The organism is Hoyosella subflava DQS3-9A1, assembly GCF_000214175.1.
In the GTDB taxonomy this organism is placed as follows: Bacteria; Actinomycetota; Actinomycetes; order Mycobacteriales; family Mycobacteriaceae; genus Hoyosella; species Hoyosella subflava.
This window is the reverse complement of the sequence record NC_015564.1, coordinates 4,011,105-4,067,790: the sequence shown is the minus strand read 5'-3', so window position 1 is coordinate 4,067,790 and position 56,686 is coordinate 4,011,105. Positions and strand designations below refer to the sequence as shown.

The following is a 56,686-nucleotide window of genomic DNA, read 5'->3' as shown; positions in this document are numbered from 1 at the left end:
CCTCCTGGAGCTTTCGGCCGCTATGCAGCCGCTCGCACATCATTCCAACGACCACCGGGAAGCGCTGGCCGCGTTCATGGAGAAGCGGCCGGGCCGCTTCACAGGCGACTGACCTGCGACCCGGGCCGTGACTATCGGGGGGCGATCAGCCCGTCTGTGCGCAAGTTTTGTCCTGGAGGATGCGAGCGGCGCACGAGAAGTGAATAGCTACCCGCCCACCTGCGAGCGACAACCCGCGTCTGGTCGGCCGGTTGTCGCGCAGAGGTGGGCGGTCGGCATGGCGTGCTGCCGCTAGAGGTTAACGCTCACGCGCTTTCTGACAGCTGGCTGATCGCCTCCGCTACGGGAACGTCTGGGGCGATTGTTACGCCGACGCCCTCCATGTTGATCGCGATGAGTTGCCAAATCCACTGGGCAAGGAGGGTTTCGAGACGCTCGGCGGTCATCCCTTTGCCCTTCTGGCGGCGCCAGCGGTTCACTGTCGAGTCGACCAGGCCGACAAGTGCGAATGCCAGCGGTTCCGCGACGTCGGTCTCGCGGTCTGCGATCGCCAGGGCCATGGTGAACATCTGGCTGACCTGCAGCGCCATCGCGGTCTTTGCGCCAGTGGCGACGTCCGGGCCGCGTGAACCGTCCCGCGAGGATCGTCGCCCCACGAATTGGTGCAGGTTGGGGTGCCGCTTCGTCCACTCGATGTACGTGTGGATTGCACGCTGAATGAGTAACTCGGCGGTGTCGTCGAGCGTGAAGGTCGGCATGAGGCCCGCTACAACCTCGTCAGCGATGTGGGTTCTGATCTGAAAATCGAGGTCGGCGCGGTCGCGGAAGAAACGGTAGATGACCGCGCGGGTGACGCCGGAGCGTTTCGCGATCTCGCCCACCCCGACGTCGGGCCCCAGTTCCTCGACTGCGGCGACAGCGCCTTCCAGGATGCGGAGGCGGCGCCGTTCCTTGTGTGCTTCCCACCGCACCGCACGCCGGTCCTCGGATGCGGAATCTTTTGCTGGTTTCTGCGACACGTTCAAAGAATATCCGCCAACCTACTTGTGTGAGACAGTTTGAATCACCTACATTACTGATACACCGCGTCCCACACAGATGGGCGCCGATGATCAGGGAGTTCGTGCAATGTCGCAGAACAGGGTTTTCGTCATCGGAGTAGGGATGACGAAATTTGAGAAGCCGGGCGCCGTGGAGTGGGACTACCCAGACATGGCGCGCACCGCGGGGATCAAAGCACTCGATGACGCCGGGATCGCATACAACGAGGTTGAACAGGCCTACGCCGGATATGTCTACGGGGAGTCGACATCGGGGCAGCGGGCGATCTACGAACTCGGAATGACGGGCATTCCGATCGTGAACGTCAACAACAACTGCTCCACCGGCTCAGCTGCCCTATTCCTCGCCGCGCAGGCCATAAGGGGTGGTCTCGCGGACTGCACGCTCGCGCTCGGATTCGAAAAGATGCAGCCAGGTTCACTGGGCTCGACGTATGACGACCGCGAGCAGCCGATGATGCGTCACCTGCTTGCGCTCGCGGAACTGCAGGAGTTCGCGCTGCCGCCCGCGCCCTACATGTTCGGAGCGGCGGGCCGCGAGCACATGGAGAAGTACGGCACAACAGCCGAGCAATTCGCCAAGATCGGTGTGAAGAACCACCGGCACTCTCAGAACAACCCCTATGCGCAATTCCAGGATGAGTACACCCTAGAAGAGGTGCTGAACTCGAAGGAGATCTACTCTCCGCTGACGAAACTGCAATGTTCACCGACGTCGGACGGCGCGGGCGCAGCGATCCTCGCCAGCGAAAAGTTCGTTGACGACCATGGTCTCGGCAGGTACGCGGTAGAAATCGTCGGCCAGGCTATGGTCACCGACCTGAGTTCCACGTTCGATGCACAAAGCGCCCTCACCCTCGTCGGCGCGGACATGACCCGGACAGCGGCGCGGAAAGTCTATGAGCAGGCAGGAATCGGACCCGACGAAGTAGACGTCATCGAACTGCACGACTGCTTCTCGAGCAACGAGCTGATCACCTATGAAGCGCTGGGACTGTGCGCGGAAGGTGAAGGCGGAAAGCTCGTCGACAACGACGACACAACGTACGGCGGACGCTGGGTCGTGAACCCCTCCGGGGGGCTTATCTCCAAGGGCCACCCACTGGGTGCGACTGGACTCGCGCAGTGCGCAGAACTCACCTGGCAGCTTCGCGGCAAAGCTGACAAGAGACAGGTCGCCGACGCGAAGATCGCGCTTCAGCACAACATCGGGCTCGGCGGCGCGGTTGTCGTCACCGCTTACCGGCCTGCCGAACGCTAAATAACCCACCCTCAAACACACATCAGGAGACCATCATGGCATCAGTGTCCGTCACCAAATTTATCCCCGTTCCGCCGGAAAAGGGCTGGGCAGCCCTACTTGACCTCTCGCGCTGGGACGAGTGGCTGAAGATGCACGTCAAGTGGAAGAGCGAACTGCCTGAATCGCCCGGCCAGGGAACACAGATCACCCAGGTCATCTCCGTAATGGGAATGGCGAACAAAATCGAGTGGACTGTCGAAGAGTTCGAAGAACTCAGCCATGTGCGCATCACCGGCACCGGCATGGCTGGCGTGAAGGTCGACATCTCCTTCGGGGTCGAGCCTGAAGGTGAAGGAACCCAAGCGACGATCGACGCATCGTTCAACGGCGCGATGATCGTCGGACCGATCGGCAAAGCTGTGGCGAAGCATGCGCAAGCCGATCTCGATGAATCCATCGAGAAGTTCAGCGAACTGGTTTCCTGAGCCCGATGAGCGCAGCCGCAAACACAACCGCAGTCACATTTGACGCGTCCGGGCTCGGCGAATGGACCGACGTCGAACGATTCGAAGTGACAGGGGAGCGCATCGCGGAATACGCCGAAGCGACGAATGACCCCATCGAGCGGCACCGGCGCGGTGAAATCGCGCCGCCGGTGTTCGCCGTCGTGCCAGTGTTCATGTCGATGGCACCAGCTGCGCTGTCTGTTGCCCCCGTGGAGCTTTTGATGAAGCTCGTCCACGGGGAGCAAGACTTCCACTTCCATCGACCGATTTACCCTGGCGATCACCTTGCTGTCAGGGCGAAACCGATTGGCTTCACGGGCCGAGATAATGGCTCGACAGTCGTGATCTACGCGGAAACCCGCGCGGACGACGGTGAACTCGTCAACGAACAATGGATGACGGCATTCTTCAGGAAAGTCGATGCGGGATCCGCTATCGGCGAGAAGGCGCCCGAGCACCGATTCAGCGAGTCACTCCGCGAACAGGCCCCCGCGGTCGAGGTGGGGCAGCACATCGACGAGGACCAGACTTTCCGCTACTCGCCGGCATCCGGTGATCCGATGCCGATCCACCTCGACGAAGAGATCGCGCGCATGTCGGGTCTTCCGGGGATCATCAATCACGGTCTCTGCACGTTGGCGTTCACCTCGTGGGCGGCGCTCACGGAACTTGCTGACGGTGAAACCGAGCGAATGCGCCGCTTGGCGGTGCGGTTCGCCAAACCGGTACTTCCTGGCCAGGACATCAGTACCCGCTTCTGGCAGGCGGGAAACGGCACCTTCGCTTACGAGACCACTGTCGGGGACGACGTCGTTCTGAAGGACGGACTCGTCGTCCTGTCGTGACTGCAACCACCCAAACTTCAGCCTCAACAAGGAGTTACGAGACATCATGGGATCCCTGGAAGGCCGCGTGGCGATCATCACGGGCGCTGGTCGCGGCATCGGCCGCGAGCACGCCCTGCTTTTCGCCCGCGAAGGCGCGAGTGTCGTCGTGAACGACCTCGGCGGCGCGAACGACGGGACCGGCACTGATGCGGGTCCAGCGCAGCAGGTTGTCAACGAGATCACCGCGGCAGGAGGGAAAGCTGTCGCGAACACGAACAATGTTGCGACCTGGGACGGCGCGGCCGAAATGGTCGAGCAGGCGATCGACGAGTTCGGTCGCCTCGACGTGCTGGTCAACAACGCGGGCATCCTGCGGGACGCCTACCTCGCCGGTATGGAGGAGAACCAGTGGGACGCGGTGATCGCCGTGCACCTCAAGGGGCACGCCGCGCCGCTCCGGCACGCTGCCGCGTACTGGAAGGCGCAGACCAAGGCCGGAAATCAGGTCAACGGTTCAGTCATCAACACCTCTTCCGCGTCGGGAACGTTCATGCCGAACGCGGGTCAAAGCAATTACGGTGCGGCCAAAGCGGGCATCGCGGCGCTGACGCTCGTCGCGGCGGACGAACTTGACCGGTTTGGTGTTCGGGTAAATGCGATCGCACCGATTGCTCGCACGCGCCTCACGCTGGCCACTCCGGGTATGGGCGCTCTATTCGCTGAAGAAGTCCCTGAAGGGGAATTCGACGCGTTCAGTCCAGCGAACATTTCCCCGCTAGTGGCGCGGCTAGCCAGCGCGGAATGCAAGCTCACGGGCAAGGTTTACGCCGTGCAGGGCGGCGCCATCACTGAATTGCAGGGCTGGAGCGCTGGCGAAACCATCGAAGCCGAAGGTCCATGGACGGTCACCGAACTTGCCGAGCGGCTGGGATAGGAGGCCTGACATGGCACGCAACACCTACGAATTAGGGCTCGGTCTCACGGAAGAGCATCGCGCACTTGCTGACTCAGTCGCTGCGTTCGCTGAACGCCATATCGTGGCTGAGCAGGTTCGCGAAGCAGTGGAGGCTCCAAGGGAAGAGAAGCTACCGCCGTTCTGGCAGGCTCTGCAGGGGCAAGACCTCCTTGGACTTCATATCCCTGAAGAGCACGGGGGAAGCGGCGTCGGCGTTCTCACACTCGCCGTCGCGATAGAGGCGCTGGGCCGCCATGTCGCTCCCGGGCCGTTCGTGCCCACCGTGGTGGCGAGCGCGCTCATCGCTGCCGCCGACGCCAAAGCGGGCATCGAACTCCTCCCAGGGCTAGCAGACGGTTCAGTGATCGGTGCAGCGGCCCTGCCCGGACGGTTCACTAACTTCACCGCAGAGCGGAGCGGCGACGGCATCATCCTCTCGGGCCACGCCGATGCCGTGATCGGCGCAGAGCACGCAGACGTCGTGGTGATTCCCGTGACAATCGGAACAGATGACCGCTGGATCGCCGTTGACTCGAGTGACCTCAAGATAATCCCGCAGGACAGCATCGACCTGTTGCGGGGCTCCGCGCGAGTAGAGGCTGCTGGAGCCGAAATCAGCGCCGACCGTGTGCTCGAGGGACTGTCACCGTCGCGCGGCGAATCGCTCGCTGCCGTGATTCTGGGCGCCGAAGCATTGGGAGTCATGTCCTGGTGTGTTTCGACAGCAGCGGAATACGCGAAAACCCGGGTCCAGTTCGGCCGCCCCATCGGCCAGTTCCAGGGCGTAAAGCACAAGTGCGCGCAAATGGGTGTCGCCCTGGAGAAGGCGCGCGCTGTTATCTGGGACGCGGCAAGCGCGATCGACAAAGGTGATGACACAGCGGATTTCGCGGCTGACGTGGCAGCGGTCATCGTGCCCGATGCCGCCGTGGAGGTTGCACAGGACTGCATTCAGGTGCATGGTGGCATCGGCTTCACCTGGGAACACGACGCGCACCTGTACTACCGGCGTGCGCTAGCAATCCGCAGCGTGTTCGGGACGCGTGAGGACCGTGCCCACAGGGTGGCGGCGCAGGCTCTCGACGGCATTGCCCGCGGCTCTGAAATCGAACTGCCTGACGAAGCTGAGGAGATCCGCGAGCACATCCGCGGTGAACTGCACGAGGTCGCGGGTATCGAGGATGAGGATGAGCAGCTGATCGCACTCGGTGACGGCGGCTGGGTACAGCCGCACTTGCCGAAACCCTATGGGCGCGGCGCTTCTCCGCTTGAGCAGATTGTCATCGCACAGGAAATCCAGGCCCAGGGAATCGCGATGCCACAGCTCCTCATGGGTGGCTGGGCGGTGCAGGCGATCGTCGCGCACGGCACCGAGAAGCAGAAGCAGGAGCTGGTTGTCCCCACCTTGCGGGGCGACACCGTGTGGTGTCAGCTGTTCTCCGAGCCCGGTGCAGGCTCCGACCTGGCATCGCTCAGCACAAAAGCGCTCAAGGTCGAGGGAGGCTGGAAAGTCACCGGCCAGAAGATCTGGACGACTGTCGCGCAATTCGCGGAATGGGCGATGCTGATCGCCCGGACCGACCCATCGAAACCCAAACATCAGGGCATCACGTACTTCGTGCTCGACATGTCCACACCGGGCGTGACGGTGCGGCCACTGCGGGAAATGACCGGTTCAGCGCTGTTCAACGAAGTGTTCCTCGATGAGGTGTTTATTCCGGACGAGCATGTTGTCGGTGCGGTCAACGACGGCTGGCATGTTGCCCGTACGACTCTCGCCGGTGAGCGCGTCGCGCTGAGCCAGAAGATGGAGGCATACGCCACCGATAAGGATCTCCTGGCTTTCGCGAAGGGCCGCGGCTTGAGTTCGCACGCACGCTTTCAGATCGGCGAGTTGATCGCCGAGAGTCAGGCTGTCGACCTGATTGGCTCTCGCGTCGTGCTCAAACAGTTAGCGGGGGCTGATGTCAGCACCACCTCGTCGGTGGGCAAACTCTTGGGGATGGCGTTGGGCCAGGCGATTTCGGAGTTTGTGGTCGCCGAACTGGGCGCCGCTGGGGCAGTGTCGATTCCCGGACAGCCCAGTGACAAGGCGATGGAGCAACTCATAGCGGGCCGCGCGACGACCATCTACGGCGGCACTACCGAGGTGCAACTCAATGTAATCGGGGAGCGGATGCTGGGTCTGCCGCGCGACGCTGAGCCCGGAAGCGGACGGTGACAGCCAACCTCACCGAGGTCCACACCATTGAACGCGGGAAGGGTGATGACCTCGTCCTGCTGCTTCACGGGTTCTCCGACAACGCGGACACCTGGAACAAGGTCATGCCGCAGTTCGCGGCGCAGGCCCGAGTGGTCGCGCTCGACTTCCCGGGTTTCGGTAGATCTCGCTTCTGGCCGTCGCCGCTTTTCGATACCTACGAGGAGATTGTCACCTCGGTCATCGAGCGGCGCGGCGGCCCCGGAAGAGTGAGCCTTGTCGGCAATTCGATGGGTGCCGTGGTGTCCCTCCTCGTGGCGTCGCGGCGCCCGGACCTCGTTGATCGTGTGGTCCTCGCTGATATGCCGGGTATTTCCGGAATTCCGGCTTTGTGGCGGCACGCACTCTCGCGGCGCAGTGAGCTGATTGTGGGACAGGTGGTGCGGGCTGTCCCGACACCGGCGTCCAGGCACGCACTTGCCGTGCTTTACAGCCTCGCCGCGACGAGGATGCGGGTGCTGTCCCGCCTCGACCGGAACGCCTACGCCGAGCCGTACGTCGATGACGCCGCGATTCTCGCCCTGCTCACGCGTGGACGCGACGTGATTCGCGAACTCTCCGATATCCCGGTCGCGGACCTCGTTCGTGACTTGCAGGTTCCGAATTTGCTGGTGTGGGGCAGAAATGATCTGCTCACACCCTCACGGTCCGTCCGCTCACTGCAGCAAGGAGAGCATTCGCGAGTCGAAGTCATAGACCGCTGCGGGCACTGTCCGCAGCAAGATCGGCCGACGAAGTTCGTGTCGATCGTCCAGCCGTTTCTTGCTGGTTCCTGAGGGGGAGAGATGACGGGGATTCGTGCTTTGACCGATTTCGCGCGCAGTGTGAGGGTCATCCACGGAGCAGGCCTGGTGCCAGTTCGGCGCCTCGATAACGGTGTGCGCACACTGCGTGCGACGCACACCTACGGCCCCTTCGTGGGGGCCATGCACAATGCCCTGCTGCGGGGACCCGACCGTATCGCGCTCATCGACGAAGATGGCCCCTTGACATACGCAGGGCTGGACCGGCATTCGAACGCACTTGCGCGCGCCTGGGCATCGTGTGGTCTCGGCTCGGAGAGTACCGTCGCCGCGCTGTGCCGCGACCATCGCGGACTCGTCGTCAGCATGCTCGCGGCAGGCAAGATCGGCGCGAGGCTAGTCCTGTTGAACACCGGGTTCGCCGGCCCACAGCTTGCCGGAGTTGTCTCGCGTGAGGGAGTGAACGCTGTCGTATACGACGCCGAATTCCAGACAGTACTAGCAGCCCTCCCGGACTCTGTGTCGCGCTACCTTGCCTGGGAAAATGATGGTGACCCAGTTGATTCCGCGATACCGCGCCTCAAAGACCTGATCGCGGAACATCCGTGCGGGAGGGTGACAGCGCCCCAGTCACCGGGTGGATTCGTGCTCCTGACGAGCGGCACAACAGGAACACCAAAAGGCGCGCCCCGCAACCACACGTCGGTGCTCGCGAGTGCTCAATTCCTCGACCGGATCCCGCTGCAAGAGGGCGGTACAACGTACATGGCCGCGCCGATCTTCCACGGCACCGGGCTCTCCCAGTTCGTGCTGTCGCTCGCGCTCGGTTGCACGGTAATCATGGACCGCAGGTTCGATGCCGCCCGCGCGGTGGCTCAGGTCGCCCGGTACAGGGCGGACACTCTGATCCTGGTACCGGCGATGCTTCAGCGAATCGTGGATCTTGGGCCCACCGTGCTGGCGAAGCACGACACGGCGTCATTGCGAATCATCTTCGCCGCAGGTTCTGCGCTGTCACCGGATTTGTGCCGCCGAACCGCACAGGCATTCGGGGATGTGCTTTACAACTTGTACGGGTCGACAGAAGTCGCGGTCGCGACGGTGGCCACTCCAGCCGAACTGCGGTACGCGCCGGGCACGGCCGGACGACCGCCGGTGGCGTGCCGTGTCGCGCTCTACGACACTGACGACCAGCCGATTACGAAACCCAACGTGACCGGGCGAATCTTCGTGAAGAGCGGACTCAGTTTCACGGGTTACACCGATGGTCGGCACAAGGAAGTCATCGACGGCATGTTGTCGAGCGGCGATGTGGGTCATTTCGACAACAACGGGCTTTTGTTCGTCGATGGCCGCGAAGACGACATGATCGTGTGAAGGGCAACCTCGCACGATACAAGGCGCCGCGTGAAGTGATCTACATCGACGAACTCCCGCGAAATGCGACGGGTAAGGTGTTTCGCCGCGAACTCGAGGCGTGGAAACGTTAACTCGCGCTGCTGCGCCGCTACTCTCGGAGCGAAGGTCAGGAACGACGAGCGAGGACTGATGGCGGATTCTCAGTGGTTGCGCACATTTCACCAGGCGACCGCAGCGAAAACTGAACTCGTGTGCTTTCCGCCCGCGGGCGGCGCGGCGAGCGTTTACCACGCGCTTTCCGCGGAGTTGATGCCGTCGGTGCGGGTGCTCGCGTTGCAACTGCCAGGTCGGCAGGACCGCCTCGGGGATCCGATGATTGACGACATCACACAACTCGCTACCGCCGCCGCAACCGCGATCGGCAGCCGCAACGGGACGCCGGTCGCGCTGTTCGGGCACAGCATGGGCGCCACAGTCGCATTCGAAACGGCACGAGCGCTGGAAGGTGCCGGAGCAGAGCTGGGGCATTTGCTTGTCTCGGGCCGCATTGCCCCGCATCAGACGCTTGACACTGCTATTCACGAGGGCAGCGACGAGGCATTGATCAGCGAGCTAGAGCGGCTCGCCAACGATCCAGCCTCGGTGCAAATTCTCCGGGAGATGCCGGAAATCGCAGAGATGGTCCTGCCTGCGGTGCGCAATGATTACAAGGCGGTCGAGACGTACCGCTTTGAGGGGGACACGCCGTGTCTGTCTTGTCCGGTCACCGTCCTTGTCAGTTCAGACGATCCCACTGTGACACTTGATGAGGTGAAGGAATGGGAGCGCTACACCACCGGCGAGTTTTCGGTCGAGGTGTTTCCGGGTGGCCACTTCTACCTCGACGAACACACGGGTGCTGTCGCGAAGGTTGTCAGTTCACGGATCTGCTGACAGCCCTACACGGCTCCGGGGAAGCCGTGCTGGCGCCACGCTTCGTAGACAACGATCGCGGCTGCGTTCGACAAGTTCAATGATCTGCGGCCAGGAATCATAGGGATCCGGAGCTGACCGGTTACGTGCGAGTCGTTGCGCACGGCATCCGGGAGCCCGGTCGGCTCGGGCCCGAAGAGCAGCACGTCTCCCGGCTGGTACGCAACAGCGGAGTGCGGTTGTGACGCGTGCGCGGTGAAGGCGAATACCCGCTGCGGCTTCAGTGCGGCCCAAGCGGAGTCCAGGTCCTCGTGCACCGTCACGGAAGCAAGGTCGTGATAGTCGAGCCCAGCGCGGCGGAGCTTGGGTTCAGACAGATCAAAACCCAATGGCCCGACAAGGTGGAGTTGACACCCCGTGCCCGCAGCGAGCCGTATCGCGTTACCCGTGTTCGGAGGGATGCACGGGCGGTAGAACATTAGGCGAAACACAGACGGAAGCCTAGATCCTCAGCGTCACTGCACTCGAACCAGCTCAGGTGCAAGCAGATCCATGAGCAGGCCGTTGCGCCATACGCCGTCTTCACCGCGGGAATACTGCCGCATCACACCGATGGGGCGGAAGCCGACCTTGATGTAGGACCGGATGGCCTGCTCGTTTGTCGCCTCGGGATCGATGATGATCCGATGGAAGCGGTGGGTGTCGACGAGGTGCGCACAAAGTACCTGGATTGACTCACGGCCGTAGTGATTTCCGTGCTCCTCCGGATCGATGAAGACATCGATCCCCGCGTGGCGATAGTCGGGGTCATCTTCGGCGTACCACTGGATAAATCCCACAATGTGGTCACCGACCGTAATCGTATACGGAAACCCATCGACGTCGTTCGGCCAGGAGGGGCTGGGCATGCGCCACCACCGGCGGATCGATGGGATGCTATGCAGCTCGCGCAGCCTGCTGTGATGAGCTGGCTCAGTCGGCACGAGCTTGACACGCGGACCGTGGAGGGTCGGCCTTTCTCCCTGCGATGCATCAGGCATCCTTCGAGTGTGCCTGGTGCCTGGCGCACGCGGGTGCTGAAACCTGGAACAATAGCGTCCGTGACGGCAACGATTCTTGATGGAAAGGCAACCCGCGACGAGATCTTCGCTGATCTAAAGAAGCGGGTTGATGCACTTAAGGAAAGCGGGATTCAGCCCGGGCTCGGAACGGTCCTGGTCGGCGACGATCCCGGATCGGCTGCATACGTGCGGGGAAAGCACGCTGACTGCGCTCGCGTGGGCGTCGCCTCCATCAGGCGCGACTTACCCGCCGACATCAGTCAGGACGAGCTGAATGCCGTCATCGACGATCTGAATGCCGACCCAGCATGCACCGGTTACATCGTCCAACTACCACTGCCGAAACACCTGGACGAGAATGCTGCGCTCGAACGTGTCGATCCAGAGAAGGACGCCGACGGGCTGCATCCGATCAACCTCGGCCGCCTCGTCCTCGGGAAAGAAGCTCCACTGCCCTGCACGCCCCGGGGCATTGTGCACCTGCTGCGCCGCTATGAGGTCGCCATCGCGGGCGCTCACGCCGTGGTCGTCGGTCGCGGTGTCACCGTCGGGCGTCCAATCGGTCTGCTCCTGACACGGCGCTCGGAAAACGCCACAGTGACGCTGTGCCACACGGGTACCCGCGACCTTGCTGCTGAAGTGCGGCGTGCGGATATCGTCATCGCTGCTGCAGGTGTGCCGGGGATCATCACCGAAGACATGGTCAAACCCGGAGCCGCGGTCCTTGATGTGGGTGTCAGCCGCGTGGATGACAAACTCGCCGGTGACGTCGCGCCAGAGGTGTGGAATGTCGCCGGTTTCGTGTCACCTAATCCCGGCGGTGTCGGACCTTTGACACGAGCTTTCCTCGTCACCAACGTCGTCGAGCGAGCCGAGCAAGCAGCGGCAGAGCTTGCTTCTACAGGCGCACACTCCGGGTAATCGATGGTGCAGCGCGCGTTCTCCCGTGATCGTATGCGGACGGTGATGGCTCATATTCCCTTGGCGATCATTGCCGCGTTCCTGCTGCTTGCGCTGATCCTGGTCGTCAGCGACCGGTGGCGCCGGGGCGCGTTCGTTGTTGGGATCGCGACGCTGCTCGCCGCCTGGTTCCGTCTGATCCTCCCCGAGGTGCAAGCGGGATTGCTGGTGGTCCGCAGCCGCCCATTCGACGTCGGCGCGCTCACGCTTATGGGCGGAACGATCGTGTGGCTTACCCTGTCGATCGATCCGCTCGGCACCGGTTAAGGCGCGTCAGGCAGGTCTGCTTCCGTTGCGGCGGCCGGGGGAGCGTCCTTCGTGGAACTGCGGCGTCTCATTCCCGGTATGCGGGGTGCCGTGGGGATACGTTCGACAAGATCGGACAGGGGTCCAACAGCGGTCGCGAGTTTGGCGGCTGAACGGTCGATTCCAGCAATGGGCTCCTGTAGCGACTGGATTGTCGGGCCGACCTCGCCCAGCGTCACCGAGACTTCCATAAAGCGGTCGATAAGGCCGCCGTCCTGGACGACCTGGTCGAGCACACCGCCCGGTTCCAGGAGCCGGTCTAGTGCCCCACCCTCATCGAGTAACCGGTCGATGTAACCGTCCTTCGCAAGTAGGCGGTCCAGTGGTCCCTCTTTCTTGATGAGGCGATCAACTGGCCCATCAGGCTCCATCATCCGATCCAGGAATCCGCCGCGCTCGAGGAGCCGGTCGAGCGCACCACCCTTGGCGAGCAGTCTGTCGAGGGGCCCATCGGTGTCGAGCGCCTTGTCAACCGTGCCGCCAGGGGCCAGTGCCTTGCCCAGAGGCCGGTCCTCGGAGACCGCGGACGCCAGCGTTTTTCCGGCGACGAACAGCCCAGAGAAGCCCCCGAACCGTCCTTTGCGCCACTTCTTCCTCCGGCGCGCGCCATCAGGATTGCTCACAGGCCCCTCATTGGACGACATGCTCGGATGTTAGCAATCGCGAGACGCCGCGGCAGAACGACCGCCGAAGTCGTGCTAACCGATGGTTTTCCGCGCGAGGTCCATGGTGTCGCTCAGCAGCACGGAGATGCCATCGAAGTCCGTGAGGAACCCATCATGACCCTTGTCAGTGTCCAAGACCCGTAACTCGTGGCAACCGGGCAGGTGCGCCGCCAGCTCCTCCTGCAGCCGCAGTGGGTACAACCGATCTGAGGTAATGCCTCCGACGATGGTCGGCGTGGGGCAGGCGGCAAGTGCCTTCTGGATGCCTCCCCGACCGCGACCAACGTCATGGCTGCTGAGTGAGTCGCTGAGGATCACGTAGCTGCCCGCATCGAATCGGCGCACCAGCTTGCCGGCCTGATGATCGAGGTAGCTCTGAATTGAGAACGTGCCACCGTTGAAGGGTTCTACCCCATCCTGTGGGGAGTTACCGAACCGCTCGTCGAGTTCTTCTTCACCCCGGTATGACAGGTGCGCGATGCGCCGCGCGACGCCCAGGCCATGCTCAGGCTCGCGTCCGGTCCCGTAATAGTCGCCGCCCTGCCAGTGCGGATCGGTCTTGATCGCGAGAATCTGGGCTGACTGTGTACCGATCTGGTCTGCGGTTGCACGCGCTCCGACGGCAAGAACCAGGGCCGTAGCGACGCGATCGGGATAGCTCACTTCCCACTCGAGTGCACGCGCGCCGCCCATCGATCCGCCGAGAACGGAAGCGAACCGCTCGATCCCCAGCAGATTTGCGAGCTGCAGTTCCGCGTTGACCTGGTCACGGATCGTGACCGCCGGGAACCGTGAGCCCCACGGTTTCCCGTCTGGTGCCAGGGAACCGGGACCAGTGCTGCCGCGGCACCCTCCCACTGAGTTGGCGGACAGCACGCACCACTCATTTGTATCGACGGCAGCGCCCGGGCCGATGAGGCCATCCCACCATCCAGGACTGAGGTGCTCGTCGTCTGCGGGGCCGGTGACGTGTGAGTCTCCCGTCAGCGCATGCAGCGCGAGGATGACGTTGTCGCCCTTCGGGGAGACCTCGCCCCACCGCTGCAGCGCGAGGGTGACTTCAGGCAGCAGTGCGCCATTTTCCATGCGCAGCGAGCCGATGTCGACGTAACCGAGGGTGCCATCCGGCTCAGGCCACAGCGCAGGATCGGGTGCGCGCCACCGAGAGGGGGCGCGCACTGTCCGTTGAGTGTGCGGCCGGGGACGGTGAACAGGACTTACTGTCAAGACGCCGCCGCTTCGAATCCGCGTGCCAGGTCAGTCACGATGTCGTCAATCCCTTCGATTCCCACGGCCAGGCGGACCAGGCCCGGCGTGACGCCCGCAGCCAGCTGCTCCTCTGGGGTCAGCTGAGAGTGTGTCGTCGACGCGGGGTGGATGACAAGGGATCGCACATCACCGATATTAGCGACGTGACTGTGCAGCTCTAAAGCGTTGACGAACTTCTTGCCCGCATCAATGCCCCCAGCCAGCTCGAACGACAACACCGCACCAGCACCGCGGGGGGCGAGTTTCTGAGCACGGGCGTGCCATGGCGAGCTAGGCAGCCCCGCATAGTAGACCGCCGTGACGTCGTCGCGGGACGCCAGATACTCGGCCACAGCCTGTGTGTTCTGCACATGTCGTTCAATGCGCAGGCTAAGGGTTTCTATTCCTTGGCCGATGAGGAAAGCATTGAAAGGCGAGATTGCCGCGCCGATATCGCGAAGTAGAGTCAGCCGTGCTTTCAGTGCGTACGCAGGTGGCCCGAGTTCGCTGTAGACAACTCCGTGGTAGCTCGGGTCCGGGGTGGTGAAGCCGGGAAAGCGGCCTGATGTCCAGTCGAAGGTGCCGCCGTCGACGATGACACCCGCGACAGAAGTGCCGTGGCCGCCGAGGTACTTGGTCGCCGAGTGCACGACGATGTCAGCACCATGCGTGAACGGCTGGATGAGGTACGGAGTGGCGACCGTGTTGTCGACGATCAGAGGTACCCCATGCTCATGTGCGACAGCGGCCACACCAGGTATGTCGAGGATCTGGCCACCCGGGTTAGAGATGGTTTCAGCGAAGAACGCTTTGGTGTTGTCCTTGACTGCGGCACGCCAGTGGTCAAGGTTGTCCTGATCTTCAATGAAGCTGACTTCGATGCCAAGCTTCGGCAAGGTGTAGTGGAACAGGTTGTAGGTGCCGCCGTAGAGACGCGGACTGGTCACGATGTGGTCGCCGGCCTCAGCGATATTGAGGATCGCGTACGTTTCGGCGGCCTGACCGGACGCGACGAGCAGTGCTGCGACGCCGCCCTCGAGCGCAGCGACCCGCTGTTCGATGACATCTTGCGTCGGGTTGATGATGCGGGTGTAGATGTTGCCTGGCTCGGCAAGACTGAAGAGCGCGGCAGCGTGGTCAGTGTCGCGGAAGCTATACGAGGTGGTCTGGTAAATCGGCAGCGCGCGTGCGCCGGTGGTGGGATCAGGAACCTGTCCGGCGTGGACCTGCTTTGTCTCGAAGGTCCACGTGGTCTGGGAAATGTCGCTCATGAGGGTTTTTCTCCTGGGTTTTCGCGCGACGGAGCGGGGCTACGCAGCCGCCTGCTCTGAAGTCAAGGGTTTGTCGTCGCGCGTCACAACGGGCAGGGCGATTGGAAGGCCGAAGTGGCCTAGCGACATCGACTCATGGTGGACCTCCGTAGGGCTTTCTTCCCGGTTACCGGGTCCGCGCCCAGCGGACCCGCGCTTGCTATCCGTCCTGCGGACAACCCGGTCATCACCCGGGGCACCCCACCGCGGTTGGAGGGTTGCCGGCCAGCAAGCCGGGGCTACACGCTGGCGCTCATGACCTGACGTAGATAGTAGCGTTTCTCTGTCGCCATTGCCTACCACGACTTGTGGACTGGGCGTCACTGCCTCGCCCGTATTGATGTGCTGCCGCTAGGCTGAAAGGGACACGAGGACACCGCGCGCTATGCAGTACGCTTGTCATATTTAGTTGGGCGGCACGCAGACCGCCCTCGCGATATAGGTTTGAACCCGATGAACCGTGATGCCGGAATTCGCACCGGATGCACCCACAAGGTGCAGCGGAGCGACTGAACCCGGGAACACTGCCTAGGAGGACGCGAAGCACCCATGTCCAAGATCAAGGTTGAGGGCACCGTCGTGGAACTGGATGGCGACGAAATGACCCGTATCATCTGGCAGTTCATCAAAGACAAATTGATCCATCCGTACCTGGATGTGAACCTTGAATATTACGACCTGGGCATGGAAAACCGCGACGCCACCGATGATCAGGTAACGGTCGACGCCGCGAACGCCATTAAGAAACACGGTGCAGGTGTCAAATGCGCCACCATCACCCCAGATGAAGCTCGCGTTGAAGAGTTTGGCCTGAAAAAGATGTGGCGTTCGCCGAACGGCACCATCCGCAACATCCTTGGGGGCACGATTTTCCGTGCCCCCATCATTATTTCCAACATTCCCCGCCTCGTGCCGGGCTGGACGAAACCGGTTGTTGTCGGCCGCCACGCATTTGGTGACCAGTACCGCGCCACCGATTTCAAGGTGCATCAGGCTGGCACCGTGACTCTCACCTTTACGCCAGAGGATGGCAGCGAGCCGATCCAGCATGAAGTAGTGAAGATGCCCGAGGACGGCGGCGTCATCTTAGGTATGTACAACTTCAAGAAGTCGATCCAGGACTTCGCCCGAGCTTCGCTTGCGTACGGCTTGCAGCAGAACTATCCCGTGTACCTGTCGACCAAGAACACTATCCTCAAGGCGTACGACGGGATGTTCAAGGACGAGTTCCAGCGCGTGTACGAAGAGGAGTTCAAGTCAGAGTTCGATGCCGCCGGACTTACGTACGAACACCGGCTGATCGACGACATGGTGGCGTCTGCCCTGAAGTGGGAGGGGGGCTATGTCTGGGCGTGTAAGAACTACGACGGTGACGTTCAGTCCGATACGGTCGCTCAAGGCTACGGTTCGCTCGGGCTGATGACCTCGGTGCTGATGACGCCCGATGGCAAAACTGTCGAAGCAGAGGCCGCCCACGGGACGGTGACACGTCACTTCAGGATGCATCAGCAAGGAAAGCCCACCTCGACCAACCCCATCGCGTCAATCTTCGCGTGGACGCGTGGCCTCGAGCATCGCGGCAAACTCGACAACACCCCAGCCGTGGTGGAATTCGCGCACCAACTCGAGGATGTCGTCATCAAGACCGTGGAAAGCGGCCAGATGACGAAGGATCTTGCGGTGCTAGTCGGGGGAGACCAGGGCTACCTGAGCACGGAGGAGTTCCTCGGCGCGCTCGACGACAACTTGCAAGCCGCCGTCAAAGACATCTGAACTAGCCGCTAGTCGCCGTTTCGTCGGAAGCGTCCAATACTGGCGGTAATTCACGTCACAACACGCACCGCAGCGGTATGCCCTGCGGTGCGAGTGCTGTTCGCACTAGAGGTGCCGGCCCCCGGCGTCTGGCCCGTCCGCCTCACAACCGCTCAGGAATGCACGTGACTTCAGTGGCGAATTCGTCCGCTCCAGCCAACGGTCCTCTACGGACACGACGGCAATCGCTGTGGCGAAAACCCGCCGTGGTCGCGATGATGCTCGGCTCCTTCGGCATCGGAACCACCGAATTCGTTGCTATGGGCCTGCTGCCGGAGATAGCGAACGGAATCGGCGTCACGGAACCCTCCGCAGGGCACACGATCAGCGCATACGCGTTCGGAGTTGTGGTCGGTGCGCCACTGATTGCGATCGGTGCAGCCAGAGTTGCGCGGCGGCTACTCCTGATCACGCTGATGGTGGCGTTCACGGTAGGCAATGTCGCCACGATGCTCGCACCCACCTATGAGGCACTGCTGGCTGCGAGATTCCTGGCAGGGCTGCCGCACGGCGCCTACTTCGGTGTAGCGGCGCTCGTCGCAGCGGAACTCGCGGGGCCAGGTATGCGTGCACGCGCAGTGGCTCAAGTGATGCTCGGGCTGAGTCTGGCCAACGTCGCGGGCGTTCCGGTAGCGACTGCTTTGGGACAGCATTTCGGCTGGCGCAGCGCCTTCGCCCTCGTCGCGGCAATTGGTGTGCTCACTGTCTTCGCTCTGCAGCGACTCGTTCCCGATGTGCCGCTCCCGCAAGGATCGAGCCCTCTCAAAGAATTGGCTGGATTCCGCAATATTCAGATCTGGCTGACGTTGCTCACCGGAATCGTCGGATTCGGCGGCATGTTCGCGATCTACACCTACATCAGTTCGACGGTCCAGGAAGAAGCGGGGATTCCCCGCGCGCTCGTGCCCCTGGTGCTGATGCTCTACGGTGCCGGGATGGTCATCGGCAACCTCTTCGGCGGAATGATCGCCGACCGTAGCCTCAAAGCTGGTCTCTTCGGTCTTTTCGTGGGTCTCTCCGTTTTGCTCGCACTGTTCACCGTGACGGCTGGGATCCCACTGCTCGCGGTGCTCAACCTGGTGCTCATCGCGATCTTCGGGACCGCACTGGTTCCGGGCCTGCAGACACGACTGATGGACGTCGCGAAGGATGCTCAGACGCTCGCGGCGACCGCCAATCACTCGGCACTCAATATCGCGAATGGCGTGGGAGCGATGCTCGGCGGTCTGGTCATTGGCGCAGGCTATGGATACAGGGCACCGGCTGCAGTCGGTGCCGTGCTCGCCGCGCTCGGTGTGGTGGTATTCGCCGTTGCTGTGCTGATCGAACGCAGGGGTGTTCAGCGCTACCGAGCGCAGCGACTTTCGGATCATTCTTTGCTCCGCTAGCGTGCCAAGGCGTGTCAATTGCATCGAGCCTCACCGTCTCTACTGTCAACGTCAACGGCGTCCGGGCAGCGGCCAAGAAAGGCATGCTCGCGTGGCTGCACAGCAGTGAGGCTGATGTGGTGTGTCTGCAGGAGACACGTGCAGATGACGAGCAACTCGCGAAAGCGCTCGCCCCCGTCCTCGACGAGGGGTGGCACCTGAGTGCCGCTTGCTCCGCAGTTAAGGGCCGTAACGGAGTGGCAGTGCTCACGCGTACCGCGCCAGCCGCGGTGCGCGTCGGTTTCGGTGATGATGAGTTTGCCGAGGCTGGCCGGTACATCGAGGTCGACATCGCGTACAGCGGCGGGCCGCTCACTGTGGCGAGCCTCTATCTGCCGTCTGGCGACGTAGGTACTCCACGTCAGGACGAGAAAGACCGGTTCCTGAAGTCATTCGGTGACTACCTGGGCAGCATCGCTAACCGGCCGCAGATAATCTGCGGCGATTTCAACATTGCGCACGCCGAGGCGGACATCAAGAACTGGCGCGGAAACCTCAAGTCTTCGGGTTTTCTGCCGCATGAGCGGGAATGGCTCAGCGGACTCATCGGCGATGGTCAAGCCTGGGCTGACGTCATTCGTGTCCTTAACCCCGGCGTAGAAGGCCCATACACCTGGTGGTCCTACCGGGGAAAGGCGTTCGACAACGATGCGGGATGGCGGATCGACTATCACATCACCTCCCGCGTGCTTGCCGGTCGCGCATCCGGTGCCCGCGTTGAGCGGGCACCGACGTATGATGCGCGGTGGTCCGACCATGCGCCCGTGACGGTGCGATACGCCTGATCGCTACTAGTTCAGAAAGAACACTCATCATGTCGTCAGCGTCTCCCCAGCCCTCCTCGACCGGTAGGTCACGCGTCCTTTCGGGTATCCAGCCCACCGCGGACTCGTTCCATCTCGGCAATTACCTCGGTGCGCTGAAGAACTGGGTGGAGATGCAGGACGACTACGACGCCTTCTACTTCATCCCTGACATGCACGCCATCACCGTCCAGCACGACCCTGTCGCGCTTCGGGCGCGAACGAGGAACGCTGCGGCTCAGCTGCTCGCAGTGGGGATTGACGCGCACCGATCGACAATTTTCGCGCAGAGCCAAGTGCCCGAGCACGCTCAGCTCGCATGGGTGCTGATGTGCCTGACTGGTTTCGGCGAGGCAAGCCGAATGACCCAGTTCAAAGACAAGTCAGCAAAACAGGGTGCTGAGCATGCGAGTGTCGGCCTCTTCACGTATCCGATGCTTATGGCGGCCGACATCCTGCTCTACAAGGCTGAGTATGTGCCGGTGGGTGAGGATCAGCGCCAGCATCTAGAGCTCACCCGAGATCTTGCGCAGCGCTTCAACACTCGCTTTGGTGAGGCCTTTGTGGTGCCAAAGCCGTTCATCACGAAGGAATCAGCGAAAATCTACGACCTTCAGGACCCGCGGGCGAAAATGAGTAAGTCAGGCCCGAGCCCGGCTGGTCTCATCAATCTTCTTGACGAACCTAAGGTGTCGGCGAAAAAGATTCGTTCTGCAGTAACCGACGCGGAGCGTGAAATTCGTTACGCCCCTGACGAAAAGCCAGGTGTGTCGAATCTTCTCGTCATCAACTCTGTGCTTTCCGGGCGTTCAGTCGCCGAACTCGAACAGTATTTCGCCGGAAAGGGATACGGTGACCTCAAGGTCGACACCGCCGAGGTGCTCACCGAGTTCGTGGTACCGCTCAGAAAGCGGGTCGACGAGTACCTCGACGATCCCGCTGAACTGGACCGGGCGCTCGATATCGGTGCGCAGCGTGCACGATCGGTAGCGTCAGACACCCTGGCAGCCGTGTACGACAAGATCGGATTCCTCCCACCGAAGGGGTGACCGCATTGGCGGACAAGCCGAGTTTCCTCGATAAGCAACGCGCGAAATACCCGTGGTTTGACCATTTGATGCGGGCGGTAACGCGGTTTACCGGGCAGCACGGTGACTATTACGCCGCGGGGATCACGTATTTCAGCGTTTTTGCGCTCGCGCCGTTGTTGCTAGTCGGCTTCGCGGTCGCTGGTTTCGTGCTCGCCCGGAACCAGGAGTTGCTTTCGGAGATTCAGGTCGCGATCGAGGAGGAACTCCCGGGCGGTTTTGGTCAGCAGATCGGGGACCTACTTGAGAGCGCGGTCGAGCAACGCGGCACCGCACTTAGCTTCGGGCTGATTCTCGCGCTCTACGCGGGCCTGGGCTGGATCTCCAATCTCCGTAAGGCGCTGACGATGCAGTGGGGTGCGCAGCCGCCGAAGCTCAACTTCATCAAAACCAAGATTTACGACCTTGGTGTGATGGCGGGGTTGTTCCTCGCGATTGGAGTTTCTCTCGGTCTCACGGCCCTGAGCGGGCCGCAATTGATGGGTGTCATTCTCGACCCGCTTGGGCTTGACGACGCACCTGGGGTCGGGGTTGCGGCGAGGCTGGTGTCATTCGTCCTCGCCGTCGTGGCGACATGGCTCGTTTTCACGTGGGTTATCGCCAAGCTGCCGCGGTATCCTGTGGCGACACGCAGCGCGGTCAGGGCGGCGCTAGGAATGGCGATCTTCTTCGAGATCTTCAAGCAAGTCGGCCAGGCTTATCTGACGAGTGTGATGGACAACCCCGCTGGTGCGGTTTTCGGCCCGATCATCGGTATTCTCGTCTTCATCTTTATCACCGCGCGTGCATTGCTCTTCTTCACCGCCTGGGCTGCGACGTCGGCAGACAGCATGGAAATGGCTCCGGTTGAGCCTCCCGATCCTGCGATCATCAACACCCCGGTCGTGGTCAGGGAAGGGAACGCGGTGGCCGCTGGCATTGCGGCATTCGGTATCGGCGCAGTGACCGTGCTGGGCTTGTCCTCGGTGCTTCGTAAGGACCGGCAGCCGTAGATCGCTATTACACGGTGCGGCGTCCGACGCGGAAGGCGCCGTAGAGCAGTGCGGCGACAACGAGCGCGCCCAGTGAACCCACCACCACGCGCTGCCCCATCGAGGGGCTCTCGGCAGGTGGATCGCTGACAGGAACTGAGGACGGCGGCAGCGCCTGCGCTAAGGACTCATCGGCGGGCTCGGCTTCGTCGATACTGGTGCGCGCGTCGAGGGTGCCCACGGTGCTCTCCTCGCCGATGCCGAACCCGTAGTCGAATAGGTCTGCCACCTGCTGCCAGACTGGCTTTGGTTCGTTTTCCGCCATCATGACGGACACAATTAGCCGACGGCCGTCACGCTCAGCCGCACCCACGTAGGTTTGCCGGGCAGAGTTCGTGAAGCCGTTCTTCCCGCCGATTGAGTCTGGGTACATCCAGTTCACGACGTTGTCGTTCCCCATCGCGAAGCCGGGCCGATCGAAGTCGCCCGGCGTTGCGGGGTCCGCGGGATATCCCGGGAAGTCGATATGCGGGGTTTGCAGGTACTCCACGAAGACTGGATTCTCCATCGCTGCGCGGAAAATCACCGCGAGATCGTACGCCGAGGACGACATGCCGGGCCCGTCGAGACCGGACGGTGTTGCAGCGCGCGTGTCGAGCGCGCCCAGCTCAGCCGCGTACTCATTCATCTTGCGCACCGTTTCATCGACGCCGCCAAGCTGCTGCGCGATGGCGTTTGCTGCGTCGTTTCCGGACGCCATCACCAGCGCCTTCATCAGGATCTCGTTCGTGTACTCACCGCCAGGGCCGATCCCAGCTCGGCTGCCCTCGATGTTTGCGTCCTCGGTCGTTCCGATGATTGTCCGGCCGAGGTCGATTTCGTCAAATGCAACGAGAGCGAGAAGCGTTTTGATGGTGCTCGCGGGACGGTGACGCCCGTGCGGGTCCTTCGCTGCGAGGACGTCGCCTGTGTCAAGATCAGCCACGAGCCAGCTCGCCGCTGAGATCTCCTCCGGGGGCTCGGGGGCGCCGGGAGCAAGGACGAGTTCGCAGTCCGCGAGTAGCGGCCCGCCAACGGGGGAGTCTGGTATCGGCAGTGGCGTGGGCGCTGTCTGGCCTGGTTGGGGTTCCTCGGATGAGTCGACCGGCGGCGGCGGCGTAACCCGGACTGGACAATCTGACGTGTCAGGGGTTGTGAGAGGCGCGGGTGAAGTCGTGGGTTCGGGCCTTGGTGGCTCGATCTGCTGCGCGACCGCGGGGGACATGCCGAGTCCGGCAGCGGCAACGGCGGCGACTGCCCCAAAGGCGGCGAATCGGATTTTCCCTGGCATGCTCATCGAGTTGGCAGCGTATGCGAACAATTTGAATGTACCAACCTGAACCGCCGAAGTATGCGCCGGAAGATGATCACCGCAGTTCCCAGGGGTAGAGGCGAGCGGCAGTCCGCTCGGGTCATTTATCGGCTGCACTTGCGCTGCCACCCCCACGTCGGTCTAGTGTGTATTAACTTATTGACTCGGCAGGTGTCGAGCCTCATCCAGATCAAGGGAGCGCATGCTCCGAGGAGGCCGTATGACTCACTCAAGTGGGGTACTGGAGCAGTTGGCGCACGAACTTGGGGGTGGTGTACCCGCTGCGGCAGCTCAACTCGATCACGCATCACAGGAGAAGCTCGTGCGCCTGATCCGAGACGCACAGCATCGGCAGGGAGCCGCGCTGAAACAGGCTGCTGATGACGGGTTCGATTCGCTGCCGGCGCTGCTGCGCCGCCCGGTCAAAAAGATCCTGGGACGGTAGGCGCCTGACATGAACGAACAACTGATGGTGCGTGCTGAGCTGGACAAACTCGCCAACACGTTGGGCGTCCCTGCCCAGGAAGTCGCCTTCTTGGGTGACACCTCTCCCGTCGACCTCCGCGAACTGCGCGAACGAGTGACTGCCTCGCTCTTCAACTCGGGTGCAGACGCACTCCGTGCGCTGGCGAAAGCGAGCAAGCTATTGCCGGCTGGAACCGTAGCGTCGATCGCGCAGCGATCCTTCGGGCCAATGCTGTGTGCGCGTGCGGCGGGCTTTATGGATGTCACCAGGGCCATCGACGTAGCGCAGAAGCTTCCAGTTCCGTTCCTCGCAGAACTGTGCATCCACCTCGATCCGGCACGCGCGGAAGCCGTGGTGCGCGGCATTCCTGACCAGATTGCGTGCGAAGTCGCCAGCAAGCTACTTGCGATGCGTGAGTTCATCACCCTCGGCAGATTCGTCGGCTACGTGCGGGAAACGGTAATCACCGCGGTGATTAGGAGCGCGGACCCCGTAGCGCTACTGCACGTCGCTTTCTATGTTGAGGCACAGGAACGGTTCGATTCGATCGCCGATGCATTGTCCGATGATGAGATCGCGGCAATTATCCGTGCGGCTGCGGGGCGAGCGGATGTGGTCGACAGTGATCTCTGGGTGCAGGCGTTGAGTCTTCTTGACTCGGTCAGCGCTGATCGTCAGCGCAGACTCGCCGATATTGCGGTCGCGCAGCCTGCTGACGTGCTGGATTCGATGATCACAACAGTGCACGCGGCCAACATGTACGATGCGTTGCTGCCTCTCGTCACCACGATGAGTGACGAGAGCAAGGTGCGACTGGCTGCGATTCCTGCGTTGCACGACAGCGACCGGCTGCACGCCATAGTGCAGGCCACTGCGACGCACGAAATGTGGACCGAACTGCTGCCGCTCGTCGAGGCCGTGCCTGAATCTGCGAAACGCGAAGTCGCGCTCGCTGCGAGCCGTCTGCCTAAGGCAGCGATGGTCCGCGCGATCGTGGCTGCTCGCGAGAGCAATCAGTGGCCCGTGCTTCTTACGCTCGCGGAATACATGCCCGAACCCGAACGAGCGCAGCTCATCGCGCTTCTTGCTGACATTGACCTCGATGTCGTCGAGTCGTTCGTGGATGCCGCGCTCACCACTGACGTGGTTGAGCGTGCGCTCGTGCTGCTCAACCAGGTGGGCGAGCCGGAACTCGCGCCGGTGGTTGCGCGAATCGGCACCATAGAGCCCGACAGCAGGTCAGTGTTTGTTGCGCGCGCTCGGGAGCTAGGAGTTCTCGATCGGCTGGGCGTTATCGGCGATGCTTTGCGAGGCTGACACAGCGAATCTAGGGACAATAAACATAAGGGATTTGCGCACCGGTAATTGTGCTCGTCGGTCAGACAGTGACAAACTCGAACAGCCCCCTGGCCTGCGAATCGACCGCTATCGGCTCGAACCCGGGCTGGGCGGACGGTCAGTGGAAACGCCACCAGGCCTAGATGCTCGAGCAGAGGACGAATGTCGATCAGCGACTCAACGGGGCTTGTCCCACGGAAGCGGCCACGCGATCGCAAGAAAACAATCTTGAGCACTGCCACGAGATTGTTCATCGCCCGCGGATACCACCAAGTGTCCATGGCCGACATCGCCGACGCGGTAGGTGTGACGCCGACGGCACTGTACAGGCACTACCGCAATAAAGAGGAACTTCTCGAGCAGACCCTCCTGACCGCAGCACGCGGTGTAAGCGACACGCTAGTCGCATGCGACCCGGCACCGGAGGTAATGCTGAGGACGCTTGCGAAAGTCGCGTTGAGCGCGCGTGGCGTGCACCCCTTGCTGCGCCGAGAAGTGCGCCATCTGCATCCTGCGCACCAGCGCGCCATCGCTGAAGCAGTCGTGTCGAGTGTCCGCGCCCTCAGCCGGACGGTACGCGCGATGCGCCCTGAGCTTGCGGCCAGCCAAGCGCGATTCCTCGCATGGTGCATCGCGTGGGTGATGGGCAGCATCTCGTACCACCGCGCCGACATCCCAGATGCGGAATGTGAACAACTGCTCGCCCAAATCGCGCGCGACGTCGTCAACGCCCTGCCGGTCACTGTGCCCTACCCGTTGCTCATCGCCGAAGGCGATGCCGAGCGACTCGCCGAAGCTGACGCTAGCGGGGTGCGCAGCGAGGAACTCATCGCAGCGGCAACACGACTGTTCGCGGAGCAAGGTTATGCGGGGACCACGATCGAAGACGTCGCCGCACGGGCCGGAATGGTGGGCCCGAGCATCTACCACTACTTTCCGCGCAAGTCCGATCTGCTCAAAGTCGTCCTTGACCGGTGCGCCCGCTGGATTGACGGGTACACGTCCCGGGCAGTTAGTGAGAGTGGAGCGCCGGAGGATACGGTGCGCTCGATCATGCGCTACTACGCCGAGTTCAGCGTCGCCCACCCTGGCCTGATCGCTGTCGCAGCTACCGAGCCCATGCATCTCGCCCGCGAGGGCAAAGCAAGTCGCAGCCGCGACATTCAGCGTGACGGGGTGACCTCGTGGGCGACCCTGCTGCAGTACTCGAAGACAGGAATGACGCGTGCTGAGGCGCGGCTGCGTGTTATCGCGGCCACGACAGTCGTCAACAATTCTGTCCTGCGCCGGCCATTCGGAGCGGGACGCGCTGATGACCTGACCGCCGTGGGGCTCCGCATCCTCGGAATCTGAGCTGCCCTATCCGAGTGGGCCGTATTCGGTGCCACCCTCTACCTGCTGCGGATTGAGTTTCACTGTCGCGCCTGTCTTCCACGCATGTGCAGCGGCCTGGGCGATGTCAAACGCGGCGAGCGCATCGAGACCGGTGCAGCGCGGTGGTTCGCCACTCTGGACGCACTGCGCGAACGCTTCGAGTTCAGCCTGGTAGGCGTAGGGGTAGCGCTGTTCGAAGTCTTCCACCAACGGGACCGACGCCGCCCCTGGTGTACGCCACTCGTAGCCGTACCGGCGCGGATTGTCGATGCGGAGCGTCGCTTTCGAGCCGACAACCTCCGTGGCGCATTCGTAGCCATAACCGGCGGCCCGGCTGTTATCGATGACGCCGAGCGCGCCGTTCTCGAACCTGACGATCACGACTGCGGTATCGACATCGCCGATCGCGGCAAACCCTGCTGGATCACTGAGGGAACTGCCGTGGGCGCTGACTTCCACGATCTCGCCAGCGATCCAGCGCGCGGTGTCGAGGTCATGGATGGTGACATCCACGAAGAAGCCGCCTGATCCCGCGAGAAACTCGGCTTTCGGCGCGATCATGTCGCGCAGCGACGTGCGGAACATGAACACCTCACCGAGCTCGCCGTTCTGGATGCGCTCGACTCCAGCTACCCAGTCCGGGTCGAACCGGCGGTGAAAGCCGACTTGGAACTGGATTCCGGCGCGCTTCACCGTGTCGAGAACGTCCACCGTGGTGCTGCGGTCAAGTGAGATCGGTTTCTCCGAGAAGACATGCTTGCCTGCTCTAGCCGCGGCGATGGTCAGCGGTGCGTGGGTGCCCGTGGGCGTCGCGATGGCGATCGCATCAAGATCGGCATTCTCGAGCAGGTCCTCGTACCGTGTAGTCCACGGCACGCCGTGCAGTTCACCAACCTCGCGCGCGACGTCTTCGCGCACGTCGAACACTGCGGCTAACTGAGCTGAGGGGCAGCGGCCCGCAAGGTTGGTGAGGTGGATGCGGCCCATCCGGCCCAGGCCGGCCAGCGCGATGGCAGTCTTCTTGCTCATATCTCTCCCTTGGAGCTGAAGTGGCTCAGAGACGGCCGGTGAGGAACTGTGCCTCACCATGGCCGAAGGACCAGTCGGCGCGCGTGTTCTCTGTGATCGACACCACGAGATCACTGGGCGCTAAGCCGGTTTCCCGTTCGAGTTTCGCCGCTAGTTCCCGGTACATGGCTTCTTTTTGATCCTGTGTACGGCCTTGCTGCGTCACCTGGATGATGACTACGTCATCGGTGCGCTCAAACCCCAGGCCAGTGTCTTCGGCGATGATCTGGCCAAGCTTGTGCTCGGTGATGATCTGATAGCGGTCACGATCCGGCGCGGCGAACGTATCGAGCATTACCTGCTGCACAACGTCGGCGAGTGTCCGCAGCTCAACGGCGTCACGGCGGCCTTCGATGACATCGATGCGGACTAGCGGCACGGTGCGCTCCTTGTGATTCTCGAGTTCACACCCTTCGCGGCACGTTCACACTGGTCGTAGCCAGTGTGTTCGTGCCGCAAGGGGTGTGAACCAGGTCAGGGCCGGGTCAGGCGGGTCAGTGGTGCGACTGCGGGAAGCCGAGGTTGAGGCCTCCGTGGCTGGGGTCGAGCCAGCGCTCGGTGATGACCTTGCCCCGGGTGAAGAAGTGGATGCCTTCCGCACCATGAGCGTGCGTGTCACCGAACAGCGAGGATTTCCAGCCACCGAAGCTGTAGTACGCCATCGGGACGGGGATCGGCACGTTGATGCCGACCATGCCCACCTCGACTTCGTTCTGGAAGCGCCGGGCCGCGCCGCCGTCGTTGGTAAAGATCGCGGTGCCGTTGCCGTACGGGTTCGAGTTGATGAGCTCGAGCGCATCGTCGTAACTCTCGACACGGAGTACGGATAGGACCGGCCCGAAGATCTCATCCGTGTAGACGGACATATCCGGGGTGACGTTGTCGATGACTGTCGGGCCGAGCCAGAAGCCGTTTTCTCCGCCATCGGGCTGTACCTGACGGCCATCGAGCGCGATTGTCGCCCCGTCGGCCTCACCGGCGTCGACGTAGGACGCAACCTTGTCGCGGTGCTGCTTGGTGACCAGCGGCCCCATGTCACAGCCCTTGGTGCCGTCACCGGTTTTGATGGTCTTGGCGCGCTCGTTGATCTTCGCCACGAGTTCGTCGCCGACGCCACCGACCGCGACGAGTGCGGAGATGGCCATGCAGCGCTCACCTGCTGAACCGAAGCCCGCGTTGACGGCGGCGTCGGCAGCCAAGTCGAGGTCGGCGTCGGGAAGAACCACCATGTGGTTCTTCGCGCCACCCAGCGCCTGCACACGCTTGCCGTGCGCGGTGCCCGTGTTGTACACGTACTGCGCGATCGGGGTAGAGCCAACAAAGGAGATTGCCTTGATCCCGGAGTTGGTGAGGAGTTCGTCAACCGAAGTTTTGTCACCCTGGAGAACGTTGAAGACACCGGCGGGCAGGCCCGCCTCCGCCCACAATTCAGCCATCCAGATGGCGGCCGAGGGATCCTTTTCGGACGGCTTCAGGACAACCGTGTTGCCTGTAGCGATTGCGATGGGGAAGAACCACATCGGCACCATCGCGGGAAAGTTGAACGGACTGATCGCGGCCACCGGACCGATGGGCTGACGGATCGAGAACACATCAACCTTGGTGGATGCGTTCTCCGTCATGCCGCCCTTGAGTAGATGCGGGATGCCGCACGCGAACTCGACAACTTCCTGGCCACGCGTGACCTCGCCGAGCGCGTCGTCCAGAACCTTGCCGTGCTCGGAGGTGATGATCTTCGCGAGTTCAGGCTTGCGCTCGTTCAGCAGTTCGCGGAACTTGAAGAGAATCTGGACGCGCTTTGCGAGCGACGTATCGCGCCAGGCAGGGAATGCGGCCGCAGCGGCGTCGATGGCAGCCCGAGTGTCCTCGACGCTAGCGAGTGCAACCTGAGCGGTGACTTCACCGGTCGCGGGATTGGTTACCGGTGCGGTTTTGGTACTGGTGCCGACGAAGGATTTTCCGTCGACCCAGTGCGAAATCGTCTTGGTGGTCATAGTGGTGTTCCCTTGAGTTTTGTGCTGAAGCGTGGGGTTACTTGGCCAGTTCGGCGGTGATCCGGTCGAGCATGCGCCTGTGGATTTCGTCTGCCTTTTCTTCCCAGCCGAAGACGCAGACAGTGGCGACACCGTCGAAGTGCATGTCGCGAAGGGTGGAGAAGAACTCGTTCCAAGGCACTTCGCCGTGCCCGATCTCGTTGTGCTGGTGGATTCTTACGTCAGACCCGGGCGGGTTGATGATGTACCGGTTGCCCTGGTTGGCGCGATGGTTGTAGCAGTCCGCGATGTGAACGTGCTGCAGCTTGTCGCCCGCCTTGCGCATCATTTCTCCGACGTTGTACGCGCCGTCTGACAGGTGGAACGAGTGTGGCGCGCAGTACACGTAATTGACCCACGGCTTGTTGATTCCGCGGATGATGTTCAGCGCGTCGTCGTTCCGCTCGGCGAAGTCGTAAGGATGAGCCTCGAGGTTGAGTGCGATGCCGCAGCGTTCGAAGTCCGGGATCAGCTCCTCCATAGAGCGGTAGAACGCGTGCTCCGATTCGCGGGGACGGTTCGGGTCACCTGATAGCTCCGAGTTCACGAGCGGGCACTCGAGGTCATTGGCGATCTCGAGCAGCCGCTTCCAGTTGCGGACCTGCGCCTGCCGCTCCTGCTCTTCAGGAGACGCCCAGTTGAACACCGGAACTAGGGTGAGTACTTGTACGCCCGTCTCCTTCATGGCCTTCTTCACGTCCGCGATCGCGGCATCATCAGCTTTGGGGTAGTGATGCCAGAAGAAAAAGTCAGCGCGGGGCGAGAGCTCTAGATACTCATACCCGAGGTCGGCGGCCTTCCGAACCTCGTCGGCGACCGACAGCTCGGGGTGATACATGTTGGGGTCGAGCGCGATCTTGACCACGCCAGGTCCTTTCAAGCGAGATGGGTGTGGTCAAGCGCCAGGAATCGATGCACGGTCGACCATGTCGACCTCGACCCGGGTACTTGTGGTGAGCGAGCGGACTCCCGCGTCGCAGACCGCGGCTGCCGCATAACCGTCCCAGGCGCGGGGACCATCGACGTAGTTGCCGGTTTCGTCGCCGCGCTTGACTGCGTTGACCCAGCGCTGCAGCTGGTCGTGGTAGGCGCGGCCGAACCGCTCCTTGAACCCGGGTGTTACCGTTCCGCCCCAGATACCGGGCGCCGACTTCCGCACCAAGTTGACGTCAAGCCCGATCTGCGCGCTGCCGCGCTCAAAAATCGCCTCGGAACGCACCTCGTACGCGATTCCCGTGGTCACGAACGCTTCAGCGTCGACCATGCGGCCGCTCTCCATCTCGAAGATCGCGAACTGGGGGTCCTGCAGCCCGTCACGAGCGTTCGAGTTGGGGCGTGGCTTGAGAATATGGACCGACTTGATTTCCTCGCCAAGGAGGAATCGCGCACAGTCCACCTCGTGGACAAGGCAGTCCTTCACGATCATCGCGCTGTCGAAGTGATCCGGGACAGCGGGATTGCGGTGTGCGAGATGCAGCATGATGGGAGCACCGAGCTCGCCGGATTCGACGAGGGCGCGCAGCTTCATGTACTCGTCATCGAATCGCCGCATGAACCCGATCTGAATCAGCTGCTTCCCCAGGGCTGCTTCGGCCTTCACGATCTCAAGCGACGACTCGACGTCCGTGGTGAGTGGCTTCTCGCACAGCACGGGCTTGCCCGCTTCGAGGCAAGCGAGAACTTGCTTCTCGTGCACTGGGCCGGGGGTGGCGATCACCACCGCGTCCACGTCCTCAGCCACGATTGCGTCGAAGGGATCCGACACAACCCGTGCCCCTGGAATCGCGTCCGCAATCGCGTTCGCGCGCTCGTCGTCGTAGTCGTTGATGACCGTCACGTCAGCACCGGCCACGAGGTTTGTCAGCTGATCCGCGTGGTTGGCGCCCATCACTCCGACGCCGAGTACTGCGACCTTAACTGTCATTGTCCTCAAGTCCTTTCAGTTCTTGTATGGCCAGCGACGGACGGGTCCGAGGCCACAGGCCGAGAAGTATCCGGCGGTACGGGCACCGATGGGCAGTGGGATGTGCGGCGCGACCGGGTAGAGATCTTGTTCGACGATCGTGAAGATGTCGGTGCCGAGTTCAGCGAGCGCATCGAGCAGCGGCGGCATATCGGGGATGCCGTGTGGCGGCTCCACCATCGCACCGAGCCGTACGGCCTCCGAGAACGGCAGGTTCTGCGCCCGCACAGTCTTGAGAACCTCAGGGTCGACCTGCTTGAGGTGCACGTAGTGCACGCGTTCGGGGAACTTTCTGATGATGTCGACGTTGTCGCCGTCGCAGTACGAGATGTGCCCGGTATCGAGGCACAGGTTCACATACTGCTGGTCGGTGTCCTGCAGGTACCGCTCGACGCGTTCTTGAGTGTCGACGTGGGTGTCGACGTGCGGGTGGAACACCAGCTCGATACCGAACTCTTCGAGAATCACCTTCGCGAGCTCATTCGACCCGGTGACGAGGTCATCCCACTGCTGGGTCTCGAGGTCTGCAGCTTCCGTGGCCGCACCTGAATGCATGTCGGTGTACTGCTCAGGAAGGTGTACCAGGTACTTAGCACCCACAGCCTGAAGCAGGCGAGCTTCCTTGCTGAACGTCTCGATGGCCTCTTTCAGTGCCTCTTTGCCGCGGTGCAGACCTGCGAACACGGTGCCGCCACTGACCTGAAGCTGGCGCTTCTCCAGTTCCTCCCGGAGCTGATTCGGATCCTGTGGGAGGAATCCCGATGGGCCGAGTTCGGTCCACGAGTAACCGGCCTGGGCGATCTCGTCGAGGTACTGCTTCCAGCCGACCTGGTGGTCATCCTCGGGAAACCAGACACCCCAGGAATCGGGTGCGGTGCCGAGCATGAGGCGGGATAGGTCGTTCATTGGCTTCATTTCCTTCGTCGCTTCTCGGCGAGGATCAATCGGACGGGCGCAAGGAAGAAGGGCGCAGGTAGTGGCGCTGCACGGACTTCCAGGCGTCATAGACTTCACGGGCTTGTTGTGTCGACTCGAGTTCCGACGTTTCTGAGACGGGCACGTCCCACCACGATTTGCTGTCCGGCGCGTTGGTGCTCAGATCGGATTCGACGTAAATCACTGTGGGACGCGGGCTTGCTTTCGCATGCTTGATTGCGTCGGTGATTTCCGGGGACGTGTTCGCCCGAATCACCTCTGCACCAAGGCTTTCTGCGTTGGCTGCCAGATCCACGGGCAAGATATCGCCGTCGAGGCGGCCACGATCAGAGCGGTATCGGTATTTGGTTCCGAAGCGCTGCGAGCCGAGCTCCTCTGAGAGCGAGCCGATCGAGGCGTAGCCGTGGTTCTGCACCAAGACGACGTTGACGGGGATGCCCTCCTGGACTGCCGTGACGAGCTCGGTTGCCATCATGAGGTACGAGCCGTCACCCACGGTGACGAATACGTCGCGGTCTGGGCAGGCCATCTGAATACCGAGACCTCCGGCGATCTCGTACCCCATGCAGGAGTATGCGTACTCGACGTGGTAACCCTTGCTGTCCCGAGTGCGCCACATCTTGTGCAAGTCTCCGGGCATTGAGCCCGCCGCGCACACGACGACGTCACGCGGGTCGGTGAGCTCGTTGACCAGACCGATGATTTCCGACTGCAGCAGTTTGCCGTTGTCGCCGGTACGACCGGGGTGATACGCGGATTCGACGGTGGCATCCCATTCGGCGGCGAGCGTCCTGACGTTCTCCTGATAATCGTCCGCGGTGCGGTAGCCCTCCATCAGGTCTGTCAGAGTGGTGAGAGTCTCGCGGGCGTCAGCGAGCACTCCGACGGCGCTGTGCTTAAACACATCGAGGGAGCACACGTTGATGTTTACGAACTTCACGTCCGGGTTCGAGAACGCGGTACGCGACGCCGTGGTGAAATCGCTGTAGCGGGTGCCGATACCGATCACAACGTCAGCTTCGGCCGCGAGCGCGTTCGCGGCGGTCGTTCCCGTGGAGCCAATGGCACCGACGGAGAGCGGATGGTCATATCGCAGTGACCCCTTGCCGGCTTGGGTTTCACCGACCGGAATACCAGTTTGTTCCGCGAACGCCTTGAGGGCTTCCGTGGCGCGGGAGTAGTGCACTCCGCCGCCGGCGACGATCAGCGGCTTCTGTGCCGAGCGAATGAGTTCGGTCGCGCGCGTGACCTGATCCGGCTGCGGCACCACCCGGCCGAGGTGCCATGTGCGCTCCTCGAACAGGGCAACGGGCCAGTCGAATGCTTCGGCCTGGACGTCCTGCGGAATCGCGACTGTAACCGCACCGGTCTCTGCCTGATCAGTGAGCACGCGCATCGCGCCCAGCAGCGCCGAGGGCAACTGCTCAGGACGCCACACACGATCAAAGAACTTCGAGACCGGACGCAGCGTGTCGTTGACGGTGATGTCGCCCGTATCGGGGCGCTCGAGTTCTTGCAGCACAGGAGCACTCACACGGGTCGCGAACGTGTCTGCGGGGAGGAGCAGAACAGGGATCCGGTTCGTGGTTGCAAGCGCCGCGCCGGTGACCAGGTTGGTCGCGCCGGGCCCGATCGACGTGGTCACCGCCCATGTCTGCAGCCGGTCCTTGGCACGTGAGAACGCGACCGCGGTGTGCACCATGGCCTGCTCGTTGCGGCCGAGTATGTAGGGCAGCGCCTCGGGGTCGTCGAGCTCTGCCTGCAGTAGTGCCTGGCCGAGACCTGCGACATTGCCGTGGCCGAAGATGCCGAAGCAGCCGGCGAAAAGCTTGTGCCGCTCACCATCACGCTCCACGTACTGGTTAGCGAGGAACTTGATAGTCGCCTGCGAAACCGTCAAGCGCACCGTGGGGTCGTTGCTGGAAGCGCGGCGGATGTTTTTCTCGTGGGTGGGAGTCTGGTTGATCGGTGCCACGACTATTCTCCGGAGTTCGGTCGAAGGGGGAGGCGGGGGTCGACGTTTTGGTCATCCCAGGTTCCGCGGATCCACGTGTGCTGGGGATCGTCGGTGATTTTCCAGGCGCGCACCTCGCCGGGGCCGGCCATTACGTTCAGGTAGTACATGTGGTGGCCAGGGGCGGCGACGGACGGGCCGTGGTAGCCGTGTGGAATCAGCACCGCATCACCGGTGCGTACTTCTTCGAGGACCTCGATTGGCCGCTCCTTGGTGCCGTACACGCGCTGGTAGCCGAAGCCCTGGCCGCTGGTGTCGACGGCACCGGTGAACGAGCCATCGCCAGGGTCAGCTGCGGAGATCTCGAAGTAGTAGATCTCCTCGAGCGACGACTCGACGTCAGTCTCTTCATCGTGTTTGTGGCTCGGGTAGCTGGACCAGTTGCCGCCCGGTGTGACTACCTCACACGCGATCAGCGAGTCCGCTTCAAACGCGTCCGCGGTGCCGAAGTTGCGGACCTCCCGGCTGCAGTTGCCCGCCCCTCTGAGTTCCACCGCAACGTCTTCGGCGGCTACGTACCGCATCGGCAGCTTGTTTTTGGCACGCGCTCCACACAGCGCGATTCGTCCGCCCGTCTCGGTGGAGAGCGTGAACTTGCTATCCCGGCCGACGTACACGAAGTCGCTGGGGCCGGTGAAGACCGACTCGCGGCCCTTCAGTGTGAAGGTGCCAGCACCATTTGCGACAGTGGCCGACCCTGCAAGCGGGATGATGATGTACTCGTCATTGCGGGTCGCCAGCGTGAGACGCTGCCCAGGTTCGAGGTTGGCGATGCGCAGGCTCGATTCGGTCCAGCCCGCCGACTCGGGAGTAACCTGCAGCGCGAAAGGCCCGCGTGCGGACGCGCCGTTAGGGAGGTAGTGGTCGCTTCGCTTCAGAGTGCCGAGCATGTGTAGTCCTTAATCTCACTGATTCAGCGGAGCAGTGACACCGCGGTAGCCACGGCACCTGCGACGTCGTTGTCCGGGGGGTAGAGGAGGGTGCGGCCAACAATCAGCCCGCGTACCGCCGGTAGTTGCAGCGCGCTCGCCCAACTCGAGAAGGTGTCTTCCGGGTCGCCATCAGGGTCACCGCCGAGGAGGAGGGTGGGGAGCGTCGTTGAGTCCATGACGCGCTCCATCTCGTGCACCACCGGCAGCTTCATCCACGTGTACGCCGATGTAGAACCGAGTCCCTGGCCAATGTGGATCGACTTGATGACAGCGTCGGGGCTGAGGTCATTGCGGACTTTGCCGTCGACCCAGCGGGAGAGAAACGGCTCGACCATCGCTATGAGCTCGCGCGCCGCGAGTTCATCAATCGCCTTTGCGCAGCTCTCCAGTGTGGGCAGCGTGCCCGCGTCGTCGAGCGCGATACGGCACAACATCTTTGCGCCATTGAGCCCCTGGCTGGCAGTGGACTGGGCGTTTGCCGCCGTCATGCGATCGTCGAACTCGAACGACGCGCCCGCGAGTCCACCTCGGTTCATGGAGGAGAACACCACTTTGTCTTCGAGCGCGCCCATGAGGAGCAGGTCCTCGAGAATGTCGTTGGTGGCGAGCACACCATCGACACCAGGGTTCGCCAGTGCGGTGCGAAGCCGGTCGAGGAGCTCCAGCCGGCTAGCCATGGCGCCGTGATCGCCGCGCACGGCCAGGGCGCCGCGAGCTGGGTGGTCGGCGGCGACGATCATCAGCTTCCCGTCATCGCGGATAGTGGGGCGCTGGGTGCGAGCCTCCCAGGCGCGGCTGATTGCTTGAGGATCGGCCGCGCGAGTCTCGGTGAGTTCCGAATAACTCGAGCACACGGGTTTTCTGCCCGGCACGTTGCGTGCGAGGAGCGTGTCAGACATGGAGGGACTCCTCGTCGGGTAGGAGGGCGGTGATTTCGCTTTCGGTGGGCATTGCGGTGGAACATTCGAGACGGGAGGCGACGATCGCTCCGGCGGCGTTCGCATGGCGAAGGATCTTTTCGAGCGGCCATCCAGCGAGCAGACCATGGCAAAGTGAGCCGCCGAAGGCATCTCCGGCGCCCAGTCCGTTCACGACATCCACGGGGATGGGCGGCACCACGACGGAGCCGTCGCGGGTTTTGCCCAGGACCCCCTTCGGGCCCTGCTTGACGATCGCGATCTCGACGCCGAAGTCGAGCAACGCATCCGCGGCCTTGTGCGGGTCAGTCTCACCGACGGCGACTTCACACTCCTCGCGGTTTCCGACCGCGACAGTAATGTGGGGAAGTGCCTTCTGCACCTGCTCAGTTGCTGCGGCTGCAGAATCCCAGAACATCGGCCTGTAGTCGAGATCTAAGACCGTGAACTTCCGTCGTGCCCTGGCCTGCCAGGCCGCGAAATGTGCACTGCGGCTAGGTTCTTCGGACAATCCTGTGACCGTAGACCAATAGAGTTTTGCGTTCTCAACCGCGGCGGTGTCGATGTCTGCAGGTGTGACCTGCAGGTCCGGCGCCGAGGGCTTGCGGTAGAAGTACAACGGAAAGTCGTCGGGCGGGAAGATCTCGCAGAACGTGACAGGCGTGGCGTACTCACTGCTGGTGATGACGTGCCTGCTCTCGACACCGAGCCGCTGAAGTTCTTGTTTGACGTAGCGGCCGAACGGATCGTCACCCGCGCCGGAAATCAGGGCGGCCCGTCGGCCGAGGCGCGCCGCCGCTACGGTGACGTTCGCAGCGCTGCCCCCGAGGAATTTTCCGAACGAGGTGACATTCTCGAGGCCGGTACCGATCTGCAGTGGATAGATATCGACCCCGCTACGACCGATAGCGAGAACGTCGTAAACCTGGCCGCCAGCCCCCGAGGTATTCGAAGCGGCGGGGCTGGATTCAGACGGGGTATGTGTGACCTGCACTGATTCGCTCCCATTGTGTCGCTGCTAGTCGCCATAGCGGCGCTCGATGCGCACCACTCGTAGTTCTGACTGTGCGCCAGGGCACAGGCAGATGTCAATACTTTGTCCTAACATTCTGACGTTGTGCCTTTTGGTGCTACCGTGGTTTGATCAGCGTTGGTGCGGCAGCCGGGGTGCTGAACTGCCCGAAGGCGTGTAGGTCCGGAGAACGGAGGCGTGCGGTGAGTGTCCCGCTAGAGATTCGCCTCGACCGATCGAGTCCGCTGCCCCTGTATTACCAGCTGGCCGCAGCCTTTGAGCAGGCGATTCATGAAGGTTCACTGAATCCGGGCGATCGAGTGGAAAACGAAGTCGCGCTCGCGGAGCGGCTCAATCTGTCGCGCCCCACAACGCGACGCGCGATGCAGGAACTAGTCGACAAAGGGCTGGTCGTGCGGAAGCGTGGCGTGGGCACCCAGGTTGTGCAAGCGCCGCTGCACCGCCAGGTGGAGCTGACGAGCCTGTATGACGACTTGATGCGCGCCGGGAAGAAGCCGGGCACCTCGATGCTGGAGTATCGCCCACACCCCGCCGACGCGGAGGTGGCGCGCGAGCTCAACCTGCAGCCCGGCGATGAGGTGGTTCTGATTCGCCGGCTGCGCACTTCGGATGGCGAGCCTATCGCTCTGATGTCCAACTACTTGCCTGCGGAGATTGTGCCGCCCGAAGAAGAGCTGGCCGCGCGGGGCCTCTATGAGGTATTGCGCGTCAGAGGTGTGCACATCAGGATCGCTCGCCAGCGCATCGGTGCCCAGGCCGCAAGCCGGGACGAGGCGGTGCTGCTCGAGGAAAAAACTGGGGCGCCGCTACTCACGATGCAGCGCACGGCGTTTGACGATGCAGGCCGTGCGGTCGAGTTCGGTAAGCATCTCTATCGAGCGAACCGGTACTCATTCGAAACGACACTCGTCGGCCGCTAGATAACCCCGTCCTGAATATTTGCCCGGTTGCCAGGCGCGCTTCGCTATGCCGTTTTCCGGGGCAGGGCGCCCCAATCTCAGGCGTATTCGTCAGAATGTTAGGACAAAGTATTGACAGGATGTTGTGAGCTGAGTTACACCTAGATATATCGATGGCGAACACCACAGTTCGGCCCGGTTCATATTCACGAAGGGACATCCCCAAATGACCTCTCACCCACAGTGGGAAAGCCGCAGGGCCTCGGCCGCTCGACCACCGCGTACCTACCGCCGGTGGCTCGGAGCGGTCGCCGGTCTCACGCTCATTGCGGTTACCGCAGCATGTTCTTCTACCGGTGGGCGTCCGGAGGCTACGGGGGGCGGCATCGGCGCAGGGCAGGCCGACACTGACCCGATCACCATCGCGATGATCACCCATGCTCCTCCAGGCGACACATTCTGGGACATGATCCGCGCGGGCGCCGAGACGGCGGCAGCGAAGAACAATGCAACCCTTCGCTACTCGTCGGACCCCCAGGCTCCGAACCAGGCGAACTTCGTGCAGGGGGCCCTTGACGCCGGTGTCGATGGCATCGCGCTGACTCTGGCGTTCCCGGACGCGCTGTCTGGCGCTGTGCAGCAGGCTGCGAACGCCGGAGTGCCGGTCGTTGCCTTCAACGCCGGCCTCGATGACTGGGAGCGGCTCGGCGTCGAGCAGTACTTCGGTCAGGACGAAAACGTGGCAGGTGCTGCAGTCGGCGAGCGGCTGAACGAAGAAGGCTCACAAAATGCCATCTGCGTCATTCAGGAGCAGGGAAACGTCGCACTCGAGTCACGCTGCGCAGGTGTCGCTTCGACGTTCAATGGGAACTCCGAAGTCCTCAACGTTGAGGGTCGCAACATGCCGGGTGTGCGCGCCGCAATCGACGCGAAGCTCCGTCAGGATCCGAACATCGATACGGTGATCACCCTAGGGGCACCGTTCGCGCTGACAGCCGTAGACGCGATCACTGACTCGAATAGCGAAGCACGCGTAGTCACGTTCGACACCAACGCGGCTCTGATGGATGCGATCGAGGCCGGCGATGTCGAATGGGCAATCGACCAGCAGCCCTTCCTGCAAGGGTATCTCGCGGTCGACTCGCTCTGGCTCAACATCTACAACGACACCGTCATCGGTGGTGGCCAGTCAGTACTCACCGGGCCGACATTCATCGACGAGTCGAATATTGAATCCATCGCGGACCTCGCGAGGTCGGGACTCCGCTGACCGGACCAAGCGCCCGGGCGTGAGCCCACCCCGCGCCCGGGCGCTTCTCCACTGACTTAAGGGAATGATATGTCTGTCCAGACCCCAGCTGCGGCGCCGCCTCAGCGACCTCAAGATGAACGTGTCGCCAAACGCAAGTTGCTCCATACCGTGATCCTCAGGCCGGAGCTGGGCTCCGTCCTCGGCGCGATCCTGATCTTCGGCTTCTTCGTCGCGATGGCGCCACCGTTCCGCAACGTCGACTCCTTCGCGACGGTGTTGTACGCGAGCTCGACGATCGGCATCATGGCAATCGCTGTCGCGCTACTGATGATAGGTGGGGAATTCGACCTCTCCGCTGGTGTCAACGTCACTGCCGGTGCCCTTGCGGCGTCGATGATCGCCTACAACCTGCACCTGAATTTGTGGCTCGGCGCCTTCCTCGCTTTGTTTGTCTGCCTCGCCATCGGCTTCATCAACGGCTGGCTCGTCACAAAAACAAAGATTCACAGCTTCCTGATCACACTAGGTATGTTCCTGATGTTGCAGGGAGCGAATATCGCGGTGACGAAGTTCGTGACGAACTCGGTCTCAACTCCACGCGTGTCAGATATGGAAGGCTGGGCCTCCGCGCGCGCGGTCTTCGCCTCGAGCATTAACGTCGGCGGCGTCAGCATCCGGATCACCGTCCTGTGGTGGCTTGTGTTCGCAGCGGTCGCTTCTTTCGTGCTGTTCAAGACGAAATTCGGCAACTGGATATTCGCGGTCGGCGGCAACGCCGAGAGTGCCCGCGCTGTCGGTGTTCCAGTCAACCGCGTGAAGATCATTCTCTTCATGACGGTCGGCTTCGCCGCATGGTTCTCCGGCATGCACATCCTGTTCGCGTTCGACACCGTCCAGTCTGGTCAGGGTGTCACCAACGAGCTGATCTACATCGCCGCAGCTGTTATCGGTGGCTGCTTGCTCACCGGTGGCTACGGCACGGCAATCGGCGCCTGCATCGGTGCCTTCATCTTCGGCATGACCAACCAGGGCATCGTCCTCGCAGGCTGGGAGCCTGACTGGTTCAAGTTCTTCCTTGGCGCGATGCTGTTGCTCGCGGTCATCGGAAACAACGCGATACGCAAGTACGCGGCGAGTAAGTAAGGCTGACAAATGAGCACTGAAACAGAATCTGCCCCCGAAGCCAGACACAGCGGGAAAGTGCCGCTGATCGAGTTCAAGCACGTCGGTAAGCGGTACGGCAATATCGTTGCGCTACAAGACATCAACTTGCGCGTATTCGCGGGCGAGGTAACCGGTGTGTTGGGTGACAACGGAGCCGGTAAGTCGACTCTGATCAAGATTATGGCTGGCCTGCACCAGCAGACCGAAGGCGAAGTCCTCGTCGATGGCGAGCCAGTGCACTTCAGCTCTCCGATGGACGCACTGGAAAAAGGCATCGCCACCGTTTATCAAGACCTCGCAGTCGTCGCCCTCATGCCGGTGTGGCGCAACTTCTACCTCGGTCAAGAACTCTACAAAAACAAGTTCACCCGCTCCCTTGACGTCAAAACAATGCGCGGGGTTGCGCGTGAAGAGTTGTACAAGATGGGCATTGACCTGCCCGACGTCGATGCCCCAATCGGCAGCCTCTCTGGTGGCCAGCGCCAGTGCGTGGCGATCGCTCGCGCGGTGTACTTCGGCGCGCGCGCCCTGATCCTCGACGAGCCCACGGCAGCGCTTGGTGTCAAGCAGTCCGGCATGGTGCTGCGGTACATCACGGCGGCGAAGGAGCACGGCTTCGGTGTCATCTTCATCACGCACAACCCCCACCACGCCCACATGGTGGGCGACCACTTTGTGTTGCTCAATCGGGGCCGTCAGACGCTGGACTGCACCTACGACGAGCTTTCACTTGACGACCTCACACGGCAGATGGCGGGCGGCGATGAACTCGATGCACTGAGCCACGAGCTGCGCGGCAAGTAGTCTGCGTCCCGCTGGAAAACGTGAAGGGCGCCTGCGTTACGCAGGCGCCCTTTCGTCTCCCCCAATGACCTGCCCTACCCCCCGGTTTGCGGGCGCGGTCACTTTGCGTGAGTGAGCATAACGTAAATCACGCAGGCCACGAAGGGGTGGTTGATCGTACAAACTTTGTGCTGAGCAGCAGATTGGGGGATTGGGTGCGGTTAGGGGCGAATCCCCCTGTGTTGCAACGGGTGGTGGTTTGCGGGCTGTCATCTCGATACGGTCGGGCTGTGTCGCAAATCACTCGCTAGGGAGGTTAACGTGTACTGCATTCAGGTGTGGCCATGGTCGGTCTTCTGCGGGATCATCGCCGGAATCGTCGAGATCATCACTTAACTCGCACACAAATCGTGGGCCCCTCCCATTCGAAGGGAAAGGCCCACGATTCGGTCCGCTACCGCATCACGGCTGCACGCACGGAGCGTCGTACTCTACCTCGGTGGTTGCTGTAACCCCATCTGCGATCGCCCGGGTTCCGAGTTCAACTTCAGCGTCAGGAACTGAGATCGTCGCACTCATCTCGTCAAACGCGGGCGGTTCCCCGAATGTGCGATTCGGCAGCGCACCCTCGTAATCCACTTCGAGACCATCGATCGCGGCACGCAGCGCCGAACGTGACAGTTCACCGTCATCGGCGGCCGCTTCGAGAAGTGACTTCAGCGGATACGACCACACCCAACCGAAAATGTAGCCCTGGTTGTCGGGAAGTCTGCCATCGAGAGACTCACGGATCGCGGAGAGTGCAGCACTGTCGCCGTCCCACCCTTGCCACGGGCCGACATGGTTGTACCGGGCCGTCAGCGCACCGATCGCCGCGGTCTCGAGCAGCCGCGGATTCCAGGTGGGCACGGAACCGAGGAATCGGCCGTCGTAACCGCGTGACACGGCTTTCGCGACGATCTCCGCTGCTTCACCGGGAGCGGTCGCAATGAGTACCACGTCCGGCTGCTGACTCAGAATCTGTTCGACCGCAGCGTCCTGGTTCTGCACCATAGCGTTGGGAGCCGTGTCGATTTGCGCGAGAACTTCGACATCGTTCGCTTCCGCCCAGCGAGTTGCTCCGACCGCGGAGTCGGAACCATAGTCCCCGGGGTACCCCACGGTGAGCAGCGTTTCGGGTGTGCCGTACTCCTCGCTGAACCAGTCGAGGCCGATGACTGATTCGGTGCAATAGGAGTATCCGGATTCCAGGATCAAACCACGGTCGGCGTCGTCAAAGTGCAGCCCTGACCACCATGAACCGGGCACGGCGACGAGATTTGAGCTGTCCATGCTCGCCAATACAGATTCCGTTTGCGGAGTACCGAGGCTCATGGCGAGTGCGAGGACGTGTGGTTCGATGTCCTGATACTCGGTGGCGTGCTGGTCCACGCTGTACGCGGTGTTGCGCGTGTACCGGGAGATGTCCACGTCGTACCCAGCGATGCCGCCATCCTCGTTGACCGAGCGCCAGAATGCGAGCTGGCCCTGCTGGATCTGGGCACCGAGTTCTGCGAACGGCCCTCCCTCGAGGTCGGAAAGCACACCGAGGTAGATGCATCCGTTGTCGGCATTGACCGCGTCGGGGCACGGTTCTTCGGTAACGCCCACCCCAGCGGTGACATCCTCCTCGTCATCCACTGCGGTGCAGGCCGTGGCGGCTGCGAGGGCGAGAATTGCTGGCGCGGCTACAAGCGCGGTTCCCCAGCGCCTGGATCGTGATCTCAACGGGTACCTCCCTGTTGTTCGGACTGATGGAAGTGACTACATGGTTCTGCTACCGGGAGAATGGCCAGGCTTTGAAGTAGTTCCTTACTCGCATCCATAAACCGAATAGTCCGCGCGGTTCCACGATGATGAACAGCACGATCAGCAGACCAAAGACGATTGCTTTGAACTCGTCCACCGTGAGCCCCCCGCCCGTTACCCCGCTCGCACTGAGGAAGGGGATCAGGTGAGAGAACTCATCGATGACGCGGGGGAGCAGAACAACAAAGCACGCACCAATCAGGCTGCCCGAGATAGTGGCCATACCACCGATGAGCACGATGGCGAGAAAGTCGATCGAGAGGAGCAAGTTCCAACGGTCTGCGCTGATCCGTCCCACCACAACCGCGAGCAGTGCACCGCAGATGCCGGCGTACGCGGACGACAGGACGAAGGCCAGCGTCTTCGTGCGCTGAAGTCCGATGCCCATCACTTCCGCAGCAATGTCGCGGTCACGCACTGCAGCGAAAGATCGCCCAATGCGGGACCGCGCAATGTTGCGCGCCGCGACGGCGAGCACGATGAGAAGGACGAGGCAGATGAAGTAGACAGTCACCTGCTGGGTGAGGACGTAACCACCGATCCGGTAGCTCGTGGACAGATCCACGCCGAACAGTGTGAGATTCGCAGGGGCCCGCCCTACGCCAGATCCACCAGTAACGGCGCGCCACTCGCGGAACAGATGGTCACCCAGCATGAGCAACGCAAGTGTCAGTGTCGCGAGATACAAGCCACGAACACGCGCAGCGAGCGGTGCGACGAGGAACCCGATGATGGCCGGAACTATCGCTGCGAGTGGCAGCCACAGCGCCATATCCCAGCCAAGGCCCCAGACACGTCCCGTGGCGTCTCCACCGAAGACTGCAGCTGTATAAGCGCCGACACCGACAAAGAACGCGTGCCCGAGGGAAACTTGACCGGCGTATCCCGTAAGCAGATTGAGGCCGATCCCGCCGATTGCGTACACGCACGCAAGTGACAACAAGACCGTGAGGTCCCGTGACAGGAAGAACGGCGCCAGTACGGCAAGAACGATGAGGCCTACGGTCCACCACAGCTTCGCTGGGGTGTTCCAGATTGCCTGGTCCTTCGAATACTTCGTATAGAGCCGTGGTCGCCCCCATCGGACTTTGCGAGGGACGGAGGCGGATTCATCACCAACCGCTCCTGCACCGAGCCGCCCGCTGAGGTTAAGCCCCGGACTGGTTGTCGTGCTCATACGCGCTGCACCTCCTTGGTGCCAAACAATCCCTGTGGACGGATCATGAGCACCACGAGCATGATCAGATAAGGCATGACGATGTCGAAATTCGAGCCAAGCCACGGAGCGATCCCTGGCTGATAGGTCTTTGTCAGCGCCTCGGACAGTCCCACGATGAGCCCGCCCACCACTGCGCCTTTGACGGAGTCGAGCCCGCCGACGATGATCGCAGGAATTGCTTTCAGCGCGATGAGCGCCCCAAGAGCGGCGACCCCTCCAGGTGCGGTACCCAGGAGGACGCCAGCAAGTGCGGCAAAAGCGCCAGCGATGCCCCAAGAGAGGGCGAACACCTTACCCGCGCTAATGCCCTGAGCCATGGCTACTTCCGGGTCACTTGCGGTGGCGCGCATTGCCAGGCCATATCGGGATCGGGTCAGCCACCAGCCAAGGGCAGCAATCGCGAGCGTCGCAGCGATGATCTTCGCGAGATCGGTGTGTGCGATGCTGACGCCACCGTCGCAGGCTGCGGGAACGCCGGTGATAGCGACCGCCATTTCACGACGCTCACCGCCTAGACAGAAATTGCTCAGCCCCCACGGATCACCAGACGTGATGACGCCATGGCCGATCAGTTTCGTTGTGACGACAAGGCCCGCGGCGAACAAACCGACGGTGACCAGGGCGGCCGAAAACGGTGGCCGTCCGACCATTGGGCGCAGCGCGACGCGTTCACACGCCATCGCCACGAGCGCACCTGCGCAGACCGCGATGACGACAGCGACCGGAAACGGCAACCCCCACTGAACGGCGACGAGGTAGCTCATGTAAGTGCCGAAGATCATGAAGATCGGCTGGGCAAAGTTCAGTACCCCGGTAGCACGGAAGATGATCACGAAACCGATCGCGATGAGCGCGTACAGGGCGCCCAGGCCAGTTCCGCGGACAATGGTGTCGAGCAGTTCGATCATGCTCCACTTCCCTCCGCAACGCTAGCTGCGGCGTCACCGGTATACACGCGGCTCAGATCCCCGCCGGGATGGTGGGTGTTGTCGAAGTACATATCCTCGATGAGGTAGCCGAACCGATCAGCAAGTGCGGTGCGCCGAACTTTCTGGGTGGCGGTGAGCTCGCCGTCATCATGGTCGAGCTCCTTGAGCAACACGCGGAACTTCCGGATGTTTTCGACCCGCGCGAACCGGTCGTTCGTCGCGAGGATGGCCTCGCGAACCAAATCGAGGACCTCCGGTTTTGTCGAAAGATCACGGTAGGTGGTGTATTGCAGTCCTTTTCGGGCAGCCCAGTCGGAGACGGAGTCGAAGTCGATTCCTACGAGCGCGGTGAGATAGGGCCGCTTGTCTCCGATGACGACAGCTTCCTTGACGAATGGGGACGTCTTGAGCTGATTCTCGATCTCGGACGGCGAGATGTTCTTGCCGCCTGCGGTAATAATGATGTCCTTGAGCCTGTCGACAATGCGGATGTACGTACCGTCCACCCACTCGCCGACATCGCCGGTGTGCAGCCAGCCTTCGGAATCGAGGGTCTTTTCCGTTGCCTCAGGCTTGCGCCAGTACCCTACGAAGTTGCCCGGATGACGGGTGAGTATCTCTCCAGTTTTTTCGTCAAGCTGGAGTTCAATTCCAGGAATCGGTTCACCGACGGTGCCGAGTTTGACCCGGCCTCGGCGGCTAGCGGTGGCGACAGCGCAGTTCTCGGTCATCCCGTAGGCCTCGAACATGGGTACACCGAGAGCGGAGAAGAATCTCAAGACGTCCGGGGAAATCGGGGCGGCACCCGAAATGGCTGCGCGTACTTTGCGCAACCCCAGTTTGTCGCGCAAGGCCCGGAAAACGAGGGGATATCCGAGGGCGTACAGCGCACGCGACACAGGGGTATGTTCACCGCCATTGCTGATCCGCGCTTCTGCGATTCTCTGTCCCAGTCCCGTCCCGGCACGATAGGTGAAGCGTTTGACGGGCGAGGCGGACATCATCCGGATCGCCACCCCAGATTGCAGTTTCTCCCAGATTCGAGGAACCGCGAACAGCAGTGTGGGCTGAACCTCGGCGAGGTCAGCCGCGACGGTATCGATGGACTCGGCGAAGTGCACGACGAGACCGTTCGCGGCGTTGTTCCAGATGGTGAACATGCGCTCAGCCACGTGACACAGCGGCAAGAAGGATAGTGACACATCGTCAGGCGAGGGCGGTGGGTCGACGAGGCCGGTGTCCCGGAGGAGCGCACTGATGGCGTAGTCGATGTTCGCGATGGACAACATCGCGCCTTTCGGAGGGCCAGTTGTCCCGGAGGTATAGATCAATGTGGCAATGTCATCCGGCTGTGCTTGTGCGGCGATCGCTTCGAGGAAGCCGGGGTGCGTCTCCCGGTGCGCCGCACCCCGGTCGAGGAGGTCCGAGAAAGAAAGAAGCCGGGGTTCAGAATAGTTCCCGACCCCTCGGGGCTCGAGGTAGATCACACGCTCGAGGGCGGGACAGCGATCCCACACCTCCATCACCTTGTCGACCTGCTCCTGATCCTCCGCGATGAGCACTCGGACCCCCGCGTCGTTGAGCTGATACTCAATCTCCGCTGGGGGATTGGTGGAGTAGAAGCCCACTGTCACGCCGCGCAGCGTCAGTGCGCCAAGATCACCGAACAGCCATTCGGGCCGATTCTCGGACAGTATCCCGACGCGATCGGTCGCACCCACTCCAAGGTCGGCAAGTCCGTGCGCAACAAGCTGCACATGCTCGTGATAGGTCGCCCACGTGATGTCCCGCCACACCCCGAGGTTCTTCTCCCGCAGCGCGACGGTATCCGGAGTTTCGGTGGCTCGCTGCGCGATCTGTGCAGGCAGCCACACTATTTCGGTGGAAGTCACGCGGTGGCACCCCCTGCCTCGCCAAGATACGCGGCCAGGACGGCTGGATCGTTTTGCACGTCGTCGGGGCTTCCGAGGGCGATACGGCGACCGAAGTCGAGGACAAGCACTCGATCGGCTAGATCCATAACGAGCTTCATATCGTGCTCGACCATGATCATGGTGACGCCGAGTTCGGCGCGGATGTCGAGGATGTAGCGCGCCATATCTTCAGTTTCCTCGACGTTCATGCCAGCAACTGGCTCATCGAGGAGCAGCAGACGCGGCTCCATCGCCAGCGCTCGTCCGAGTTCGACTCGCTTCTTGACGCCGTACGGCAGCATGCCGACCGGGTAGTTGCGAACGGACTGGAGGCTCAGGAATTCGATCAAGTCCTCAGCGAATCGGCGGGCTGCCAATTCTTGACTGCGTGCCCGGCCGATGTGCAGTGCCGCTTCGATGGTGCTGTACCGAAGATGAATATGCCGGCCCAATTTGATGTTGTCGAGCACTGTGAGGTTGTCGAACAACTCGATGTTCTGGAACATCCGCGCGATTCCAAGCCTGGCAACCGCATCGGGACGAGTGCCGACGAGTGACCTTCCGTCGAAAGTGATGGTTCCCTCTTGTGGCTTATACACGCCGGAAAGACAGTTGAACATGGACGTTTTGCCAGCACCATTAGGCCCGATGATGGCGAACAGTTCACCCTGGGCGACGTCGAAGCTGACCTCCGAAAGCGCTTTCGCGCCACCGAAGCGCAGGCTGACGTTATCGACATTCAGCATCATGAGAGCCACCGCTTGCGCCGCTTGTAGTGCTTGATATCGCGGTAGGACACGCCTGCTCCCTCTTTGCTCAGGCCCAGATAGAACTCTCTGATGTCGGAGTCGTTGCGGAGTGTCTCTGCGGGTGCGTCCATCACGACCCGTCCGTTCTCCATGACGTAACCATGGCTGGCTATCGACAGGGCCATCGCCGCGTTCTGTTCGACGAGAAGGACACCCGTCCCCGCCTTGTTGATCTGCACGATCAGGTCGCGGATCTGTTCGACGATCCGCGGCGCTAATCCCAGACTGGGCTCATCCAGAAGCAGGTAGGTGGGTTGAGCCATCAACGCCCTCCCAATGGCGAGCATCTGCTGTTCACCACCGGAGAGGTAGCCAGCCCCCGACTTTCGTCGTTCGGCGAGGATCGGGAACATCGTGTACACCCGGTCGAGGTTCTCCGCAATTGTGGTGCGCGGCTGCGTGTGCGCCCCGACCCGCAGGTTCTCTTCGACCGTGAAGTCGACGAAAACCCGTCGCCCCTCCATCACTTGCGAAATACCCGAAGCGACAACCTCCGAGGGTGAACGCTCGGTGATATCGGTGCCGTCGAGTACGACCTTGCCCGCGGTGATGCGACCCCGATGGATATCAAGCAACCCAGTTATGGCGCGGAGTGTGCTCGTCTTCCCGGCGCCGTTGCCGCCGAGGAGGGCCACAATGCCCTCACGCGGGACCTCGAGGCTCACGCCTTTGCTTACGAGGATGACGTCCTCGTACACGATTTCCAGGTTCTGGACTGACAGCATCCGTGACTGACTTCCCCCGTGCCCCAAATGAAGTAAAACGCGTGTGAGACGCCTCACGTTTCTTGTTGACGGAACTCTATATGCAAGGTCCGACATTTGCGACCTATTCGGCGCAGCGTGGTGTGTTGCGGAGGTGACGTTCGCGCGGCAGACCGGGTACTAAAGTCCCTGCCCGCGGTGCCCTCATGCGGGCACGATTACAGGTACCATCCGCCAGTTCCTGGAGGTCAGAATGAGAGAACTACGCGAGATCGAATCGGCCGCATGTCTGACGCTGCTCGAGAAGGAGCGCATCGGCAGGCTCGCTTACATTGATGACGGGGCTCCCGCTATTCGCCCAGTGAACTATTTCCTCGCTGACAAGGAGTCCATTGTCATTCGCACCCACGAGGGGAGTGGCTTCAGCACACTGAAAGGCGTCCGCGTGGCTTTCGAAGTCGATTCGATCGATGCGGAACACAACAGCGGATGGAGCGTGGTCGCTTCCGGGACAGCCGAACCCATTACCGATATCGATGAGCTCGTCAGGTCAGCTGATCCGCGCCGTCGCCCATGGGCACCTGGCGACAAGGGACAGTTTCTCCGTGTGCGTATTGAACATGTCGGAGGCCGCGAGCTGACCCAATGAACCGGACGACTATCGGCGCGAAGTCAGCGCCGCGATGTCGCCACCGAGGAAGTCCTGGTAGGCGTCGAGCGCTACGTCCACGTCCCCGAACTGATCACCCACCTGGTGCGTGTTCTGCGCGGAGAGTTCCCGTAGTCCGGAACGGGAGATGAGGTCGTCGATCTTGTTGTCGAGGCTCTTGGCCCGGCGCACCGTGTTGATTGTGCGGAGCTTGTATTCGGCTTGGGTGAGGAGATCCCCGATCCTTGCGAGTGCCGCCACGCGCTCGACGAGTTGTTCCCAGACCGGAACGAGAGCCTCGAATCTTTCGTGAATATGCTGGCGCGCAACCTCATTGCTCGCCCCGTCGAGGCCGTTCAGTTCAGTGACAATAACGCGCAGCGACGCGGTGTCAACAGCGATCTGAATCAGCTCATCGGCGAGGTCTAGCTGACCGCGCTGCATCGCGAAGTGCTCGGAGTGCCAGGCAGAAGAGTTACTGATCCGGTCGTAGAGAGTGCCAGCCAGATAAAGCAACGTGTCGTATCGGTCAGCGAATTGGCCTGGTGCGGCCATGAAGTCGGGAACACGCGGACCCGCTGCCCGTCCGAGCATGAAGCGCCGTGTCCCCTCCGAAAACTTTGCAACCTGCTCGGCGGTGATCCCTAGCGGTCCCAAGAAGTGATCGAGGTGTTCGGGGGCTGGTGCCATTGGCGCTGGCGTGCGGCGCAGCGCGTCAAAAATGGCTTCGCGCTGTTCGGTGTCGAGATGCACCCCGTCACGTTTGTCGCGCCGGGCCGCACGGGCAGTCTTCGCGAAGTGCTCATCGGAGTTCACGAACGCTTCCCGCTTCGAATGCAGCTGGCGGTGCAGATCCGCGGCACGCAACTTCAGCATGCCCCGCGAGACGGGTGTTTTCGCTGCATTCGCCCGTGCCAATGTCCGTGCGTGCTCGTCGGATAGTGCCCGCAACTCCGAGTAACCTCCAACGCGAGGCAGTCCGCGCTTCGCTCGCCGGCGAGCGGCGAGGATCTCGCGGATGTCGTCGTCGAGATAGCCCACAGCGATCAGCAGCGCCGCTTCATCAGATAAGTCAGGGTGCGCTCCGTCGATCTGGTCTTCACTGATGTACGCGTCCTCGCTCCACGTGCGGACCTGCGCGGATATGCGGCTGCGACGCTCCTCGACGGTCTCCGGGTCGGGCCGCGCCACGGTCGAGTCCACTGACCCCACCCTGCGTGGTGGTACGTCAGGAACGCCTGCGCGGTCGGACATCGCTCCTCCTTGAAGACTCCGTGTCAGCTATTTTCCCAGTAGTTGGGACATTTTGGGCGTAAACGTGACTGAGTTGACAGGAAGCCGCCGACATTCCGAACGGCCTCATACGGTTAGCGGAAGTTCTGTGACGTCCGGCGGGGGTGGGATGGCCGTAGCTTACTCAAGGCACTCGCAGCGTTTCCTCGGCATCGTGCTTGCGGTGACACTGACTCTACTGACTTTCGCCGCCGCGGGCCCAGGTGCGTCCGCGGATCAGATCGACGATGCGATCGCCCTGCTGCCTCCCGATGAACGACCGCTATGGTCGGGCCTAGACGTCCGGAACTATCGAGGGCACGTCCCCCGTGACAGCGGCATTCTCCTCGCGGCACATCCACTCGACGAGCGCCGAATGATCCCGGGAAGCGGGGAGGCTTACCGAATTCTGTATTCCACGCCGGATCAGCACGGGAATCCCGCTCTGAGCACCGGCGCCGTGTACCTGCCAGCAAGTCCACCGCCTGACGGTGGCTTCAAACTCATCGCGTATGGCCATGGCACCGTTGGGCTTGGCGATCATTGTGCGCCGTCCGCGCGGACGGAAGATCCGGACACTGGGGCATACCTGACCGGCTGGCTCCGTGAAGGCTACGCCTTGGTGATCACCGACTATCAGGGGTTGGGCACACCTGGTGTACATCCCTATCTCCACGGCATGACGGAAGCGTCGAGCATCGTGAATTCGGTTCGTGCGCTCGATCAAATGGCGTTGCCGGTTTCGCGGGAATGGGCGCTGATCGGGCACTCACAAGGAGGCCACGCGGCACTCTTTACGAGTCGTTTCGCCCAGCAGATCGACGCTGACGTAGCCGCGCGACTGCTTGGTACGGTCGCGCTGGCTCCTGGTGTCAATGTTGAGCGCCTCGTACGCCTCGCTCACCCTGAGTTGCCGGCCGGGCTGCCGCCGGGGCTCATCGTCTATGCGCTGCTGATCATGGCTGGGATGCGTGAAACCTACCCAGATGTGCCCATCGGGGAGTACCTCACGCCTCGAGGCCGAGAGTTACTCGATCTCACTCTGGTCCGATGCACCCGGCCTGTGCGTGACGCGGTAACGGGCCTGCACCCGCGCGAAATTCTGGCGCGGCCCCTCGCTGAGATTCCGGGAATCGAGGACCTAGTCGCGGAGTATCTCGCCGTGCCGACGGACGGATACACAGCTCCCGTGCTGGTCGCTCAGGGGTTGGCCGATCTCGCGGTGCCTGCCCCGCTGGTACTGAGCTTTACCGCGGAAATGGCGGCGCGAAGCCAGCCGGTCGAGCTCGTGGTGCATCCAGCAGCTGATCACCTTTCACTGCTCGCTGACAGCCGCGAAGAGGTCGCGGCATTTCTCGCCAGACTGTTCTGACACGCCGTGCCTGGGATGCCACCCGGGAGTGGCCCGGAGCCTAGAACCGCTAGAACCCCGCGCGTTCGAGCTCCGCATCCCACGCGTCGATGAGCTCTTGACCCTCGATGCCGGAATCGACGAGCTGACCGTACCGTTGCAGCATCGAGGCCTGGACAGGCTCGTAGCGACGCAGGAAATCCTCCTTGTTCGCCCGCCAGTACCCGATCACGCACATGTCTTTGGCCGACAGCCCCAACTCTTTGCGCAGATACTTTCGGATACTTCGGGTTGCTGCAGCCTCCGCCGCGACCCAGTAGTACGTGTCGGAGCCGGGCGCGGGCAGCGCACGGATCGCGTGCTCAAGGTGAGAGGGGCCGTGCCCCATGCCGCTGCCGGGAAGCCATCGATAGTCGACGCTTGCGCTCGATGAGATGGTCTGTACGTCTGCCGGATCAATGATTTCCGTGATGACTGTGGCAGTGACGCCGCTGGGCAATTCCTCGAGGATGCGTCCTGCTCCCGGTAGCCCCGTAGCGTCTGCTGCGAGTACATAGTTGCGGGTGGTTGCGGGCGGTGTGAACCATCCATCAGCGGAGGATAGGCCCACAATGGCGCCCGGCTCTGCCTCCAGCGCCCACGAGGACGCCACCCCGCCTTCATGAACGACGAAGTCGATGTCCAGTTCGCCACGGTCGCGGTGGTATTTGCGGACTGTGTAGCTTCGTCCTTCGGGTTCGTCGTCAGGATCGTCGAAGGTCCAGGCGCCATTTTCAATCGTTGGCCGCTGTGGTGCGGGTCGGCCAGGGTTCGGGAAATACACGCCGAGACGTTCGTCTGGGTAGCCGCTTGTCTCGAACTCCGCGAGTTCGGGTCCGCCAAAACGGATCCGGATCATGTTCGGAGTGATGCGGTGAGCGGAAACTACTTCGGCGAGGTAAAAGTTGTCGTGGCGAGCCATCGTTCTCCAATGCAGGCTAGGCAAACCTTACCTAGCGATTATGGCAGATGGTTCTCCCAGTCGGTGTTCCTGACCCCATTTGCGCCGCAAACCCGCTTCTTCCCCTTCGAAGCCGAACGGTCAGCAGCGCCCGTCGGCGGCGTCATAAACGGCCCGTTCTATGGTTTCGCGCTCGTCTGCAGGGACTTCCTCCCACAGTTGAAGGTCGTCTTCGCGGATCTCGAGTTCACCTTCGCCGACGGTCTCGTTCCATTCGGCGGCCCAGTCGCTCAGGTCACGGCGCATGAAGTCCATGAAGTCGTCCGCGAGTTCCCGTCGGTCGATCGGCCCAAGCCCTGCTTGATCCTGCAGGCTCTGCATGTCGTCGAGGAATTCGTTCATGTCCGCGCAGACTTCGAGATACAGCGCCTGCCCTTGCGGCGCGCCGGCGTCACCCGCGACTTCGGCGCTACCAGAATCATTATTGGAACAGCCTGTCAGGATTAGTGTCACTGCGAGGGCAGGCAATGAGAACTGAGACAGTCGCATTTGTTCTCTCTCGTGGTCGGTGCGTGAGGATCCGATCGTACGGTGTGATCGACGTGTGAGCGCGAACGCGAAGCCAGATTTGCGGGCAGCAGGAGGGTGAATGACGACTCATGTCAGTCGGCGGCAGCTTTTGCGGATTGGTGGTGGCGTTGTAGTGGCCGGTGCCGCCGCGGGGCTTGGGCTGCTTACCGCACGCGGTTCACAGGCGACCAATCAGCTCGCTGCGCTCGTGCCAAGTGACCTCCCGCTGCCTGCCCGATTCACGGTTCCGCTTCCTCGCCCAGCGCAGCGCTCCGGTGCGGAGATCAGCCTCGTGCAGCGCTACGCCGAGCAGGAGATTCTGCCCGGAAGGCGAACGCGCGTGACCGGATACGACGGTATGTATCCGGGGCCGACGATTCGTGCACGCAGAGGCGCACCGGTACATGTGAGCGTGCAGAACGACCTCGACATCGGCACAGTGATGCATCTGCACGGGGGTCGGATGGCGCCCGAGCACGACGGATACCCGACTGATGTTCTGTTGCCGCATTCAGGCCACGTACGTGCGCCGCTGATGCCTGGCAACACGACGGTCGGCGCGCGTTCGTATGTGTACCCAATGGACCAGCGTGCCGCGACGCTGTGGTACCACGATCATGCGATGGACTTCACCGGCCCCAATGTGTATGCGGGACTTGCTGGTTTCTGCATCCTCACCGACGCAGAGGAAGAAGCGCTCGGCCTTCCTTCAAATGAGCGAGACGTCGAACTCATGCTCGCCGACCGCTCCTTTACTTCCGATGCGCAATTCAAGTATCCCGCTCTCGCGCCGGATCAGTCGGTCCCCGGAGTGGAGCCGTTGTACCTTGCTGGAGTACTCGGCGACGTCATGTTGGTGAACGGTGCCCCGTGGCCGGTTCACGAGGTTTCGCGGAACTTGCACCGCCTGCGCTGGCTCAACGGCTCTAACGCACGCAACTATCGACTCGAACTTGCACCTGGCGGCACCCTCATCCAGATCGGCAGTGACGGAGGTCTACTCGAGGAACCGGCACCCCGAAATTCGATAGCCCTCAGTCCGGGTGAACGCATGGACACAGTCGTCGATTTCAGCCAGTACCCGGTCGGCACGCTCGTCACCGTGCGGAATACGTTGGGTGCAGGGCCCATGGACGCGGTGATGCAGTTCCGGGTTGTCCGCGACGCCCACGAGGACGCGCGGGTCCCCGATAAGCTCTCCCAGATCGAGTGGCTGCGGCGTGAAGACGCTGTGCGCACGCGTGATTTCATCTTCGCGCTCCAATTTGGTGGTGGGCACGGCCACAGTGCTGCCCAGGCGCGCGGAGGGGGATTCATTCCGCATCAGTGGACCATCAATGGCCGCCCCTTCGACACCGAGACTGACTGGGCCACTCCAAACTACGGTGACGTAGAGATCTGGCGCTTCACCGCCGTTGCTGCGCATCCGGTGCATGTTCACCTAGCTCACATGCAGGTGCTGTCACGAAGCAGTGGTGCACCGCGCCCGTCGGATGCGGGCCTTAAGGACACGGTCGATCTGGGTCCGATGGAGTCTTGTGAAGTGATCGCGCGCTTTGACGGCTTCCGCGGCCGTTACGTAATGCACTGCCACAACCTGGAACACGAAGATATGGCGATGATGGCTAACTTCACCGTGGTGTGACGCGTAGCGTCACGAGTATGGCGAACGCAGTTGAAATCGCTGGACTCGGGAAGTCTTTTGGCCGCACGCGTGCTCTCGATGGCCTCACGATGACCGTCGTGGAGGGCGAGGTGCACGGTTTTCTCGGCCCCAATGGTGCCGGGAAGACGACTGCCTTGCGCATTCTGATGGGTCTGTTGCGTGCCGATAGGGGTTCGGTTCGTGTACTTGGTAGTGATCCGTGGGCGGACGCTGTGGCCCTGCACCGCCGTATAGCAGCTGTCCCGGGAGACGTTGCGCTGTGGCCCAGCCTTTCTGGCGGCGAGACGATCGACATGCTGGGCCGGCTTCGGGGTGGTCTGCACCCAGGGCGGCGAGCGGAACTAGTCGAGCGCTTCGCGCTCGACACGACAAAGAAAGCGCGAAGCTACTCGAAGGGAAACCGGCAGAAAGTCGCGCTGATTGCCGCGCTGGCGAGTGATGCGGAGCTGCTTCTTCTGGACGAACCGACCGCAGGGCTGGACCCACTAATGGAAGCCGTGTTCCAGGAGTGCATGCGGGAGGCACGCAGTGAGGGGCGCACGGTGCTGCTCTCGAGCCACATCCTCGCGCAGGTCGAAGCATTGGCTGACCGGGTATCGATAATCCGGAAAGGGATCATCGTTGAATCGGGCAGCCTCGCGGATCTTCGGCACCTCACCCGAACGACGATCGTTGCGCGGACCAGGAAGTCTCCTGAGGAGCTGGCCAACGCACAGGGAGTGCGCGAGTTCGACGCGCGGGAAGGCGAGGTCCGGTTCGAGGTCGACAGTGAGCATGTCGAGGCGGTCGTGAATCGTCTTGCGGCTCTCGGAGTCCGGTCACTTGTTGCTCACCCGCCTACTCTGGAACAAATCCTGCTGCGCCACTACGACGACGTACTCCATGCGACGGAGACTCCTGATGCGTGAAAGCTGCACAGGTACGGGTGAGCTTGTCCGGCTGATGATGAGGCGGGACCGTCTGGTCCTACCTTGGTGGGTGCTGGCGCTCACGATGCTGCCCGTCCTGCAGGCCTACGGAACCCCGAACCTCTTCCCGACCGACGCCCAGTTGCGGTCGTACGCGGCGACGTTGCAGACCCCTGCATTCGTGGCGCTTTACGGGCCGGTGTTCGAAGCAAACCCGGGCTCTCTTGCGCTAACCCGGTCGGGGATAGCCCCCGTCATCGTTGCGCTCATCGCCGCGCTGATTGTCATCCGCCACACCCGAACGGAGGAGGAGAGCGGCCGGACTGAACTACTGGCCACCACCGTGGTCGGTAGGTACGCGGGACTTGCCGCGGCACTGATCACGGTATCGATCGGCCTTGCTCTGCTGGGAACGCTCCTCGCTGTGGGAATGCTGGCTGTGGGGTTGCCGCTCGCCGGATCGATCGCTGTGGGGGCATCCTATGCGGGTGCCGGGCTCATGTTCGCGGCTATTGGAGCGGTCGCCGCGCAACTCACCGTGAGCGCCGGTGGAGCGCGAGCAATTGCGTCCGCTGCAATCGGGTTCGCATTTGCGGTGCGCCTCTCGGGTGACGTCAGCGACGCGACAGGCGGATCGCTGGGCTGGCTGTCGTTTCTGTCCCCGATTGGCTGGGTACATCAGGCGCGGCCGTTCGCGGGTGAACAATGGTGGGTTTTTGTTCCCATCACCGCATTTACTGTGGCGCTCACTGCTGTAGCGGTGGTGATCGCTGGGCGCCGCGACTCGGGTGCCGGTGTGCTCCCGTCCCCGTTGGGACCGCCGACCGCCGGACGGGCTCTCTCGTGGCCTGAAGGTGTGGCATGGAGG

Annotated in this window: 53 protein-coding genes, 1 pseudogene and 1 riboswitch (2 of these 55 only partly in view); of the genes and pseudogenes, 28 read left to right on the top strand and 26 right to left on the bottom strand. The window is 62.2% G+C overall.

The annotated features are described in order from the left end of the window. On the top strand, positions 1 to 112 hold the 3' portion of the coding sequence (locus AS9A_RS19140; protein ID WP_041451221.1) for a crotonase/enoyl-CoA hydratase family protein. Its footprint begins 692 nt before the window's first position; the window shows 112 of its 804 coding nt (coding positions 693–804); its start codon lies off the left edge, out of view; its stop codon occupies positions 110 to 112. 193 nt (positions 113 to 305) lie between these two features. Here AS9A_RS19140 and AS9A_RS19135 read toward each other — a convergent pair whose 3' ends face one another. Further along, on the bottom strand, positions 306 to 1,019 hold the full coding sequence (locus AS9A_RS19135; RefSeq protein WP_013808785.1) for a TetR/AcrR family transcriptional regulator: 714 nt from the start codon (positions 1,017 to 1,019) through the stop codon (positions 306 to 308). 109 nt (positions 1,020 to 1,128) lie between these two features. On the opposite strand from AS9A_RS19135, the gene AS9A_RS19130 reads away from it, so the two are divergent. From AS9A_RS19130 to AS9A_RS19095, 8 genes and pseudogenes are all read left to right on the top strand, one after another. Beyond that, positions 1,129 to 2,322, top strand: a complete 1,194-nt coding sequence (locus tag AS9A_RS19130) for a lipid-transfer protein (RefSeq protein WP_013808784.1) — start codon at positions 1,129 to 1,131, stop codon at positions 2,320 to 2,322. 35 nt (positions 2,323 to 2,357) lie between these two features. After that, entirely contained in the window at positions 2,358 to 2,789 is a 432-nt protein-coding gene (locus AS9A_RS19125) for a type II toxin-antitoxin system Rv0910 family toxin (protein WP_013808783.1), read from the top strand. 5 nt (positions 2,790 to 2,794) lie between these two features. Beyond that, on the top strand, positions 2,795 to 3,655 hold the full coding sequence (locus tag AS9A_RS19120; protein WP_013808782.1) for a MaoC/PaaZ C-terminal domain-containing protein: 861 nt from the start codon (positions 2,795 to 2,797) through the stop codon (positions 3,653 to 3,655). A gap of 46 nt (positions 3,656 to 3,701) precedes the next feature. Beyond that, the gene (locus AS9A_RS19115; protein WP_041451220.1) at positions 3,702 to 4,571 is read left to right on the top strand and encodes an SDR family oxidoreductase; all 870 of its coding nucleotides are present in this window, start codon (positions 3,702 to 3,704) and stop codon (positions 4,569 to 4,571) included. A 10-nt stretch (positions 4,572 to 4,581) separates the two neighbouring features. After that, positions 4,582 to 6,813 (top strand): acyl-CoA dehydrogenase, encoded by a 2,232-nt coding sequence (locus tag AS9A_RS19110; RefSeq protein WP_013808780.1) that lies wholly within the window; start codon positions 4,582 to 4,584, stop codon positions 6,811 to 6,813. Further along, positions 6,810 to 7,628, top strand: coding sequence for an alpha/beta fold hydrolase (locus tag AS9A_RS19105; protein ID WP_013808779.1), 819 nt, complete (start codon positions 6,810 to 6,812; stop codon positions 7,626 to 7,628). Before AS9A_RS19110 ends, AS9A_RS19105 begins: the two co-directional genes overlap by 4 nt. Before the next feature lie 9 nt (positions 7,629 to 7,637). Beyond that, a pseudogene (locus AS9A_RS19100) lies at positions 7,638 to 9,085 on the top strand (AMP-binding protein). Positions 9,086 to 9,143: 58 nt separating this feature from the next. Beyond that, the gene (locus AS9A_RS19095) at positions 9,144 to 9,887 is read left to right on the top strand and encodes a thioesterase II family protein (protein ID WP_013808778.1); all 744 of its coding nucleotides are present in this window, start codon (positions 9,144 to 9,146) and stop codon (positions 9,885 to 9,887) included. 5 nt (positions 9,888 to 9,892) lie between these two features. Here AS9A_RS19095 and AS9A_RS19090 read toward each other — a convergent pair whose 3' ends face one another. Both AS9A_RS19090 and AS9A_RS19085 read right to left on the bottom strand, forming a co-directional pair. Continuing rightward, positions 9,893 to 10,357 (bottom strand): tRNA (cytidine(34)-2'-O)-methyltransferase, encoded by a 465-nt coding sequence (locus AS9A_RS19090; protein ID WP_083826602.1) that lies wholly within the window; start codon positions 10,355 to 10,357, stop codon positions 9,893 to 9,895. A 24-nt stretch (positions 10,358 to 10,381) separates the two neighbouring features. Further along, positions 10,382 to 10,906 carry a GNAT family N-acetyltransferase gene (locus tag AS9A_RS19085; protein WP_049793792.1) on the bottom strand — a complete coding sequence of 175 codons (525 nt, stop codon included), beginning with the start codon at positions 10,904 to 10,906 and terminating at the stop codon, positions 10,382 to 10,384. Between the two features lie 60 nt (positions 10,907 to 10,966). Between AS9A_RS19085 and AS9A_RS19080 the strand changes: the two genes are divergently transcribed. Beyond that, complete coding sequence (locus AS9A_RS19080; RefSeq protein ID WP_013808775.1) at positions 10,967 to 11,848, top strand: bifunctional methylenetetrahydrofolate dehydrogenase/methenyltetrahydrofolate cyclohydrolase; 882 nt, start codon at positions 10,967 to 10,969, stop codon at positions 11,846 to 11,848. Positions 11,849 to 11,851: 3 nt separating this feature from the next. Beyond that, complete coding sequence (locus tag AS9A_RS19075) at positions 11,852 to 12,154, top strand: DUF3017 domain-containing protein (protein WP_013808774.1); 303 nt, start codon at positions 11,852 to 11,854, stop codon at positions 12,152 to 12,154. Here AS9A_RS19075 and AS9A_RS19070 read toward each other — a convergent pair. From AS9A_RS19070 to AS9A_RS19060, 3 genes are all read right to left on the bottom strand, one after another. Continuing rightward, the gene (locus AS9A_RS19070) at positions 12,151 to 12,816 is read right to left on the bottom strand and encodes a hypothetical protein (RefSeq protein ID WP_013808773.1); all 666 of its coding nucleotides are present in this window, start codon (positions 12,814 to 12,816) and stop codon (positions 12,151 to 12,153) included. The two genes, AS9A_RS19075 and AS9A_RS19070, sit on opposite strands and share 4 nt — an antisense overlap. A gap of 75 nt (positions 12,817 to 12,891) precedes the next feature. Next, complete coding sequence (metX, locus tag AS9A_RS19065; RefSeq protein WP_013808772.1) at positions 12,892 to 14,037, bottom strand: homoserine O-acetyltransferase MetX; 1,146 nt, start codon at positions 14,035 to 14,037, stop codon at positions 12,892 to 12,894. A 44-nt stretch (positions 14,038 to 14,081) separates the two neighbouring features. After that, positions 14,082 to 15,377, bottom strand: coding sequence for a bifunctional o-acetylhomoserine/o-acetylserine sulfhydrylase (locus AS9A_RS19060; protein WP_013808771.1), 1,296 nt, complete (start codon positions 15,375 to 15,377; stop codon positions 14,082 to 14,084). A 187-nt stretch (positions 15,378 to 15,564) separates the two neighbouring features. Further along, positions 15,565 to 15,677, bottom strand: a riboswitch (SAM riboswitch). Positions 15,678 to 15,965: 288 nt separating this feature from the next. On the opposite strand from AS9A_RS19060, the gene AS9A_RS19055 reads away from it, so the two are divergent. From AS9A_RS19055 to AS9A_RS19035, 5 genes are all read left to right on the top strand, one after another. Beyond that, a complete protein-coding gene (locus AS9A_RS19055; protein ID WP_013808770.1) occupies positions 15,966 to 17,189 on the top strand; it encodes an NADP-dependent isocitrate dehydrogenase in 1,224 nt (407 codons plus the stop codon). A 164-nt stretch (positions 17,190 to 17,353) separates the two neighbouring features. After that, complete coding sequence (locus AS9A_RS19050) at positions 17,354 to 18,616, top strand: MFS transporter (RefSeq protein ID WP_407636553.1); 1,263 nt, start codon at positions 17,354 to 17,356, stop codon at positions 18,614 to 18,616. Positions 18,617 to 18,627: 11 nt separating this feature from the next. Beyond that, a complete protein-coding gene (locus AS9A_RS19045; protein WP_013808768.1) occupies positions 18,628 to 19,440 on the top strand; it encodes an exodeoxyribonuclease III in 813 nt (270 codons plus the stop codon). A 29-nt stretch (positions 19,441 to 19,469) separates the two neighbouring features. Further along, complete coding sequence (gene trpS / locus AS9A_RS19040; protein WP_013808767.1) at positions 19,470 to 20,507, top strand: tryptophan--tRNA ligase; 1,038 nt, start codon at positions 19,470 to 19,472, stop codon at positions 20,505 to 20,507. A 5-nt stretch (positions 20,508 to 20,512) separates the two neighbouring features. Then, a complete protein-coding gene (locus AS9A_RS19035) occupies positions 20,513 to 21,538 on the top strand; it encodes a YhjD/YihY/BrkB family envelope integrity protein (RefSeq protein WP_013808766.1) in 1,026 nt (341 codons plus the stop codon). A 7-nt stretch (positions 21,539 to 21,545) separates the two neighbouring features. On the opposite strand, the gene AS9A_RS19030 is transcribed toward AS9A_RS19035, so the two are convergent. Continuing rightward, positions 21,546 to 22,853 carry a D-alanyl-D-alanine carboxypeptidase family protein gene (locus tag AS9A_RS19030; protein ID WP_237707841.1) on the bottom strand — a complete coding sequence of 436 codons (1,308 nt, stop codon included), beginning with the start codon at positions 22,851 to 22,853 and terminating at the stop codon, positions 21,546 to 21,548. Between the two features lie 235 nt (positions 22,854 to 23,088). Here AS9A_RS19030 and AS9A_RS19025 point away from each other — a divergent pair, with 235 nt between their 5' ends. The 3 genes from AS9A_RS19025 to AS9A_RS19015 all read left to right on the top strand — a co-directional run bounded on the left by AS9A_RS19025 (position 23,089) and on the right by AS9A_RS19015 (position 26,025). Then, positions 23,089 to 23,313: a hypothetical protein gene (locus AS9A_RS19025; protein ID WP_013808764.1), complete on the top strand. Its 225-nt coding sequence runs from the start codon at positions 23,089 to 23,091 to the stop codon at positions 23,311 to 23,313. A gap of 9 nt (positions 23,314 to 23,322) precedes the next feature. Beyond that, complete coding sequence (locus tag AS9A_RS22910; protein WP_013808763.1) at positions 23,323 to 24,651, top strand: hypothetical protein; 1,329 nt, start codon at positions 23,323 to 23,325, stop codon at positions 24,649 to 24,651. A 183-nt stretch (positions 24,652 to 24,834) separates the two neighbouring features. After that, on the top strand, positions 24,835 to 26,025 hold the full coding sequence (locus AS9A_RS19015) for a TetR/AcrR family transcriptional regulator (RefSeq protein WP_013808761.1): 1,191 nt from the start codon (positions 24,835 to 24,837) through the stop codon (positions 26,023 to 26,025). 6 nt (positions 26,026 to 26,031) lie between these two features. On the opposite strand, the gene AS9A_RS19010 is transcribed toward AS9A_RS19015, so the two are convergent. The 10 genes from AS9A_RS19010 to iolC form a co-directional block, all read right to left on the bottom strand. Next, positions 26,032 to 27,075 (bottom strand): Gfo/Idh/MocA family oxidoreductase, encoded by a 1,044-nt coding sequence (locus AS9A_RS19010; protein WP_013808760.1) that lies wholly within the window; start codon positions 27,073 to 27,075, stop codon positions 26,032 to 26,034. A 25-nt stretch (positions 27,076 to 27,100) separates the two neighbouring features. Then, entirely contained in the window at positions 27,101 to 27,493 is a 393-nt protein-coding gene (locus tag AS9A_RS19005) for a tautomerase family protein (RefSeq protein ID WP_013808759.1), read from the bottom strand. 115 nt (positions 27,494 to 27,608) lie between these two features. Further along, positions 27,609 to 29,108 carry a CoA-acylating methylmalonate-semialdehyde dehydrogenase gene (locus AS9A_RS19000; protein WP_013808758.1) on the bottom strand — a complete coding sequence of 500 codons (1,500 nt, stop codon included), beginning with the start codon at positions 29,106 to 29,108 and terminating at the stop codon, positions 27,609 to 27,611. 37 nt (positions 29,109 to 29,145) lie between these two features. Continuing rightward, positions 29,146 to 30,012 (bottom strand): sugar phosphate isomerase/epimerase family protein, encoded by an 867-nt coding sequence (locus AS9A_RS18995; protein ID WP_013808757.1) that lies wholly within the window; start codon positions 30,010 to 30,012, stop codon positions 29,146 to 29,148. Between the two features lie 30 nt (positions 30,013 to 30,042). Beyond that, positions 30,043 to 31,071, bottom strand: coding sequence for a Gfo/Idh/MocA family oxidoreductase (locus AS9A_RS18990; RefSeq protein WP_013808756.1), 1,029 nt, complete (start codon positions 31,069 to 31,071; stop codon positions 30,043 to 30,045). Between the two features lie 15 nt (positions 31,072 to 31,086). Further along, positions 31,087 to 32,016 (bottom strand): TIM barrel protein, encoded by a 930-nt coding sequence (locus AS9A_RS18985; protein ID WP_013808755.1) that lies wholly within the window; start codon positions 32,014 to 32,016, stop codon positions 31,087 to 31,089. A 34-nt stretch (positions 32,017 to 32,050) separates the two neighbouring features. Continuing rightward, on the bottom strand, positions 32,051 to 34,021 hold the full coding sequence (gene iolD / locus AS9A_RS18980; RefSeq protein WP_013808754.1) for a 3D-(3,5/4)-trihydroxycyclohexane-1,2-dione acylhydrolase (decyclizing): 1,971 nt from the start codon (positions 34,019 to 34,021) through the stop codon (positions 32,051 to 32,053). A 2-nt stretch (positions 34,022 to 34,023) separates the two neighbouring features. Then, positions 34,024 to 34,950, bottom strand: a complete 927-nt coding sequence (gene iolB / locus AS9A_RS18975; RefSeq protein ID WP_013808753.1) for a 5-deoxy-glucuronate isomerase — start codon at positions 34,948 to 34,950, stop codon at positions 34,024 to 34,026. 23 nt (positions 34,951 to 34,973) lie between these two features. Beyond that, positions 34,974 to 35,891 carry a Cgl0159 family (beta/alpha)8-fold protein gene (locus AS9A_RS18970; protein ID WP_013808752.1) on the bottom strand — a complete coding sequence of 306 codons (918 nt, stop codon included), beginning with the start codon at positions 35,889 to 35,891 and terminating at the stop codon, positions 34,974 to 34,976. Then, positions 35,884 to 36,903: a 5-dehydro-2-deoxygluconokinase gene (gene iolC, locus AS9A_RS18965; RefSeq protein ID WP_013808751.1), complete on the bottom strand. Its 1,020-nt coding sequence runs from the start codon at positions 36,901 to 36,903 to the stop codon at positions 35,884 to 35,886. The genes AS9A_RS18970 and iolC overlap by 8 nt, the downstream gene beginning before the upstream one ends. Before the next feature lie 221 nt (positions 36,904 to 37,124). Between iolC and AS9A_RS18960 the strand changes: the two genes are divergently transcribed. The 4 genes from AS9A_RS18960 to AS9A_RS18945 all read left to right on the top strand — a co-directional run bounded on the left by AS9A_RS18960 (position 37,125) and on the right by AS9A_RS18945 (position 41,061). Continuing rightward, a complete protein-coding gene (locus tag AS9A_RS18960; RefSeq protein ID WP_013808750.1) occupies positions 37,125 to 37,862 on the top strand; it encodes a GntR family transcriptional regulator in 738 nt (245 codons plus the stop codon). A gap of 205 nt (positions 37,863 to 38,067) precedes the next feature. Further along, a complete protein-coding gene (locus tag AS9A_RS18955) occupies positions 38,068 to 39,111 on the top strand; it encodes a substrate-binding domain-containing protein (RefSeq protein WP_013808749.1) in 1,044 nt (347 codons plus the stop codon). A 69-nt stretch (positions 39,112 to 39,180) separates the two neighbouring features. Then, positions 39,181 to 40,236 (top strand): ABC transporter permease, encoded by a 1,056-nt coding sequence (locus AS9A_RS18950; RefSeq protein WP_013808748.1) that lies wholly within the window; start codon positions 39,181 to 39,183, stop codon positions 40,234 to 40,236. A gap of 9 nt (positions 40,237 to 40,245) precedes the next feature. After that, positions 40,246 to 41,061 carry an ATP-binding cassette domain-containing protein gene (locus AS9A_RS18945; protein ID WP_013808747.1) on the top strand — a complete coding sequence of 272 codons (816 nt, stop codon included), beginning with the start codon at positions 40,246 to 40,248 and terminating at the stop codon, positions 41,059 to 41,061. Positions 41,062 to 41,502: 441 nt separating this feature from the next. On the opposite strand, the gene AS9A_RS18940 is transcribed toward AS9A_RS18945, so the two are convergent. Genes AS9A_RS18940 through AS9A_RS18915 form a run of 6 tightly spaced genes read right to left on the bottom strand, consistent with a single transcriptional unit; the run spans position 41,503 to position 48,483 of the window. Continuing rightward, positions 41,503 to 42,807: an ABC transporter substrate-binding protein gene (locus AS9A_RS18940; RefSeq protein WP_049793791.1), complete on the bottom strand. Its 1,305-nt coding sequence runs from the start codon at positions 42,805 to 42,807 to the stop codon at positions 41,503 to 41,505. Between the two features lie 49 nt (positions 42,808 to 42,856). Then, on the bottom strand, positions 42,857 to 44,065 hold the full coding sequence (locus tag AS9A_RS18935) for a branched-chain amino acid ABC transporter permease (RefSeq protein ID WP_013808744.1): 1,209 nt from the start codon (positions 44,063 to 44,065) through the stop codon (positions 42,857 to 42,859). Further along, complete coding sequence (locus AS9A_RS18930; protein WP_013808743.1) at positions 44,062 to 45,015, bottom strand: branched-chain amino acid ABC transporter permease; 954 nt, start codon at positions 45,013 to 45,015, stop codon at positions 44,062 to 44,064. The genes AS9A_RS18935 and AS9A_RS18930 overlap by 4 nt, the downstream gene beginning before the upstream one ends. Continuing rightward, positions 45,012 to 46,928 carry an AMP-dependent synthetase/ligase gene (locus AS9A_RS18925; RefSeq protein ID WP_013808742.1) on the bottom strand — a complete coding sequence of 639 codons (1,917 nt, stop codon included), beginning with the start codon at positions 46,926 to 46,928 and terminating at the stop codon, positions 45,012 to 45,014. The genes AS9A_RS18930 and AS9A_RS18925 overlap by 4 nt, the downstream gene beginning before the upstream one ends. Further along, the gene (locus AS9A_RS18920) at positions 46,925 to 47,698 is read right to left on the bottom strand and encodes an ABC transporter ATP-binding protein (protein WP_013808741.1); all 774 of its coding nucleotides are present in this window, start codon (positions 47,696 to 47,698) and stop codon (positions 46,925 to 46,927) included. Before AS9A_RS18920 ends, AS9A_RS18925 begins: the two co-directional genes overlap by 4 nt. Beyond that, on the bottom strand, positions 47,695 to 48,483 hold the full coding sequence (locus tag AS9A_RS18915; RefSeq protein WP_013808740.1) for an ABC transporter ATP-binding protein: 789 nt from the start codon (positions 48,481 to 48,483) through the stop codon (positions 47,695 to 47,697). The genes AS9A_RS18920 and AS9A_RS18915 overlap by 4 nt, the downstream gene beginning before the upstream one ends. A gap of 232 nt (positions 48,484 to 48,715) precedes the next feature. On the opposite strand from AS9A_RS18915, the gene AS9A_RS18910 reads away from it, so the two are divergent. Beyond that, positions 48,716 to 49,111 carry a pyridoxamine 5'-phosphate oxidase family protein gene (locus AS9A_RS18910; protein WP_013808738.1) on the top strand — a complete coding sequence of 132 codons (396 nt, stop codon included), beginning with the start codon at positions 48,716 to 48,718 and terminating at the stop codon, positions 49,109 to 49,111. Positions 49,112 to 49,120: 9 nt separating this feature from the next. On the opposite strand, the gene AS9A_RS18905 is transcribed toward AS9A_RS18910, so the two are convergent. Next, the gene (locus AS9A_RS18905) at positions 49,121 to 50,365 is read right to left on the bottom strand and encodes a hypothetical protein (RefSeq protein ID WP_013808737.1); all 1,245 of its coding nucleotides are present in this window, start codon (positions 50,363 to 50,365) and stop codon (positions 49,121 to 49,123) included. 148 nt (positions 50,366 to 50,513) lie between these two features. Between AS9A_RS18905 and AS9A_RS18900 the strand changes: the two genes are divergently transcribed. Further along, positions 50,514 to 51,755 (top strand): alpha/beta hydrolase family protein, encoded by a 1,242-nt coding sequence (locus AS9A_RS18900; protein WP_049793790.1) that lies wholly within the window; start codon positions 50,514 to 50,516, stop codon positions 51,753 to 51,755. A 49-nt stretch (positions 51,756 to 51,804) separates the two neighbouring features. Here the strand turns inward: AS9A_RS18900 and AS9A_RS18895 are convergent, their stop codons facing one another. Both AS9A_RS18895 and AS9A_RS18890 read right to left on the bottom strand, forming a co-directional pair. Continuing rightward, complete coding sequence (locus tag AS9A_RS18895) at positions 51,805 to 52,695, bottom strand: siderophore-interacting protein (protein WP_013808735.1); 891 nt, start codon at positions 52,693 to 52,695, stop codon at positions 51,805 to 51,807. Positions 52,696 to 52,815: 120 nt separating this feature from the next. Beyond that, entirely contained in the window at positions 52,816 to 53,223 is a 408-nt protein-coding gene (locus AS9A_RS18890; protein ID WP_013808734.1) for a hypothetical protein, read from the bottom strand. A gap of 100 nt (positions 53,224 to 53,323) precedes the next feature. Here AS9A_RS18890 and AS9A_RS18885 point away from each other — a divergent pair, with 100 nt between their 5' ends. The 3 genes in view from AS9A_RS18885 to AS9A_RS18875 are tightly spaced (at most 17 nt apart) and all read left to right on the top strand, a layout consistent with a single transcriptional unit that may run on beyond the window. After that, complete coding sequence (locus AS9A_RS18885) at positions 53,324 to 54,889, top strand: multicopper oxidase family protein (RefSeq protein WP_013808733.1); 1,566 nt, start codon at positions 53,324 to 53,326, stop codon at positions 54,887 to 54,889. Positions 54,890 to 54,906: 17 nt separating this feature from the next. After that, the gene (locus AS9A_RS18880) at positions 54,907 to 55,818 is read left to right on the top strand and encodes an ABC transporter ATP-binding protein (protein WP_013808732.1); all 912 of its coding nucleotides are present in this window, start codon (positions 54,907 to 54,909) and stop codon (positions 55,816 to 55,818) included. Further along, positions 55,811 to 56,686: the 5' portion of an ABC transporter permease gene (locus AS9A_RS18875; RefSeq protein WP_013808731.1), read on the top strand. It continues 738 nt past the right edge of the window; 876 of the gene's 1,614 nt are visible here — the first part of the coding sequence; the start codon lies at positions 55,811 to 55,813; its stop codon lies beyond the right edge, outside the window. The genes AS9A_RS18880 and AS9A_RS18875 overlap by 8 nt, the downstream gene beginning before the upstream one ends.

Excerpts from the sequence above, each read along its gene's own strand:
- AS9A_RS18985 (WP_013808755.1), bottom strand. The coding sequence starts at position 32,016 with ATGAACGACCTATCCCGCCTCATGCTCGGCACCGCACCCGATTCCTGG.
- AS9A_RS18900 (WP_049793790.1), top strand. The coding sequence starts at position 50,514 with ATGGCCGTAGCTTACTCAAGGCACTCGCAGCGTTTCCTCGGCATCGTG.
- AS9A_RS19010 (WP_013808760.1), bottom strand. The coding sequence starts at position 27,075 with ATGAGCAAGAAGACTGCCATCGCGCTGGCCGGCCTGGGCCGGATGGGC.
- AS9A_RS18880 (WP_013808732.1), top strand. The coding sequence starts at position 54,907 with ATGGCGAACGCAGTTGAAATCGCTGGACTCGGGAAGTCTTTTGGCCGC.
- AS9A_RS19125 (WP_013808783.1), top strand. The coding sequence starts at position 2,358 with ATGGCATCAGTGTCCGTCACCAAATTTATCCCCGTTCCGCCGGAAAAG.
- AS9A_RS19095 (WP_013808778.1), top strand. The coding sequence starts at position 9,144 with ATGGCGGATTCTCAGTGGTTGCGCACATTTCACCAGGCGACCGCAGCG.
- AS9A_RS19025 (WP_013808764.1), top strand. The coding sequence starts at position 23,089 with ATGACTCACTCAAGTGGGGTACTGGAGCAGTTGGCGCACGAACTTGGG.
- AS9A_RS19130 (WP_013808784.1), top strand. The coding sequence starts at position 1,129 with ATGTCGCAGAACAGGGTTTTCGTCATCGGAGTAGGGATGACGAAATTT.
- AS9A_RS19085 (WP_049793792.1), bottom strand. The coding sequence starts at position 10,906 with ATGCCTGATGCATCGCAGGGAGAAAGGCCGACCCTCCACGGTCCGCGT.
- AS9A_RS19075 (WP_013808774.1), top strand. The coding sequence starts at position 11,852 with ATGGTGCAGCGCGCGTTCTCCCGTGATCGTATGCGGACGGTGATGGCT.
- AS9A_RS19030 (WP_237707841.1), bottom strand. The coding sequence starts at position 22,853 with ATGAGCATGCCAGGGAAAATCCGATTCGCCGCCTTTGGGGCAGTCGCC.
- AS9A_RS18885 (WP_013808733.1), top strand. The coding sequence starts at position 53,324 with ATGACGACTCATGTCAGTCGGCGGCAGCTTTTGCGGATTGGTGGTGGC.
- AS9A_RS18890 (WP_013808734.1), bottom strand. The coding sequence starts at position 53,223 with ATGCGACTGTCTCAGTTCTCATTGCCTGCCCTCGCAGTGACACTAATC.
- AS9A_RS18990 (WP_013808756.1), bottom strand. The coding sequence starts at position 31,071 with ATGACAGTTAAGGTCGCAGTACTCGGCGTCGGAGTGATGGGCGCCAAC.
- AS9A_RS18950 (WP_013808748.1), top strand. The coding sequence starts at position 39,181 with ATGTCTGTCCAGACCCCAGCTGCGGCGCCGCCTCAGCGACCTCAAGAT.
- trpS (WP_013808767.1), top strand. The coding sequence starts at position 19,470 with ATGTCGTCAGCGTCTCCCCAGCCCTCCTCGACCGGTAGGTCACGCGTC.
- AS9A_RS19015 (WP_013808761.1), top strand. The coding sequence starts at position 24,835 with ATGTCGATCAGCGACTCAACGGGGCTTGTCCCACGGAAGCGGCCACGC.
- AS9A_RS19055 (WP_013808770.1), top strand. The coding sequence starts at position 15,966 with ATGTCCAAGATCAAGGTTGAGGGCACCGTCGTGGAACTGGATGGCGAC.
- AS9A_RS19115 (WP_041451220.1), top strand. The coding sequence starts at position 3,702 with ATGGGATCCCTGGAAGGCCGCGTGGCGATCATCACGGGCGCTGGTCGC.
- AS9A_RS18935 (WP_013808744.1), bottom strand. The coding sequence starts at position 44,065 with ATGAGCACGACAACCAGTCCGGGGCTTAACCTCAGCGGGCGGCTCGGT.
- AS9A_RS18970 (WP_013808752.1), bottom strand. The coding sequence starts at position 35,891 with ATGTCTGACACGCTCCTCGCACGCAACGTGCCGGGCAGAAAACCCGTG.
- AS9A_RS18945 (WP_013808747.1), top strand. The coding sequence starts at position 40,246 with ATGAGCACTGAAACAGAATCTGCCCCCGAAGCCAGACACAGCGGGAAA.
- AS9A_RS22910 (WP_013808763.1), top strand. The coding sequence starts at position 23,323 with ATGAACGAACAACTGATGGTGCGTGCTGAGCTGGACAAACTCGCCAAC.
- AS9A_RS18955 (WP_013808749.1), top strand. The coding sequence starts at position 38,068 with ATGACCTCTCACCCACAGTGGGAAAGCCGCAGGGCCTCGGCCGCTCGA.
- AS9A_RS19000 (WP_013808758.1), bottom strand. The coding sequence starts at position 29,108 with ATGACCACCAAGACGATTTCGCACTGGGTCGACGGAAAATCCTTCGTC.
- AS9A_RS18920 (WP_013808741.1), bottom strand. The coding sequence starts at position 47,698 with ATGATGCTGAATGTCGATAACGTCAGCCTGCGCTTCGGTGGCGCGAAA.
- AS9A_RS19110 (WP_013808780.1), top strand. The coding sequence starts at position 4,582 with ATGGCACGCAACACCTACGAATTAGGGCTCGGTCTCACGGAAGAGCAT.
- iolB (WP_013808753.1), bottom strand. The coding sequence starts at position 34,950 with ATGCTCGGCACTCTGAAGCGAAGCGACCACTACCTCCCTAACGGCGCG.
- AS9A_RS18930 (WP_013808743.1), bottom strand. The coding sequence starts at position 45,015 with ATGATCGAACTGCTCGACACCATTGTCCGCGGAACTGGCCTGGGCGCC.
- AS9A_RS18910 (WP_013808738.1), top strand. The coding sequence starts at position 48,716 with ATGAGAGAACTACGCGAGATCGAATCGGCCGCATGTCTGACGCTGCTC.
- AS9A_RS18895 (WP_013808735.1), bottom strand. The coding sequence starts at position 52,695 with ATGGCTCGCCACGACAACTTTTACCTCGCCGAAGTAGTTTCCGCTCAC.
- AS9A_RS19120 (WP_013808782.1), top strand. The coding sequence starts at position 2,795 with ATGAGCGCAGCCGCAAACACAACCGCAGTCACATTTGACGCGTCCGGG.
- AS9A_RS18915 (WP_013808740.1), bottom strand. The coding sequence starts at position 48,483 with ATGCTGTCAGTCCAGAACCTGGAAATCGTGTACGAGGACGTCATCCTC.
- AS9A_RS19060 (WP_013808771.1), bottom strand. The coding sequence starts at position 15,377 with ATGAGCGACATTTCCCAGACCACGTGGACCTTCGAGACAAAGCAGGTC.
- AS9A_RS18905 (WP_013808737.1), bottom strand. The coding sequence starts at position 50,365 with ATGTCCGACCGCGCAGGCGTTCCTGACGTACCACCACGCAGGGTGGGG.